We start from the raw sequence: 57,671 nt of genomic DNA, 5'->3' as shown, positions 1-57,671 counted from the left end.
GACCGTTACACCGACGTGGTCGATGAGGCCGCTTTCGGCCCACTGAGCACTCAGTTTATGCCGGTAATGGTAGCGGAATTGAGTCGCCGTCAGCGTCGTGCTATGCAGGAATCCGTCGCGAAAGAGAAAGCGTTGGAGCGCCTGCATACCGCAGAGCAGATGACGACGCTTGGCCAGCTCGCGGCGGGGATTGCCCACGAACTCAACAACGCGATTGGCGTGGTGAGCAGCAAAACCGAGCGGTTGGAGACTCTGTTTCTCGAGTTGCTGGAAGAGGTGCATCCCGAAGCCAGCCTGTTTTTTGATTTTGGTCTGCTGCATGGTCAGAAAGTGTCATCCAGCGAGGCGCGCGAACGTGGTGCACGCTTTGAGCAGCAGTATCACCTGCCGCGCAATATCGCTCGCGAACTGGCACGAGCGGTACCTGAACGCGAGCTCTCTGCCCACTGGCTGAAGAATCCTCATCTTGCCATTCGTTACTGGCAGATGGGGCGGGACTTGCATGACTTGCGTTTGGCTTCTAAACATACGGTAGGCATTGTGAAGTCTGTGAAGCAATTAGGGCGCACAGAAATCAATTTGAATGAAGACTTGGATCTTAACGACACGTTAAACCGCGCACTAGCGTTGTTGCAGAGCGATTTGCGGCGCGTGTCAGTACGCATGCGGCCGGGCATTCTGCCCATCATTAAAGGATCGACCACAGAATGGGTGCAAGTTTGGGTCAACATCATTAAAAATGCCTGCGATGCAATGCAAACCAGCGCTGAACCGGCCATCGATATTCACACCCGTTACAGCAAACAGCGAATCTTAATTACGGTCGCCAACAACGGCCCGGAGATTGACGAGGCAACCCGCAGAAAAATATTTCAACCCAGTTTTACCACCAAAAAAGACGGCTTGTCGTTTGGTTTGGGGCTTGGACTCGCCATCGTGAAACGGATTGTCTCCAGTAACGGCGGCACGATTGCCGTTAAAAGCAATCACGACACAACCATTTTCAGGATCAAATTACCTGTCGAGGATGACTATGGAGAAGCTTAATATCATTTGCGTTGATGACCAGCGCGAAGTGCTCAGTGCGGTGTTGCAGGATCTCGAACCTTTGGCGACCTGGCTCAATATTGAGGATTGCGAATCGGCTTATGAAGTGCTGGATTTGATGGACGATCTCGATGCGCAGGGCGAGCATATCGCCCTGATCATTTCAGACCACGTCATGCCGGGCAAAACCGGTGTTGATTTGCTCACAGAGGTGGCGGAAGACTCACGTTTCAAAGGCACCAAGAAAGTGCTGCTGACCGGTCAGGCGACTCATACCGACACCATTAACGCGATTAATGCCGCGGGTATTGACCGCTATTTCGAAAAACCATGGAATGCCAAAACGTTGGTCGAGTGTGTACGCAGTCTGGTAACAGAGTATGTTTTCGAACGCGGTATGGATTACACCGAATGGCATGACCACCTGGACCAGAAAATTGTTCTGGCCCGGTTGCGTTAGCGTAAGTCATTACATGACCTGACTGTAACGTCGGGAAATGAGATCTTTCACCTGGCGCATGCGCTGCTCACATTTCGCCTGAAGGAATTGATGCAGCGCGCGCGTCGCGTGATTGAGCAAACGCTTGTCAGCGCACACCAGATAGACCGGACAAGGCTCCGATTGCCAGTCAGGCATGAGCGGAATTAAATGGCCGTCAATGATGTCCTGACTGACATCCAACAATGACTTATAGGCCACTCCACGGCCATTGATGGCCCAGCGGCGCACCACGTCGCCATCATTCGCACTGCGTTTGCTGTTTACCACCACGGTTTCAGTTTCGCCGTCTTTCCAGAATGTCCAACGGTTGTGATAAGTGTCGGACAACATAAAGCAGAGACAATGATGCAGTAGCAAATCGCTCGGCTTAACAATCGCTGGTTTGTTCAAAACATACTCTGGGCTGGCACATACAATACGGGTATTGCAGGTACAGATAGGCAGGGCAACAAAGTTGGAATCGGGCGGTGTACCGTACCGAATCGCCAGATCAATCGGGCGGTGATACAGGTTGGTAATGCCGTCCGACAAATCCAGATTGATGGAAATATTAGGGTACAGCTCGGCAAATTCATCCAGCCAAGTCAGCAACTGATTGCGGCCAAAGTCGGACGGAGCAGAGAGATTGAGCGTGCCGGAGATTTCCCCTTGGGTTTGTGCGATTTGATCCAATCCTTCCTGAATGGTGTTCAGTGCAGCTTGAGTTTTCTGCAGCAGGATGTCGCCTTCGTTGGTTAACCGCAGGCTACGTGTTGAGCGAACAAACAGCGCAAACCCCAATTGAGCTTCAAGGCGTTTGATGGCGGCACTGACTGCGGCAGGAGTGACATCCAGACTGTGTGCGGCTTGGGAAAAACTGCCCTGACGAGCGGTTTCGACGAATATATTGAGATCGTTTAACGCTTTCATATCGTGTCGCAAGTGGCGATAACTGGGCGTATCACACCATAATTGGTTTGAGATGAGAAGCGCCATCTCCGTTGAAGGTATAGAAATGGCGCTGGTATCGCTTATCGAAACTTAAGCAAGGAACTTAAGCTGGCGTGGTTGAAGGTATTCAATCCAACCATTTTCTTCCGTCAGTGCAACGAAGTGTTGAAAATGCTCAGTTTGTTGATGCTGAGCCAGAGCCGCTTCGGAGCACCAGATTTCCTGCATGACAAACAGGCCAGGAATCGATTCATCCTGAAACAGTTCATACTGACAGCAACCATCTTCATTGCGTGAAGGTTCAAGCAGTGCGCGTAATGCCTGCTCCAGATTTGCTTCTTGTCCGTGGTTGGCTTTGATTTCAGCCAACAGGTGAATCGTCGCCATTAGCACTCCGTAATGATGTTAGTTTCAGGCCAGCGCGATTTTGGTAGCTTCGCATTAAAGTCCTCTTCTGCGCGGTAGCCCAGTGGCACTACCACTACGCTGGTGAGGCCTTTGGCACGCAGGCCGAATTCTTCATCCAGTACTTTGGCATCAAAGCCTTCGATTGGCACTGCGTCAATGCCCAGTGTTGAAACGCCGAGCAGTACCGTACCCACGTTCAGATACACTTGTTTTTCCATCCAGTGCTGCGCATCTTTCAGATCAAAACGGTGCATGTTCACGAAGAAAGAGCGGCCATTGTGCATGCCTTGTTTGGCATCAGCATTGGCAAAGCGGCCGTCTTTGTCTTCCACTTCCAGAAGGTTCAGCAGGTACTCTTCATCAATGCTGGTTTTGGCGCAGAACACCAGTACGTGTGAAGCGTTAAGGATTTTCGCCTCGTTGAAGGCGTAACGATCTTGTGCCGCCTTTGCGATGCGCTGTTTGCCTTCTTCTGTGCTGGCCAGAATGAAATGCCAAGGTTGTGAATTGGTACTGGAAGGGCTGAAACGGATCAGATCTTTAATCGCCTGAACGTGCTCATCAGTAATGCGCTTGTCGGCATCAAAAGCTTTCGTTGAGTAACGGGATTTTGCGTGTGCAGTAATGTTCATGGGTCTTTTTCCAAATGGACAGTGGTTGGTGTGAAAGATAACGTCCTGATGAATAGGGAAAAAGAGCTTTTAGCTTGAAGGACTTTCAAAAATATTTTGAAAATAGACCGATTGACTGGTGCGATTGCTTCGTATCGCACCAGAGCCAATTATTTTTTCTCGGTGGGTTCTTGTATCTGATAAAGCTTGGATTGGTGTGCTTCGCAGGTGGTTTCGCAGTCACACACTTTGTCGACGCCGACGCTGGACAACCCACCACAACTGCCTTGAATCGGCTTACGCCGCATCAACACGCCGATACTCATCAATACGACCAGAATCAGAAACAACCCGAAGGCGAATAGGTAAGTCATGCTTACTCCTTAGCGGTGAATCTTTAGCACGCGCTGCAGTTTCTCAAGTGTTCTTGGTTTAAGTTTAGTGTTGTCCACGGGTTTATGACAGCAGGCGTCCTGATGACCGCAAGCGGAGTGAACAGCACAGGGTTTAGCGGATTTGTGGGCAGACGGCCTGGCGTAATTCATATCCGTAACGGGTGTGAGCTGGGTTGTGCTCAGGTTGCCTATGTCGTGAATCGCTGGGCTGGAGAACACTTTAACACCCGATGAAAACAGGCTGGCAAGCATCGATTGTCCAATGTTGCGCACAACCACGGCATCGACTTGGTGCTGTTTTAGCAGTGCCAGCAGCGTTTTCTTTTTGCCACAGTGGTTGTCAGAACGAGCTTCTTCATAGGCTTCGATATCCAGCCACTGTTGTTTTCCGTTTTGGCTATCGAACAACAAAAATTGGGGGGCCTTAGAAAAATGATTACTCAGGCGTTGGTTTTGAATGGGCAGCGCATACTTCATTTTTATGCTCCTTGATGATCAATTGCCTGCCATTTTGCGCTCATTATTAGCATATGCCAATTATTATTTTTACCAACTTACTCCTAGAAGCATGAAAGGGCGTAAAACAGATGACGAAAAAAATACGCGGGAAATGCAAAGTTGGTGATGGAGAGCAAAGATACAGAGCAGGGCACTGTATTTGTTTTTATGCCAGCGCTAGAGTGACAATTGTAAACGTTACCAATCCAGTCGGCACCAACAAACAATAGCAACTCGGACCGGCAATCTGAAACAACAGGAATTTGAAGAATGAGAACTTTTGCTCAGGTTATTTTAGCAAGAGAGTGGGAAAATCAACATGTTACACATCATAACGTGCTCACTGCTCACGCTCCGCTACATGCCTATCACAGTGAAGAAGCGGCCAAAACAAAACAGCCATCTGCCAACCAGCGATCTCTTAACGGAGAGTGGAAGTTTGAGTTATACGCAAAGCCTGAAATCGTTACCCCTGATGTTATTGAACAAGATTTCAACGATTCGCATTGGGTTTCAATTGCTGTCCCGGGAAACTGGCAATGCCAGGGATTCGACAAACCGATTTATACCAACATCAAATATCCGTTTGCTGATAATCCACCGTATGTGCCGCAAGAGAACCCGACCGGGGTATATCGCACTCGTTTTACGCTGGATGAACGCCTTGAGCATTCGCGTTACCTCATTTCCTTCGATGGGGTGAACTCGGCTTTTCACCTATGGTGTAACGGTGGGTGGGTAGGTTACTCACAAGACAGTCGTTTGCCTGCGGAGTTTGATCTTTCAGCGCATCTTACCGATGGTGAAAACCTGCTGACGGTCATGGTGATGCGTTGGTCCGATGGTTCTTACCTTGAAGATCAGGATATGTGGTGGCTGAGTGGCATCTTCCGCGATGTCACTTTGACCACCAAACCGCTGGTGTCGATTGCGGATGTCGAAATCAAAACCGAGTTGGATGCCTGTTTCCGAGATGCGACATTGAATGTCACGACATCGCTGAGCGAACGCAACTCTGAGCATCAGGTGGCGATTGAGCTTTTTGACGCCGAAGGTAACAGCGTGTTTGCTAAACGTCATGCGCCGACCGGACAACAGATTGTGGATGAAAAGGGCGCCTGGAATGAAAGAGCTCACCACCGCATCCATATCGACAATCCGCGTAAGTGGAGCGCCGAAGATCCCTATCTCTACCGTTTGGTAGTGACACTGCTCAACAGCGATGGGAAAACCGTTGATTGCGAAGCTTACGACGTCGGTTTTCGTCAGGTGGATATCACCCAAGGCGTACTGCGCGTGAACGGTCAGCGCCTGCTGATTCGTGGGGTGAACCGACATGAACATGATCCGGAGCTGGGTCATGTCATGACCCGCGACAGCATGATTCAAGACATCAAGCTGATGAAGCAGCACAACTTTAATGCGGTGCGCACCGCGCATTATCCAAATCATCCGATGTGGTATGAATTGTGTGATGAATACGGCTTGTATGTGGTGGATGAGGCCAACATTGAAACCCATGGCCAGTTCCCGATGTGTCGTTTAGCCGATGATCTGACTTGGCTGAATGCCTTTTCTCGCCGCATGACGCGCATGGTCGAACGTGATAAAAACCACCCGTCGATCATCATTTGGTCGCTCGGCAATGAATCGGGGATTGGCGCGAACCATCATGCGCTGTATCAGTGGACTAAGCAGCGCGATCCTTCACGCCCGGTGCAATATGAAGGCGGTGGTTCGGATACCGCCGCGACTGACATTATCGCCCCGATGTACGCACGGGTTGAGACTGATCAACGTTTAGCATCTGACCCAGCGGTTACCCCTAAGCTGGCGTTGAAAAAATGGATTGGCATGCCGGGCGAGCAGCGCCCGCTGATTCTGTGTGAATATGCCCACGCCATGGGCAACAGTCTGGGTAATTTTCATCAGTACTGGGACACCTTCCGCGAGTATCCGCGCCTGCAGGGCGGTTTTATCTGGGACTGGGTGGATCAGGGCTTGACCCGCACTGATGAGAAAGGTGAGCAATACTGGGCTTACGGAGGCGACTTCGGCGATGAAATCAACGATCGCCAGTTCTGTATTAACGGCTTAATTTTCCCGGATCGTACGGTGCATCCCACTTTGTACGAAGCCAAACATGCCCAGCAATTTCATCAGATTGAACTGTTGAGCACTGAGCCACTGACCATTCGCGTAACAAGTGAAAACCTGTTCACGGCGCCACAGGAGCGATTGGTATGGAAGATCACCGAACAGGGCAATATTATCGCGCGCGGTGAACGGCTGATCACTCTGGCGCCGCAATCCAGTGAAACACTGGTGCTGGCGGATGCGCTGCCAGCCGCCAAGATTGGCTATGACTACTATCTCACGGTGTGTGTCGAACTGGCGAAAGAGAACGCGTGGGCCGACAACGGGCATGAAATTTCGTGTGCGCAGTTTGAGCTGCCGGGCGCGTTTGGTTTACCACTTGAGCAAGGCAATCTGTCGGGCGCGCCGAAAGTAGAGAACGCACTGAACCGCCTGAAGATCCGTGCCAAAAACCAACAGATTGAGTTCAATACCTCAACAGGAGAACTCGATGCGTGGTGGGTTGGCAATGAGCAAAAGCTGACGAGCGGACTGCGTGATAACTTCTATCGTGCGCCGCTGGATAACGATATTGGCACCAGTGAAGCGAACAAAGTGGACCCCAACTCCTGGATTGCACGCTGGGAAGCGATGGGCTTGCCGTATCTGAAACGTGAGTGTGTCCAGTTCCGCCATCACCAGCTGAGCGATGCCTGCTGGATCGACGTGCGTTATGTGCACAGCTTTGAAGGGTTGGCCGTGCTGAGCACTCAATGGCAATACCACATCTATGCAAATGGTGAAGTGCGACTCACTGTGGATGTCCAAACCGCGTCCGGATTGTCTTCCTTGCCAAGAGTGGGGATTGAACTGGCACTGGCAAATGATATCGATGAAGTGAGCTGGTTCGGCAGAGGTCCGCATGAGAACTATCCGGATCGTAAAACGTCGGCGCATGTCGGAGCGTACCGTGCTCCGGTCGCCGATCTGCATACGCCGTATATCTTCCCGAGTGAAAGTGGTTTGCGCTGCGATGTGAAAGAGAGTGATATCGGCCAGCTTCACATCAAAGGGCACTATCATCTATCGGTAAGTCGCTATCGCGCTGAGGATGTTGCGAAAGCGCGTCACACTAACGAGCTGCAACCGAGCGGGCAGTTGTGGGTGAGGCTGGATGCGGAGCATATGGGCGTCGGTGGCGATGACTCTTGGACACCAAGTGTGCATGAACAATACCAGTTGCTCAAACGTCATTATCACTACCAACTGACACTCGCATTTCATTAAGCAATGTCTCAAATTCAGGGTCAGCGACTTGTTGACCCTGCCTTAACAAGTTACGCTGTAAACGTTTACTCAATTCTCGATTTCAACATCACAAAAACTCAGCTTTACCCCCTCCAAAAAAGAGAACCAGATCTCGCTGTTACATTGTGTTACGTTCGCGAGCGTAATTTGCAATTGGCATCAAACTATTTAAACAAACTCTTACAATTAATCTGCAATCCAACCAAAATCTTACATACTTCACATTAATTGTTCTTTTGCTCACTATACTTGGCTGAGTAAACGTTTTCATGCGTACTGCATTTCGATAACGTTTGTCCCCTACATCTGTATAACAAAACAACAAATAGGACTTGTTCAATGAGAAAGTTAACTGTACTAGCGATGCTGACTGCCGGCATGGGCTTCGGTTCTCAAGCAATGGCTGAAACCACTATCGGTTTCACTATCTACAAATACGATGACAACTTCATGTCTGTAGTACGCCAAGCGATTGAGAAACAAGCAGCAGGAGATAGCAACACTCGCATCCTGATGAACGACTCTCAAAACAGCCAATCAATGCAGAACGACCAAGTTGACGTGATGTTGGCTCGTGGTGTTCAAGCTCTGGCAATCAACCTGGTTGACCCTGCAGCAGCGAAAACCATCATCCAAAAAGCGAAAATTGATGATGTTCCGGTTGTGTTCTACAACAAAGAACCAAGCGCAGACGCGATGGCAAGCTACGACAAAGCGTTTTACGTAGGTACTGACTCTAAAGAGTCTGGCATCATCCAGGGCGATCTGATTTCTCAACAGTGGAAAGCAAACCCAGCATGGGATAAAAACGGCGACGGCGTACTTCAGTACGTAATGCTGAAAGGCGAACCAGGCCACCCAGATGCTGAAGCTCGTACCACTTATTCAGTTAAAACTATCAATGACAACGGCATCAAGACTGAACAACTGCACATGGATACCGGTATGTGGGATACCGCTATGGCAAAAGACAAGATGGATGCATGGCTGTCTGGCCCTAACGGCAGCAAAATTGAAGTGGTTATCGCAAACAACGACGGTATGGCAATGGGCGCAATCGAAGCGCTACGCGGTGCTGGCGTGAAACTACCTGTTTACGGTGTTGACGCACTGGCTGAAGCACTGGCACTGGTTAAATCTGGTGACATGGCAGGTACTGTACTGAACGATGCTGATTCTCAAGCGAAAGCAACGTTCGAGCTTGCTCGTAACCTTGCAGAAGGCAAAGCGCCAACTGAAGGTACTCAATGGCACATCGAAAACAAAGTGGTACGCGTTCCTTACGTAGGTGTTGATAAATCTACACTTGAGTAATGACCTGCTCGGGGGAGAGAGTAATCTCTCCCCAGTTACCACATTTTCGAATCACCTATGTATCTAAGCGATATTTATCGGTTCTCGTTTTAAACACAGTAAAGTGATGCCATGGTAAATCAAACACATGAATTCCTGTTAGAAATGACAGGAGTGAGCAAATCATTTCCAGGTGTAAAAGCTTTAGATAACGTAAATTTAAAAGTTCGTCCGCACTCTGTTCACGCTCTGATGGGTGAAAATGGCGCGGGTAAATCTACGTTACTGAAATGTTTGTTTGGAATATACGAAAAAGATGAAGGCGATATTATTTTCCTCGGAAAACATATTAACTTTTCTTCATCTAAAGAGGCCCTGGAATCTGGCGTTTCCATGGTGCATCAGGAATTAAACCAGGTTAAGCAATGTTCCGTTATGGACAATATTTGGCTTGGCCGTTATCCGAAAAAAGGCTTATTTGTTGACCACGATAAAATGTATCGTGATACCAAAGCTATTTTCGAAGAGTTAGATATTAATATTGATCCGCGAGTTAAAGTCGCCACCTTATCTGTTTCGCAAATGCAAATGTTGGAAATTGCCAAAGCATTCTCTTACGACGCGAAAGTGGTGATCATGGACGAACCGACGTCCTCTCTGACGGAAAAAGAAGTGAATCACCTGTTCACCATTATCAATAAGCTGAAAGAGAAAGGCTGTGGTGTGGTGTACATCTCGCACAAGATGGAAGAGATCTTTGCCATCTGTGATGAGATTACGATTCTGCGTGATGGCCAGTGGGTGGATACATGCCCGCTGAAAGGCCTCGACATGGACAAGATCATATCAATGATGGTTGGCCGTGAACTGACGCACCGCTTCCCGGAAAAAACCAACACACCAAAAGACGTCATTCTTGAGGTGAAAAACCTGACTGCACTGAACCAGCCATCCATCACTGACATCTCTTTTGATTTGCGAGCGGGTGAAATTCTGGGCGTTGCGGGTCTGGTTGGCTCACGCCGTACCGACATCGTTGAAACCATTTTTGGTGTGCGTGAACGTAGTGAAGGCCACATTCAACTTCACGGCCGCGAGATGAAAAACCGCGATGCGCATGAAGCTATTCGCAACGGTTTTGCACTGGTAACGGAAGAACGTCGCTCTACAGGTATCTACAGTAACTTGGACATTACGTTCAACTCACTGGTGGCCAACGTAGATGAGTACAAAACCCCTTATGGTCTGCTCAGCGATAAGAAAATGAAGAGCGATACGCAGTGGGTGATCGACTCCATGCGCGTAAAAACGCCTTCACACCAAACTTCCATTGGTTCGCTCTCTGGTGGTAACCAGCAAAAAGTGATCATCGGTCGCTGGCTGTTAACCCAACCAGAAATCTTAATGCTGGACGAACCGACCCGTGGTATTGACGTTGGCGCAAAATTTGAAATTTATCAGTTGATTCTGGAGCTGGCGAAGAAAAGTAAAGGCATCATTATTATTTCTTCTGAAATGCCGGAATTACTGGGTATCACAGACCGTATTTTAGTGATGAGTAACGGTCGCGCCGCGGGTATTGTTAATACCAAAGAAACCACACAAAACGAAATATTAGAGCTAGCCTCTCGTTACCTCTAGGGAATGTATTATGGATGCAGTTAAATCTTTTGCACTAAAGCATTTAAAAGAAGGCGCGATCTACGCAGTACTATTTATTCTACTGGCCGTTATCGTTATTCAGGAGCCTTCATTCTTAAGTCTTCGTAACCTAAGTAATATTCTTACTCAATCTTCAGTGCGCGTTATTATTGCACTGGGTGTGGCAGGCTTGATCGTCACACAGGGTACGGACCTTTCAGCCGGTCGTCAGGTTGGTTTGGCTGCGGTAATTTCCGCGACCTTGCTTCAATCTATCGACAACGTGAACAAGGTATTCCCAAGCATTGGTGAAGTGCCAATCATCGCAGTGATCATCTGTGTGTGTCTGATCGGTGCCATCATCGGTCTGGTTAACGGTGTGATTGTTGCCTACCTGAAAGTAACGCCATTTATCGCGACTCTGGGTACGATGATCATCGTTTACGGTATCAACTCTCTGTACTACGACGCGGTAGGTGCATCACCAATCGCTGGGTTTGATGACCGCTTCACGGCGTTCACCCAAGGCTTTATCCGAATAGGCGGGTTCCGGTTCTCCTACATCACTTTCTACGCCATTATCGCGACGGTGTTCATGTGGATTCTGTGGAACAAAACGGTATTCGGCAAAAATATCTTTGCTGTGGGTGGTAACCCAGAAGCAGCGAAAGTATCCGGTGTTAACGTGCCTCTGACTCTGCTGAAAGTGTACGCATTGTCAGGTGTCTTCTACGCATTCGGGGGGATGCTGGAAGCGGGACGTATCGGTAGCGCAACCAACAACTTGGGCTTCCTGTATGAGCTCGACGCGATCGCAGCGTGTGTGGTTGGTGGCGTGTCCTTTGCTGGTGGTGTAGGTAGTATCGCGGGCGTGGTAACGGGGGTTCTTATCTTCACCGTTATCAACTACGGTATGACTTACATTGGCGTAAGCCCTTACTGGCAATACATCATCAAGGGTTCCATCATCGTGTTCGCGGTGGCCCTGGACTCCATGAAATACGCAAATAAAAAGTAAAACTAACGACACAGTTGCTACTGGTCCAAAACCGCTCCCTCGGGAGCGGTTTTTCTTTGTCCGCGACAAATGAATGACTAATGCGGGGCAGCGCTAATCGGAGGCATTGTTGATAGTTTAGAGGGAAAAATTCAGGACGAATTTTTAGGTTATTGGCGTAGGGAACGCCTATAACCCTCCCGGCCAGCGAGCCGCGAAAGGCACTTTCTGGTGACTCTTTGTGCCTGCAAAGAGTCACTGGCGCGCTAAAGAAATGTTTTCTGTACGCTAAGTCTAAAGCGCGACATGAGCGTTCAACCTCATTGAATGATGTTTAAAACCGACTCAAATCCAAATCAACCGCTTCACCCAGCCAGTATGCGTGGGTCGTGTGATCCGCCAAATCATCACCGGTATCAGCGTGAACTAACACGCTCAACTGGCCGCGTTGCTGATCCAGCCACGGAATGAACTGATCGAAATCCTTACTGCCGAACAAAATCTGATAACTCCACATGGTGTGCGGGCCAACGAGACGTTGATGCAGTCTGCCGAGTTTGAGTGGGAATGTTTGCCCGATGAGTTCGTACAGGCGCGTCGCAAACGCCAATGAGTGTGCATCAAAGTAAACATGCGCATGGTACATGGCATGGCTGTTAACGGGTCTTTTATTGGTTTTCACTGCATTGCACTCAGGATTGAGGATTGTTAACTCACTGCCGCTGGCTGAGTCTATTTCTCATGCCGCGCAGCATTATTTTGTGCGGGGAAGGGTAACACACTCGACAATAATGTCAGGGACAAATTGACCAAGGCGTGTGGTGGGCGCGCTTTTATGCCTTTGAAAAACAAAAAGCCCGACCATTTGGCCGGGCTGAATCTAAGTGTCAGCGATTAATGCGCTTTATTGGTACCACAGCTTTTCGCCGCAGTTTGATTGCCACGCAATTTGTTGACGATCATCACCACAATTGGGCTGGCCAGAATCACCACCGACAGGGTTGTAAATGCCAGAGTGATTGGACGTTCCCACAAGAAGCTCAGCTCGCCGTCGGTAATCATCAGTGCACGGCGCAGGTTCTCTTCCATCAGACCACCAAGGATGAACCCAAGTAGCAGTGGTGCCAGCGGGAAGTTCGCCAGACGCAGTGCAATTGCGCCCATCGCCACCAATAGCATGATGAAGACATCCATGGTGTTGAACGACACCAGGTACACGCCGGTGATGGAGAAGAACAGAATCATCGGCAGAAGTACAGTACGTGGTACCGCCAGCAGTTTCGAAATGTATGGGATAAGCGGTAGGTTCAGAATGAGCAGAACAATGTTACCGACATACATCGAGATGATGACTGACCAGAACACATCCGGGTGATCGACAAACAGACGTGGGCCAGGCTGAATACCGTAAGCGAGCAGGGCACCCAGCATGATAGCGGTGGTACCGGAACCCGGAATACCCAGTGTCAGTAGCGGTACGAACGAGCCACTTGATGCAGCGTTGTTCGCTGATTCTGGTGCAACCAGGCCGCGCAGAGAGCCGTGACCAAACTCTTCACGCTTCTCTTTCGGCGCCAGATTGCGCTCCATACCGTAGCTCAGGAAGGCCGCAATGGTTGCGCCTGCGCCCGGCAGTACGCCAGTAAAGAAGCCAAGAATAGAAGAACGAATCGAAACCGGAGCCGCTTCACGCACTTCTTCTCTGGTGATTTTCATGCTGCCGATATTGCTCAGTTTGCTGTTTTCTTCATCACGAGTGTCGGATTCTGGTTTCAGAATGCCCATCAGTGTTTCGCCGAGTGCGAATGTTGCCATTGCCAGCAGCAGGAAGCTAAAGCCATCCATCAGGTCGGTCAGGCCGAAGGTGAAACGTTCTACACCTACGCCTTTGTCGATACCCACGGTTGACAGCATCAAACCCAGAATGGTCATCATCCATGCTTTGATTACCTGACCTTTACCCGCAAACGCCGCGACGGCAGACAAGCCCAGTAGCATTAATGAAAAGTAGTCGGCTGACTGGAAGCTCAGAGAAACCTGAGCCAGCGCTGGCGCGGCAACCAGCAACATGATTGCAGACAATGTACCACCGGTGAAAGACGCGTAAGCCGCCAGTGCCAGTGCTTTACCCGCCTGACCTTTTTGCGCCATCGGGTAGCCGTCAAACGCGGTCACCACGGTTGACGAACAACCCGGCGCATTAATCAGGATGGAAGAGGTTGAGCCACCAAAAATGGCGCCATAATACACACCCGCCATCAGGATCAGACCGGACGAAGGTTCCAGACCGTACGTAATCGGGATCATTAGTGCGATAGCTGAGATAGGGCCAAGGCCCGGCAGCATACCGATGAAGGTACCCACGAAACAGCCGACGATCACCATCAGCAGGTTAAAAGGCATGACTGCAGTCGACAGTCCTTGCAAAATTCCGTCTAACATAATCCTTTCCTACCAAAGAGTGAAAATCAGACCCGGTTCCAGATACACGTCCAGACCTTTGGTCAGCAGTAAATAAAAGGCAATCACAAACGGGAATGACGCACCGAATAGGATCGATTTACGACGTTCGCCAAGAATGTAGAAGCCCGCCATCAGGAAGAAGCCAGTCGCCAGCACGAAGCCCAGGTAAGTTAAGCCTGCACCGTAGAGCGCCATCAGCACCAGGAAACCGATCAGCAGTTTCCAGTTGAATGTCATCACCGCGCCACTTTTCTTGTCCGGTTGTCCGACAACCAGCAAAAGCAGAGACATTGCTACACCGGCGTAGGTGAGAAGGGTTGGGAGCGTACGTGCCGTAAACGGTTCGTACTCATCGCCGGGAAACATAGGAATTTGTGTAGTTTGATAGCCGTAACACAGGCTAAGGACAAGAAAGATCATCGCGCCGACGCGATCGCGGCACAGCAGATATTCCTTGCTGAATAATTTGGTTGGCAGATCCGACATATCCAACTCCATGGCATGAGGTTGTAGGGAAGAAAAGGCCGCAGACAAGCGGAGTTAACGAAGGAATTAACTAAAGGGTAAACGGATTGCTGCTAGTCAAAACATCTACCAAAACAAAGGAGTAATTATTTCGCTCGTCTGCGGCAAAGGTGCTGGAAGGGGCAACTCACGATTACCCCTTCCGGTGTTTCTGGATAAAAAGCTGACTTACTTCAGGAAGCCCAGTTCACGCATCAGGTCGCCCATCTGCTTTTCCTGATCTTCGAGGAAAGCGAAGAACTCTTTGTCGGCTTTGTAGCTGTCGATCCAGCCGTTGCGGTCACGAACCACTTTCCATTCATCGGTGTCGTACATTTTCTTCAGCGCAACGTTCCACTCGTCGATTTTCTCCTGGCTGACACCCGGAGCTGCGAAGAAACCACGCCAGTTAGCAAAGACAGTCGGGTTGTTGTATTCAGTCAGGGTCGGAATGTTTGGCGCAACGTCCAGACGTTTCGGTGCGGTGATCGCCAGGATTTTCACCTGACCGCTTTTTGACATCTCGAGAACTTCGCCCAGACCGGTCGACAGAAGCTGAGTTTCGCCAGACAGCAGTGCTGCCATCGCTTTACCGCCCGCATCGTAGGCAATGTAACGCACTTCTTTCGGATCAAGCCCCTGGCCTTTGAATGCCGCGGCTGCAACTAAGTGGTCCATACTGCCGCGTGCAGAGCCGCCGGCGATTTTTACTTTGCGTGGGTTGTCTTTAAAGTCTGCAACCACTTCTTCCCAGCTGTTGTATTTCGAATCACCAGCAACAACCAGTGCGCCGTAATCTGACACCGTTGCAGCAACAGGCGTTAAATCGCGGAAAGACTGTGGGAATACACCCGAAAGTGAGCGCACAACGATTGGTGTTGAGTTCACCATCAGTGTGTCTTCTTGACGATCAGCCGTCTCGATAAGGTGTGCAATGGCTTTACCGCCGCCACCGCCAGAAAGGTTTTGGTATGAGACGTTCTCGATCAGGTGTGTTTTCATCAGCACATCACCGGTGCCGCGTGCGGTCATATCCCAGCCGCCACCAGCGCCGCCAGGGATCAGAAAGTGGATTTTTTCCAGATCCGCTGCCAGAGCAGAGAAAGAGAAGGTAGCCGCCAGTAGCGACGCTGCGAGGGTCGGTTTGAAATGCTTCAACATGTTCACGTTCCTTATGTAGGCGTGCCATTCGAAGGAATGACACTTATCGTTATTTTCCCGGTAACAAGGCAGAAGTTTGCTACCGTGTTATCTCAGGTTAAGAATGTGTTAACGTTTTGTCTCTAAAGCGAAGATAAAAACAATATTGGGCATAAAAACGGTTTTGTTCATAAAGTTCACGGGGTGCCGCGGCGCAGCAGAGCGCAATTTTGTTCAATAATCGCAATTCTTGGTTCGCTACTGTAGCCACGTGAATTGGAATAAAAGGACGAGGTTATGGTTTCTCTGTTGAGCGCGATGTCGCTGTTTGCCTTTGTGGGGGCGGTTTCTCCCGGGCCGGTGAATGTGATGGCGACTTACGCGGGCGCGCAGTTTGGCTGGCGCAAAGCGTCAGTGCATGTGCTTGGGGCTTCCGTCGCCTATGTTCTGGTCGTGTTGGTGTGTGGCTTGGCACTTGGTGAAATAAGCCAAGGCATTCCGCTGTTGGTACCCATCATGCGTTGGGTGGGCAGTTTGTACCTGCTGTATTTGGCGGCGCGTATTCTGCTGGCCAAGGATTTGGGGCTCAAGGCTCATCCCCAAATGGCGATGAAAGCGCTATTTGTGCAAGGGGGATTGATCCAACTGCTCAACCCAAAAGCGTGGATCTTTGCCAGTTCCGGGGTTAGTTTGTACGTATTGAATCAGGTGAATATTCAGTACGCGCTGAGTTGGTTCTGTTCGGTTTCGCTTGTAGTCTGCTTTGTCGGTGTGGGCGTATGGGCGGTGCTCGGCCAATCGGTCGCGCAATGGCTCAACTCACCGCAGCGTCAGCGCCTGTTTCAAATGGTCTTGGCTGCGATGTTGAGTATATCGGTGGTCATCATCTGGATGGAAGGATAGGGAATGTCACAACCAACAAGCAGCAACATTATGCGTCCAACCGCGCTGCCGCAGATCGAAGCGCGCATCGCTAAGTGGTCACACGTCTGTTATCAAAGGCATTCTCACGACGAATTCTCGTTTGGCATCATCGATAGCGGCATGGCGCGCTATGACAATCATGTGCGTCAGCACCAAATTGGCCGGGGCGATTTGGTCACCATTAATCCCGCCGATATGCACTCTTGCAATCCGTACCAGGGTGAATGGTCATATCGAATGCTGTTTGTCGACACATTGTGGATGGGGCAGATGCAGCAAGAGGTATTAGGGCGTCGCCAGATGGATTACTACGCCTTTATCGCCGACTTTGAACGTCGCACTGATTTCAGCGTTCAGTTTGAACAGCTGTTTGCGGCACTCATGCAAGAGCAGGACGCATTATCTGCCCACACCCTGATGTATGAGTTTATCGAGCGACTGTATAAGCCATCGGCGCTGGTGACAGACGGCAACCAGCTTGCCACCCAGCGCAAGCGTGCCCCCGACTACCTGCTGCGCGCTCGTGAGCGATTGTTTGATGAAATCGATCAGTCAGTAGGTCTTGATGCGCTCGCCAATGAGGTGGGCGTCAGTCCGTATCATCTGATCCGCACATTCAAGCAATATTTCGGCTTGTCGCCACATGCCTATCTGATGGATGAACGCATTAAACGCGCCAAACAGTTACTTAAGCAAGGTGAAACAATTGTCGACACCTCACTGGCTTTAGGCTTTGCTGATCAAGCTCACTTTCAACGCAGTTTTAAAAGCCGTATTGCATTGACACCTAAGAAATATCAATCCTTCTTCACACTTTAATACCCACCAATTATCCATTCCTACCGTCATTACGACCTTAGTCTAAATTGTCGACAATTTGCTTGATTGTCGACAATTTGATCGTCTATCTTAAGTTCAACCCTTTAGTGAGCAACCCCATGTTTGTGGAATTTTCTCTGCTCACCCACGTTGTAGAAGATGAGATGATGAATACTGAATTAAAAAAGCGCGCAGCAGGCGAGAAAGAACACACCAAATCAGAAAGCCTGACCGAGTTTTTGATCGAAGCGATCGTAGAAGGGGGAATGGCGCCGGGCAGTAAAATCTCGGAGCCTGAACTGGCTAAGCGTTTCCAGGTCAGCCGCGGACCATTGCGTGAAGCATTAATGCGTGTGGAAGGCCTGGGTTTGATCGAGCGTATTCCTCATGTGGGGGCGCGCGTAATTCAGTTCTCTACGGAAAAGTTGTTGGAGCTGTACGCGGTTCGTGAAGCGCTGGAAGGCATGGCGGCGCGCTTAGCCGCTCGCAACATTACTGAAATCGAACTGGCCGGGCTGGAAACGTTATTGTCGACACATTCAGCGCACATTGATCAAGTCGACGGCGCCTCTTATTTCCATCAGCAAGGGGATTTCGATTTCCATTACCGCATTATTAAAGCCAGCCGCAACTCGCAACTGGTTGCGTTGTTGTGTGATGAGCTTTACCACTTGCTGCGCATGTACCGTTATCAGTCACCACGCTCTCATTCGCGTCCGATTGAAGCGCTGGAAGAACACAAATTCATTCTGCAGGCGATTCGCAATCGTGACGAAGAGCTGGCAGAGATGCTGATGCGCCGACACATTTCAGGTAGTCGCCGCTTAATAGAAAAACAGATACAAAACGAAGCCCAAGATTAAGGAGAATCCCATGAGCTTAAGTCCGGGTGCGAAGTTCAGGCTCGCTATTCAAACCAATCAGCCTTTGCAGATTGTCGGCACGATCAACCCATACTGCGCCATGATGGCGAAGAAATTGGGGCATCAGGCGATCTATCTCTCTGGTGGTGGTATCGCTAACGCGTCTTATGGCTTGCCGGATCTCGGGATCACGACACTCAACGATGTGCTGGTGGACGTGGAACGCATCACCAATGCGTGTGACTTACCATTGCTGGTCGACATCGACACCGGTTTTGGCGGTGCGTTTAACATTGCCCGCACCATCAAAGCAATGGAAAAAGCCGGCGCAGCGGCGGTGCACATGGAAGATCAGGTGGCGCAGAAACGTTGTGGTCACCGTCCAAACAAAGCCATTGTCAGCCAACAAGAAATGGTTGACCGCGTTAAAGCAGCGGTGGATGCGCGAGACAATCCGGAGTTCGTCATCATGGCGCGTACCGATGCGCTGGCGGTGGAAGGTATGGACAGTGCGATTGAGCGTGCGATTGCGTGTGTGGAAGCGGGCGCCGACATGATTTTCCCCGAAGCGATGACGGAACTGAAGCAGTATGAGCAGTTCTCGACGGCGCTGCACGCGGCAACCGGTAAGCATGTGCCGATTCTGGCCAACATTACCGAGTTTGGCCAAACGCCGCTCTACGGCTGTGAAGATCTGGCCAAATCAAATGTGGATATGGTGCTGTACCCGCTGAGTGCGTTCCGCGCGATGAATAAAGCGGCTGAGATGGTGTATCGCCATCTGCTGGAGGTGGGGAATCAGGAAGCACTACTGGGTCAGATGCAGACGCGCAAAGAGTTGTATGAATACCTCAATTACCATGATTACGAAGACAAGCTGGATCAGCTGTTTTCGGAAGGAAAATAGTCGGTTTGAACCTTGATTTCATGAGGTTCAACGACGGAAGCCCAAAGAAAAACGAAGCCCAAGAAAAATAGAATCGGAAAGAAAAACTCCCCGGCCCGACAGTCAGTCAGGCGGGAAACACCCAATAACGTGAAACCGCTGCGCCATCGAGCTTAAGCTGGCCCAATGAGGTCGATTCAACAGAATCCGAAGCGCAGCAAGAAAAGGAGTTCTACATGCCTCAGTCTTTGACAAAGAAAGCTGAATTAGGCGGAGCAGGTCTGCGTGGCCAAAGCGCTGGAAGCACAGCTTTATGTACGGTTGGTAAAACCGGAACCGGTCTGACCTATCGTGGTTATGACATCACGGATCTGGCTAATAACGCTCAATTTGAAGAAGTAGCACACCTGCTGCTTGTGGGTCATCTGCCAACTCAAGCCGAACTTGATCAATACAAAACACGTCTGATTGGCCTGCGCGGCCTGCCTCAGCCACTGAAAGAAGTGCTGGAGCGCATTCCAGCCGATGCACACCCGATGGACGTGATGCGGACGGGTTGTTCAATGCTGGGTAACCTGGAAACTGAACAAGATTTTTCACAGCAGCTTGCAGCGACAGAACGCATGCTGGCACTGTTTCCGGCCATCATCTGTTACTGGTATCGCTTTAGCCACGATGGTGTGCGCATTGATACCGAAGACACCAGCGAAGCTTGTATCGGTGGTTACTTCCTGAAAATGCTGACTGATCAGGCGCCAAGCGATCTGTTTAAACAAGTGATGCACTGCTCGTTGATTCTGTACGCAGAGCACGAGTTCAACGCATCCACGTTCACAGCGCGCGTCTGTGCTTCCACGTTGTCTGATATTCACTCGTGCGTGACAGGCGCGATCGGCACGCTGCGTGGCCCGCTGCATGGCGGCGCGAACGAAGCGGCGATGGAGATGATCGAGAACTGGAAAACGCCGGATGAAGCGGAACAAAACATTCTGCGCATGCTGGAAAACAAAGAGAAAATCATGGGCTTTGGTCACGCGATTTACCGTGAGAGCGATCCGCGTAACGCCCTGATCAAACGCTGGTCGAAAGAATTGTCCGAAAAAGTCGGTGACACCCAACTCTATGCCGTTTCTGAGCGCGTTGAAGCGGTAATGAAACGCGAGAAGGGCTTGTTCTGTAACGCCGATTTCTTCCACGCCTCGGCGTATCACTTTATGGGTATTCCAACCAAACTCTTCACGCCAATTTTTGTGATGAGCCGTTTGACTGGCTGGGCTGCCCACGTGTACGAGCAGCGTGCGAACAACCGCATCATTCGTCCAAGTGCTGACTATGTCGGCCCGGATCATCAGCAATGGTTGCCGATTGAAAAACGCGGCTAGCTCGCTCAGGAATGACCGTGCCCAATAGGCGCGGTCATCAATTTAATGCGGTTCGCCGAAGGGCGAATTGGCCTGCCACGGTTGTGAAGCCCAAACAACTTAAAGCACTGGCGACACGCTTTCTGCTTTAAGTGGCAAGGGAATAGTAATGAATCGGATGGATACTATGACCACTCAAAACGATATCAACAGCCAATACCGGAAACTGCTGCCCGGCACAAATATCAGTTATTTCGATGCCGAAGAAGCGGTCAACGCGATTGCACCCGGTGCCTACGCGACGCTGCCTTATACCTCGCGCGTTCTGGCTGAAAACTTGGTTCGCCGCTGCGAACCCGAAGCACTGACAGACTCCCTGAAACAACTGATTGAACGCAAACGCGACCTTGATTTCCCCTGGTATCCGGCGCGCGTGGTGTGTCACGACATTCTTGGCCAAACCGCGTTGGTTGATTTGGCTGGCCTGCGCGATGCGATCGCAGAGCAGGGCGGCGATCCAGCCAAAGTGAACCCGGTTGTGGAAACGCAGCTGATTGTTGACCACTCGCTTGCGGTCGAACACGCAGGGTTTGAACCGGATGCGTTTGAGAAAAACCGCGCGATTGAAGATCGCCGCAACGAAGACCGTTTTCACTTCATCGAATGGTGTAAAACCGCGTTTAAAAACGTCAGCGTGATTCCTGCCGGCAACGGCATCATGCACCAGATCAACCTGGAAAAAATGTCGCCCGTGGTGCAACTGAAAAACGGCGTGGCGTTTCCTGATACGTGTGTCGGCACTGACAGCCACACGCCGCACGTCGATTCTCTTGGCGTCATCGCGATTGGCGTCGGCGGTTTGGAAGCTGAAACCGTGATGCTCGGTCGCCCATCCATGATGCGCCTGCCGGACATCGTCGGCGTGAAACTGACCGGCAAACGCAAACCGGGCATTACCGCCACCGACATCGTCTTGGCGATCACCGAATTTCTGCGCGGCGAACGCGTGGTGTCGTCTTATCTCGAATTTTTCGGTGAAGGGGCAAAAGAGCTTACCATCGGCGACCGCGCGACGATTTCCAACATGACTCCGGAATATGGTGCCAGCGCGGGCATGTTCTACATTGATGAGCAGACCATCAACTACCTGAAACTGACCGGCCGCGATGCCGAACAAGTGGCGCTGGTTGAACAGTATGCCAAACAAACGGGCTTGTGGGTTGATGCACTGGAGACGGCGCAATACGAACGCGTGCTGACGTTTGATCTCTCGCAGGTAGAACGTAACTTGGCCGGGCCTTCCAACCCGCATCGTCGTCTGCCCACCTCGCAACTGGTGCAACGTGGCATCGCCGGAAAGTGGGAAGAAAAAGCGGGCGAAATGCCCGACGGTGCTGTGATCATCGCCGCTATTACCTCATGTACCAACACCAGTAACCCGCGCAACGTGGTCGCGGCTGGCTTGGTGGCGAAAAAAGCCAATGAACTGGGTTTGGTGCGTAAACCGTGGGTGAAAACTTCATTTGCGCCGGGATCGAAAGTCGCCAAATTGTATCTTGAAGAAGCCAAGCTGCTGCCTGAATTGGAAAAGTTGGGTTTTGGCATCGTGGCGTATGCGTGTACCACCTGTAACGGCATGAGTGGCGCGCTGGATCCGAAGATCCAACAAGAGATCATCGATCGCGATCTGTACGCGACCGCCGTGTTGTCGGGCAACCGTAACTTTGATGGTCGGATTCACCCCTACGCCAAACAAGCGTTTCTGGCCTCGCCACCGTTGGTGGTGGCTTATGCGCTGGCGGGTACGATTCGCTTTGATATCGAGCGCGATGCGCTGGGGCATGATGCCAACGGTAAGCCGATTTACCTCAACGATATCTGGCCAAGCGATGAAGAGATTGATGCGATTGTGAATCAGCACGTTAAACCTGAGCAGTTCAATCAAGTCTACATTCAAATGTTTAAACTCGATGACGCCGAGCAAAACAGCAATCCACTGTACGACTGGCGCCCAATGAGTACCTACATTCGCCGTCCGCCGTATTGGGAAGGCGCACTGGCGGGTGAACGCACGCTTAAAGGCATGCGCCCATTGGCGGTGGTGGGTGACAACATCACCACCGACCACCTGTCACCATCAAACGCGATTCTGGCCAGCAGCGCGGCTGGTGAATACCTGACCAAAATGGGCGTGCCGGAAGAGGATTTTAACTCCTACGCGACGCATCGCGGCGATCATCTGACGGCGCAACGCGCAACGTTTGCCAACCCGAAACTGTTCAACGAAATGGTTAAAGAGAACGGCGACGTGGTGCAAGGTTCGCTTGCGCGTATCGAACCGGACGGCAAAGTGACGCGCATGTGGGAAGCGATTGAAACCTACATGCAGCGCAAACAGCCGCTGATCATTGTGGCGGGCGCCGACTACGGCCAAGGGTCTTCGCGTGACTGGGCAGCCAAAGGTGTACGTTTAGCCGGTGTGGAAGCGATTGTCGCCGAAGGTTTTGAGCGCATCCACCGTACCAACCTGGTCGGCATGGGCGTGTTGCCACTGCAATTCAAAGAGGGCGTGAATCGCCTCACACTGGGACTCGATGGCACCGAACTGTACGACGTGGTGGGTGACATCAAGCCGGGCTGCGATTTGGCGCTGGTGATCACTCGTCAAAATGGCGAGAAGCTGGATGTCGCGGTGACGTGCCGTTTGGATACCGCCGATGAAGTGCATGTGTATAACGCAGGCGGTGTGCTGCAGCGTTTTGCGCAAGACTTTTTGGCGAACTGAGAAGGAGTGATGCAATGAGCAATGTCAGCACAGCTTCTTCATGGACCACGGCTGAGATGCTGTCTCAATCAGTGTTTTCTCAAATCCGAGTGCCCGCGACGTACATGCGTGGCGGCACCAGCAAAGGGGTATTTTTCCGTCTGGGCGATCTGCCGCCAGCGGCGCAGGTTGCGGGCGCGGCGCGCGATCGCTTACTCATGCGCGTGATTGGCAGCCCGGATCCGTACGGCAAGCAGATTGACGGCATGGGCGGCGCCACTTCAAGCACCAGTAAAACCGTGATTGTGTCGAAAAGTGCTCAAGCGGGTCATGACGTCGATTATCTGTTTGGACAAGTGTCGATTGATAAAGCGTTTGTCGACTGGAGCGGTAACTGCGGCAATCTGTCGGCGGCGATTGGTCCGTTTGCAATTTACGCCGGATTCATTGCACCAGAGCGCATTCCTCACAACGGTGTGGTTGAGGTGCGCGTGTGGCAGGTCAACATCAGCAAAACCATCGTCGTACATGTGCCGATCAAAGATGGCTTGGTGCAGGAAACGGGCGAGTTTGAACTCGATGGCGTGACTTTCCCAGCGGCGGAAATTCAGGTCGATTTCATGGACCCGGCCGACGGTGAAGGCTCTATGTTCCCGACCGGAAATTTGGTCGATGATCTTGATGTTCCGGGCGTAGGCACATTTAACGCCACGTTAATCAATGCGGGCATTCCGACGATTTTTGTCGATGCCGCGTCGATTGGCTATCAGGGCACGGAGCTTCAGGATGACATCAACAACGACAGCAAAGCGCTGGAGATGTTTGAAACCATTCGTGCCTACGGCGCGCTGAAAATGGGGCTGATTCAAGACCTCAGTGAAGCGCAAACCCGTCAGCACACCCCAAAAATTGCGTTTGTCTCCAAACCGCAAACCTACACCGCATCCAGCGGCAAAACCGTTGCAGCCAGTGATGTTGATGTCCTTGTGCGCGCGTTGTCGATGGGCAAATTGCATCACGCCATGATGGGGACCGCTGCCGTTGCCATCGCTGCCGCGGCGTGTGTGCCAGGAACGCTGGTGAATTTGGCCGCCGGTGGCGGAGAGAAAACGTCGGTGACCTTTGGTCACCCTTCGGGAACATTAAAAGTTGGCGCCAGTGCAAGCGAAACAACGCAAGGTTGGGTGGTAGAAAAAGCCGTGATGGGTCGCAGCGCACGTATTTTGATGGAAGGCTGGGTGCGCGTGCCCGCAGAAACCATCAACCACGGCTAAGCCAGAACAATCAAGGAGAAGCACCATGTCTGCATATTTAAAGGAATATCAATGGGCAAAGGATGAGCCGCAAGCGTTCTGGAAAGCTCAAGCCCAAAACATCGACTGGTTTGAATTCCCTCAAACCATTTTGCAAAAAGACGAACACGGCATTGAACGCTGGTTCCCGGATGGTTTGCTCAACACCTCGTGGTTGGCACTGGATTACCACTGTGAACAGGGTCGCGGCGACCAAACGGCGCTGATTTATGATTCTCCGGTGACGGGCAAAAAACAGCGATACAGCTACACCGCGCTGCGGGATTGTGTAGCGCGCGTGGCAGGCATGTTGGCCGAGCAGGGCGTCACCAAAGGCGATCGCGTGATCATCTATATGCCGATGATCCCGGAAGCGGCAATGGCGATGCTGGCGTGTGCGCGTTTGGGCGCCATTCACTCGGTGGTGTTTGGCGGCTTTGCGCCAAACGAGCTGGCGGTGCGTATTGAAGACGCAGAGCCAAAAGTCATTATGACGGCCTCTTGCGGCGTAGAAGTCAACAAAGTGATCCCTTACAAGCCTATGGTCGATAAAGCGATCATGGACAGTCGTTGGAAACCGGAAAAAGTGTTGGTGTATCAACGCCCGGAATGCCTTGCCGATTTGACCAGCGAACGTGACTTGGAATGGAACACGCTGATTCAAAGCGCGCTGCCGCATGCGTGTGTGCCTGTGCTGGCAACGGACCCGCTTTACATTCTGTACACATCAGGAACGACGGGCAAACCCAAAGGGGTGGTGCGTGACAACGGCGGTCATGCCGTCGCGATGAAATACTCGATGAGCTGTATTTACAACATGCCGCAAAATGGCGTGTTCTGGGCCGCATCAGATGTGGGCTGGGTGGTGGGGCATTCTTACATTGTGTATGCGCCGCTGATTCACGGCTGCACAACCATTTTGTACGAAGGTAAACCAGTGCGTACGCCGGATCCGGGTGCCTTCTGGCGCGTGTGTCAGGAATACAAAGTCACTGCACTGTTCTCGGCGCCAACGGCTTTCCGAGCCATCAAGAAAGAAGATCCGAATGGCGAGTATCTTAAGCACTATGACCTGTCGAGCGTGAAAACCATCTTCATGGCGGGTGAACGTTTGGATCCGCCAACTTTAGAATGGGTCGAATCGCAAACCGACAAACCGGTCATTGACCACTGGTGGCAAACCGAAACGGGCTGGGCGATTGCCGGCAACCCAACGGGCATTGAACTGATGCCGATTAAAGCGGGTTCAGCGACTAAGCCGATTCCGGGTTATCAAGTGGAAATCCTCAATGAACTCGGCGAGCTGCTACCGCCGAATCAGCAAGGCTTTGTGGCGCTGAAACGTCCGTTGCCGCCAAGCTGTTTGCCGACTGTGTGGCGCAATCACGACCGTTTTGAGTCCGGTTATTTGTCACAATTCCCAGGTTACTACGTCTCAGGTGATGGCGGTTATCTGGATGAAGATGGTTACCTGTTCATCATGGGCCGCATTGACGATGTGATTAACGTTGCTGGTCACCGCCTCTCGACGGGTGAAATGGAAGAGATCGTCGGCGCGCACCCAGCGGTGGCGGAATGCGCGGTGGTCGGTGTGCACGATGAACTGAAAGGACAATTGCCACTCGGACTCGTGGTGCTCAAAGATGGCGTGAAGATCGATGCGCTGGCGCTGGAAACGGAACTGGTCAGCAGCGTACGCAGCCAAATCGGTGCGGTGGCGTGCTTTAAACACGCACTGGTGGTCGAGCGGTTGCCGAAAACTCGTTCTGGCAAAATCCTGCGCCGTATTATCCGCCAGATTGCGGATGGAGAAAGTTACACTGTCCCGTCGACCATTGACGATCCAACCAGCCTCAATGAATTGGAAAAGGTGCTGCATCATTAGGATGTGGCTTGTACTCAAACGGGACGACGTTATGTCGTTCGACGTTGAGGTACGATAGGGTAAAACTTGGTTCATTTTGACCCTTTGTGCTCCGCTTGCGGGGCACTTTTTTTTGTCTGCATCTTCTATTCAGCAGAAACATTTCATAACACTATGAAATTTATCAGTTTATGCAAATACTCATCCGTTATTTCAATTAATAGGCTTTACATATAGTAAGCAAAGCTTACTATATGTTTAACTATGTTTCTAAATGTAACCAAGGCATTTGGAATAATTCGAGATAAATCAGAAGGGTATGCAATGACAGCTCCGTCTATAGGTTACTTACTTTGGGATGTGATGCGTCTGGTACGCAAACAATATCAAAGCGAAGCTGGCGCCAACTGCCTGACCATCGCGCAAGCCAAAGCACTGTCGCACATCGCTCGTTGTCAGGGTGTCAAACAGGTAGAACTGGCTGAACTGCTGGAAATCAAACCGATGAGTTTAGTGCGTGTGATTGATTCTCTGGTGGAAGGAGGGTTGGTTGAACGTCGTCCGGATCCAAAAGATCGCCGCGCTCATCAAATTTACCTGCTGCCAGCCGCCGATGCTCAATTGGTCAAAATCAAAAGTGTCAGCAACCAAATCTGGGATGAAGCATTACAGGGGCTGACCGCCCAGGATCGCGAGCAGTTCATCAGTACGCTGGAACACATTCACAGCAATCTCTCCAAATAAACAATACGTATCAGGAATATCTTGTATGTCTAACGAACAATCACAGACGCCTTCCCAACCTGTATCCAAACCACGCCGCAAAACCAAACGTGCTGTACTGCTTTTTCTGGTGCCGGTGCTGGCCGTGGCCGGAAGCGTGGCGGTCTACCTGCACGGTGGCCGTTATGTTGAAACCGACAACGCCTATGTAAAAGCAGACAAGACGTCAATTACCGCCGAAGTCTCTGGCCGCATTATCAATGTGCCAGTCGAGGAGAACCAACAGGTGAAAGCGGGCGATTTGTTGCTGCAAATCGATCCGACGTCATATGAAATTGCGGTCTCTCAGGCTCGCGCCAATCTCAATGATGTCAGTACCTCGCTGACCACGCTGAAAGCCGAATACCAAAGTAAACTGGCGAATATTGACGTTTCAAAAAGTCAGCATGAATACCTGAAGAAAGAAGAAGCGCGTCAGCTTAACCTTTTGAAGAAAAAATATATTTCTGAATCTCAGTTTGATTCTGCACGCCAGAAAACCCTGGTCGTGGAACTCGAAGTGAACGCGCTGAAAAAAGAGCTGAAGCAAATTGAAGAGAGCTTGGGTGGCGATGTGACGGCGCCGATTGAACAGCATCCGAAATATCGCGCTGCGTTGGCGTCGCTGGAAAAGGCCGAGAACGATCTCCAACACGTGAATGTGTACGCGCCTGCTGATGGCATCGTGACCAAAGTGGTGGAGAAAGGGCAATACACCTCACCGGGCACACTGGCGATGATGCTGATTTCGGCATCAGATATCTGGATTGAAGCTAACTTTACCGAGACCGAACTGACACACGTTCAGGTTGGCCAGAAAGTGGACATCAATGTCGACTACGCGCCGGATTTCAAATGGTATGGCGTGGTGGAAAGCTTGAGCCCGGCAACCGGTTCTGAGTTTTCGGTCATTCCGGCGCAAAACGCGACGGGTAACTGGGTAAAGATTGCGCAGCGTCTGCCGATTCGCATCCGCATTGATGCCAATCCGAATGCGCCGCAGCTTCGTGCAGGTTTGAGCGCGGTGGTGACGGTCGATACTGAATATCAACGTCATCTGTCGCTGTAAGGGTGAGGCGTTAAGATGGAAAGTCATGCGACACCTGTAGAGAGTGATGACAGCGGCAAACGCGGGTTTATCACTCTGTCGGTCATGCTTGCGACCATCATGCAGGCACTCGACACCACGATTGCAAACGTTGCGCTGCCACACATGCAGGGCGCCATGAGTGCAACGCAGGATCAGATTTCCTGGGTACTGACGTCTTACATTGTGGCAGCCGCGATTGCGATGCCATTGACGGGCTTTATTGCGGCGCGCATCGGCCGCAAGCGTTTGTTTCTTTATTCGGTAGTCGGGTTTACTTTTGCGTCTGTGCTGTGTGGCGCGGCGCAATCGCTCGAACAGATCATTCTGTTTCGTTTGTTGCAAGGGATCTTCGGTGCCAGTTTGGTGCCGCTGTCCCAATCTGTGCTGCTCGATACTTATCCGACTGAACAACACGGGTCGGCCATGGCAATGTGGGGCGTGGGTGTGATGGTCGGGCCGATTCTGGGCCCGTCATTGGGTGGCTGGTTAACCGAGTACTACAACTGGCGCTGGGTGTTTTACATCAACGTACCGTTCGGCATTCTGGCCTGGATGGGGATTGCAGGTTTCGTTAAAGAGACCAAATTAGACCCCAGCCGGCGTTTTGACGTGTTCGGCTTTGCGCTGCTCGGACTTGCCATCGGCTGTTTGCAGATGTTTCTTGATCGCGGCGAATCCCAGAACTGGTTCTCCAGCATGGAAATTGTCATTGAAGCGGGCATTTCTGCGCTGGCGTTTTACATGTTTACCGTGCACATGTTTACCGCCCGAGCGCCATTCCTGGAGCCGCAGATGTTCAAAGACCGCAACTTTGTGGTCGGACTGCTGTTTGGTTTTATGATGGGCGTGATTTTGCTGGCGACCATGGCGCTGTTGCCTCCGTTCCTGCAAAACTTTATGGATTATCCGGTGCTGGACGTCGGCCTGCTGCTGACGCCTCGGGGCTTTGGCACTATGGTGGGAATGATGATCGTCGGGCGTCTGTCGGGCAAAGTGGACCTGCGTTATCTGATCACGATTGGCTTGCTGTTGATGATTTTTTCGCTGTGGGAAATGACGCACTTTTCAGTGTTCGTCACGCGCTGGGAAATCATTCATACCGGTATTGTACAGGGGTTGGGATTAGGTCTGGTGTTTGTGCCGCTGTCGACCCTGACGTTCTCCACGCTTGAGCCACGTTATCGTAATGAAGGCACCGCGCTATTCAGCCTGATTCGCAACATCGGCAGTAGCATCGGCATCTCGGTGGTGGTGACGTATCTTGCGCATCGCGCGCAGATCAACCATGCCGTGTATTCCGAGCACATCAACATGTTTAATCCGGCGTTGCAGGATGCGGTGCAGAAAGGAGTGTATGACTTATCGAGTACTGCTGGTCTGGTCGAGTTGAACAGTATGGTCACCAGCCAAGCGTATATCTTTGGATATCTGCAAGACTTCCGCTTTATGATGTATGTCTGCGTCGTGATGATTCCACTTTTGGTGTTGTTGCGAAAACCGGGTAAACGTTAAGCTACGATTGAATAAAACGCCGCATTGCGGCGTTTTTGTTTATTTAAACGGCGTTAAATTCTCATTCTTCAGCTGTTTAATAAAAAAACACACCACACCACGATGTTATTTTCTTAGACGATCTTATAAAATCGCGTCAAGACTTCTTGATTAACGTCACAAAAATGTCATCGATTTCGCTGTCAGCGGCAAAAATAGCAGATTTGGAAATATTAAATCAGTTGATGTTCGACTTGCACGACGAACACCATCGCGCCTGCCCGGAATATTTTAAAACGGCGGAAGAGGTGGAGCAGGAAAAGAGCATCGCTCGCTACATCGACAATCCCGACTGCCTTGTTTATGTCGCTCGCGACGGTAATGCAGTCGTGGGATTCATCACCGGCTATTTTAGTGAGTTAGTCTCTTCCGTCAGCAAGCCGATTCAAATGGGCAGCATTGATGAGCTGTATGTCGTTCCGGCATACCGCCAACAAGGAGTGGCTCGCAAACTCTTTTCTCGTCTGGAGCAAACGTTTGTTGAGTACGGCGCGGCTGAGATATTTGTAGAAGTCTGGGATTTTAACAGGGAAGCGCAATTATTTTATCAGGATGTTGGTTTTGCCCATCATATTCATTGGTTGAGAAAGTCAGTGCGTCGCTCGTAGATGTCTGGCTCCATGCGATAACAGGTTAATTAGCGTGTACAAGCGATTGTCAGTACTTGGCTTCAGTTTAATAATTTCTTTAGCAGCGTCTTTTTTTGCTCAAGCTGCTCCGCAAGCTCCCGATAAACTTCGCGGAGCGCTTTGTCTTATCCGCGCCGACGATAAAGTCGTTCTGGTTAATGAGATCATCACAAAACAACTCTCGCTTCCCGGTGGCACAATTGAAGGTGGTGAATCACCAGAGCTGACTGCGCAGCGCGAAACCTGGGAAGAAACCGGCTTGGTTGTCACTGTCGGTAAACTGCTGGGCTACACCGAAAGCGCCGTTGTGTATGACTGCGTCAGTGATTCAGACATCATCGCTTACCAATACATTAACCGTTGGGGCGGGTACGAACTACCAGTGTGGTTCGCGCCGCATTACGGTGTGGAAGTGTCGCAGGCCATGCTGGTGCATCCAAGCCGCATCAAGGCAAACCAATACCGTTTTCCTAAACAGTGGGCCAACATCAAAACGATGTTTAATGACGCTACCGACCAATCCACCAAAGTGGTGCCAGAGCTTATAAAAGCGGCACCTGCGTTACATCAAACAGAGCTCGGCTGGATTGTTGCTCTGCAATACGCGATTGGCAGCTTGCCGGAAGTCGTCAAAACGGTGCTGAGCCGAGTCATTTTGCTTGCCGATGCCGTGGCATCGCCTGTGTTGGGGCTGCTGCTGTTTCCGTTTCTCTATTGGCAGAGTGGCAAAGCTTTTTGCTATAAAGCCTTTTTCTCGGTGACGGTGACGTCGCTACTGTGTTTAGTCGCGCAGCAAGGTTTTGCTCTGCCACGCCCGCATGCGTACATTCCATCTATCCAACTGGTCAAAAGTTTCGGCTACGGATTTCCGAGTTTACCGTTGGCTGTCTGGGTCAGCCTGGGTATTTTATGGCTACTGAAGAACGAAAAGCTGGGCCTGAATAAAAGCACCGCGGCATTTGTGGTTACCGTAGTGTGGTTGTCGCTCTCCAAGTTCTATTCCGGCAGTGCGTTTATTGTTGATATGTTGGTCGGTGCAGTCTTGGGTGCTCTGGTCGCCTGGCACATCATTCGTCTTAACGATAAACCGCAAATTCATGTGGAACGCATACTGTGTTCGAAAGGTCCGTGGTTAGCGCTGACCGCGGTGACAGTTGTCATCGCATACATCTGGTCCATGCCCGTGTTTACGGCGTGGTTGGCGGTGCTGGCAGTCATGACGTTAGTGGTGATGACACTGCATTCAGAGCAGCAGGGAATCACTTTTCGTCAAATGCTGTTCATGATTATGACGTTGCTGCTCGCCAACGAGCTGGTCAATTACGCAGCGACATTTGTCTCTTCCAGCGGTACGTGGTCATTATTGGTGGGAACCCTTCGCGAACCGTTGCTGATTCTGTTGTTCGTGCTGATGGTGCGTTTCGCCGAACGCTATCCCGCCGCCGAACCAGCATAACGCTGGGTCATTTAACATGAAAAAGCCCGGTGATATGCCGGGCTTTTTTCATTCATTCTTACCTGCATTTAACGGCTTAAGTAAGTCTCGACGAATTGGCAAACCTTGACTAAATCGTCGACTGCAATGTGCTCTTCGGTGGTATGCACTTTGGCCATACCGGTTGAGATGTTTACCGTGGTTAAACCTTTCTCATTGAAGTTATTGGCATCGCTGCCGCCGCCCGTACGCTTGGTTTTCGCTTCAATACCCATGGTGTTAAAAGCGGATTTTAATTCGCAGATCAGCGGATGTTCTTCGTCCAACACAAACGCGTTATAGGCTCGGGTCGATTGGATCACGGCTTCTGCGCCGTGTTTTTTCGCCACAGTCTCAAACGTTGAAATCATGTGTTCCACTTGCGCCGCCAGCTTATCGTCATTCAACGAACGCGCTTCGGCAACAATCGTCAGCTCTGGCATCACGATGTTGGTCGCCTGACCGCCATTCACCATGCCGATGTTGGCGGTGGTTTCTTCATCGATACGCAGCAGTTTCATTTGGGTAATCGCGTCGGCTGCTACGCTGATGGCACTGATACCATCTTCTGGCACAAGGCCTGCGTGCGCAGGTTTGCCTTTTATGGTGACACGCAGCTTCTGCTGGCCCGGCGCTGCTTTGACGATGGTGCCAATCGGGCCGCCAGTATCCAGCACAATGGCTTTGTTTGAGCGGATGTAGCTCATGTCAAAATTTTTGGAACCCATCAGGCCACCTTCTTCATGCACGGTGAAGGCGATTTCGATGGTTTTGTGTGCCCGGTTATGTTCGCGCAGGGTACGCACCGCTTCAAGAATGGCCGCAATACCGGATTTATCGTCGCCCCCCAGAATCGTATTGCCTTTTGAGCGGATGATGCCATCTTCAATCACAGGTTCAATGCCGATGCCCGGTTTCACGGTGTCCATATGGCAGCTTAACACCACGCTGTCCGGTAGTTCGCCTTCCAGGCGGGCGTAGATGTTGAAACCGTTTGAAACCTCTGCAGGAACAGGCAGTTTTTGGACCATAAAACCAAGCTCGCCGAGCTGCTCACACAGATGCTCGCCAATGGCTTTCTCGTTGCCAGATTCGCTGTCGATTTGAATCAGATTCAGGAAGTTGTCGACCAGACGCTGAGGGTGAATTTGAGTCATGATAATACCTCGTAGGGAACAGTGGCGTTACCATGCAACGATTCGTTACTGTGTGTGCTGAGTTAAATCAATAAAGCACACAAAAAAGGCCAGCTATCGTTGCTGGCCTTTGTAACAATTTATTGAACGCATTCGCATTCGTCAGGCTTATGATTGTCGCAACAACCGTTCATTTCTGCCAACGCATCCCGAAAAGAAAGTGGCTTAGCGTAGTAGTACCCCTGTTGGTACTGGACACCTTTTTCCATCAAGTAGCAAGATTGGGCTTGAGTCTCAACACCCTCTGCGACAATTTCAACATTCATTTGATGAGCTAAGTCGATGATAGCGTTGAGAACCGGAGCATTGACCGATTCAACACCGATAGTATCTACAAAACACTTATCGATTTTAAGGAAATCAAAGGAGATGTTTTGTAGCACCGACAATGCGGTTCGGCCTGTACCAAAATCATCGATTGCCACCATAATGCCATTTGCTCTCAGCTCGCGCAGGACTTCTTGACCTTGTTTGTCCAACAACTGACGTTCAGTGATTTCCGCAATCAGTTGCAAGTTAATGTCATCAAACGCTTTAGCATACTGTTTGAGCTTGTTTACGCAAGCCGGGTCAAGCAAATAGGATGGGGGAATATTCACGCCAATTTGATAACGTTCGGTTAGCTTCGCTTTAGACCAATCATGAAGAATGCAGTCCAACACATAGTTCGTAAGTTTGTTGATCAAGCCAAACTCTTCCGCGATTGGAATAAAGTTATCCGGACGCACAAAGCCCAACTTTGGGTTTACCCATCGCACTAAAGCTTCAAACCCTTTTATTTCACATGGATGACTTCTTACAACTGGCTGATACGTCATAAACAACTCGCGTCGCTCCATACCTCTGCGCAGATCATCCACGAGCGTGGTGCGGCCGCTAAAAAAGAACAGCAGTATCGAAATCAAAATCGACACAGCGATTGAAACGGGCAGTGCGCCGAGAATAAAAAACGTGAGACGATCAGACACATAATGGTCACTGGCTTCCACCATCAGGGTGAAGCCGTATTGCTTTGAATGCTCAATAACACTGCGGTTCGAGCTTTCAAGGCTGCCATCGTACGGATAAACGCTGCGGTTAATTTCAAACGCCAGCTTTTCTATTCGATCATCGGTTCGATAACCGAGACGAGCTGCGATGTAGTTCTTATCGACTACAGAGATCACGCCACGCTTGGAGTTGCGATGATCGCTATCAATCACCAACAAGGTGCGCTTTTCGGGATCGCCTTCCAAATCGAACAACACCACATTGGGCTTAATGTTGCCATCCGGATAGTAGCGACTGATGTCGCTACTGATCTCGCCGCGCTTGGACGAGCAGATGATGGAGCTGTTCTCCACTACCAACATCTCACGCAGGATACTTTCAAACAGCAAATCGCTCTGCAGTTTGTCACATGTGCGTGGGTTATAGAGCGCTTTTTCGTTCTCGCTACGGAGTTCATTAATGATGACTTCAATCCGTGACACGTAGGAATTGGCGATGTTGGTTAAATTACTATCAACATTTTCCATCCCTGCGCGGTACGCGGCAGAAATCACGATGGGTAAGGGCAATAACACAATTGCCAAAGCACGCTTCATCCACTGAAATTGCTGTTTGGAAAGTCGTCTTAGCATAATGTGAGTAATGTTTCTGTCTCAAATGTAATACAAATAATCAAATAGTTGCACAGTATAAGTGAACATCCTCAGATTAAGAAGGGATATCGCAAAGTAATTGCACAAAATTTGCACTGTCAGCGTTGTGTAGGGATAAAACTGTTAATAACAATCGTGTAACACAATTATTACCCTGTACGAATTTATATACTGTTTCCTCCTCTTCTTCTGATTATTGATGCTTGCCGAATGCAATTAAATTTTTTCTATTTTTCAATGAATAATGATGTGTTCTGTGTTGTTACAGCGAGTCGAATGAAGCAAAAACCATCGACGATTCTGAAATGTAATTAATTTGTTACACCTATTCCGGTCGACAGATCAGAGGCAATTATTAGCACGGCTATTCCAATTTGGGACGCGATCATCCAGTTTTATAACAAACACTTAACAATGAACGTGATGATCGAACTGAAGGAGTAGAGCATGAGCGCCAACATCAACCCACTGGGCACAGATGGCTTTGAATTTGTCGAATATACGGCAGCAAGTACCAAAGGTATTGAAGACTTAAAACAGCTGTTTTCCTCGCTAGGGTTTGCCGAGATTGCCAAACATCGCTCTAAAGAAGCGTGGTTGTATCGTCAGGGTGACATCAACTTTATCGTCAATGCCCAGCCGCGCAGCCAGGCTGAAGCTTTTGCCAAAGTCCATGGCCCATCCGTATGCGGCATGGCTTTTCGTGTCAAAGATGCCGCGTCTGCGCTTAAACATGCGTTAAACAACGGCGCAGAAGAGTACAAAACCGAAATCGGCCCAATGGAACTCAGTATTCCGGCGATTTACGGCATTGGCGAAAGCTTGTTGTACTTTGTCGACCGCTACGGCGATCGCAGCATTTACGATGTCGATTTCCATTTCTATGACGATGCCGCCGCGCGCATGCAACAGGCGCAAGCCGGCCTGATGGAAATTGACCACCTGACGCACAACGTCAAACAGGGCCACATGGATACCTGGTCTGGCTTTTATGAGCGCATCGGTAACTTCCGTGAGATTCGTTACTTCGATATCGAAGGCAAACTCACCGGGCTGGTAAGCCGTGCAATGACTGCGCCGTGTGGCAAAATCCGTATTCCGATCAATGAATCCTCGGACGACAAATCACAGATTGAAGAGTTCATTCGTGAATACAACGGCGAAGGCATACAGCACATTGCGCTGAGCACCGACGACATCTACCAAACCGTGCGCACGCTACGCGAACGTGGCATGGACTTTATGCCAACACCGGATACTTACTATGAGAAAGTCGATGCGCGCGTTGAAGGGCATAGCGAGAATGTCGATGAGCTCAAAGCGTTGCGTATTCTGATTGACGGCGCGCCGATGAAAGACGGCATTCTGCTGCAAATCTTTACCCAAACCGTGATTGGCCCGGTGTTCTTTGAAATCATTCAACGTAAAGGCAATGAAGGCTTTGGCGAAGGCAACTTCAAAGCGCTGTTTGAATCGATTGAAGAAGATCAGATTCGTCGAGGAGTACTGAGCGATGCATAAGTGGATGACCTTCCCGCACCGGGAAGGGGTATGCTCTAAACAGGCGCATGCCGATTTCCCGAGTGACGCAATTTATGAACGTGAGGCTGGCCGCAGCGGTTTCTTCGGCCCGGCGGCACACTTCCATCATCAACATGCCCCAACGGGTTGGAGCGAGTGGGAGGGCGAACTGCGTCCACGCGCGTTTAACTTCAACCATGTTGCCGAAGCCTCTCAGCTTTCGCCTTGGTTTGTGCCGCACTTGCTGCACAACCAGGATGTAAAGGTTCGAGTATGGAAACTGGCGCAGCCGATGGAGTGTTTGGTGCGCAACGCCGATGGTGACGACTTGCTTTTTGTTCATCAGGGCAAAGCGGATTTGTACTGCGATTACGGCCACATGAGCATCAGTGAAGGGGATTACGTGTTGATCCCGCGCTCGACCAACTGGCGTTTAGAACCGCAAGAACCGCTATTTCTGCTGATGATTGAAAACACCGATGCGGCGTATACGCTGCCGGAAAAAGGCATTGTCGGCAATCACGCGGTGTTTGATCCTGCCGTGTTGGAAGTGCCAAGCATCAATGACGAGTTCAAAGCGCAGTATTCCGAGCAGCAAACACAGGTTCAGGTCAAACGCCATGAACAGGTGAGTGTGATTACCTATCCGTTTAACCCCTTGGATGCGATTGGCTGGCACGGTGATTTGGCGGTGGTCAAACTCAACTGGCGCGACATTCGCCCGTTGATGTCGCATCGCTACCATTTGCCGCCTTCTGCGCACACGACGTTTGTCGGTGCCGGTTTTGTGGTGTGTACGTTTGTGCCGCGCCCGATTGAAAGCGACCCGGGCGCGCTCAAAGTGCCGTTCTACCACAACAACGATGATTACGATGAAGTGCTGTTCTACCACGCTGGTGATTTCTTCAGCCGTGACAATATCGAAGCGGGTATGGTGACTTTCCACCCAGCCGGCTTTACCCACGGTCCGCATCCGAAAGCGTTTAAAGCCGGAATGGAATATAAGAAAAAATTCACCGATGAAGTGGCCGTGATGATCGATACTCGTCATGCGCTACAGTTTGGTGAAGCGGCGCAGAAGGTGGAAAACCGCGAGTACGTCTACAGTTGGAAAGAAGTCAAAGAATAAGGACAGACAATGAAGTTAGCGACGCTGAAAAATCATACCCGTGACGGGCTACTTGTGGTCGTCAGCCGCGATTTAACCAAATGCATCGCAGTACCGGATGTTGCTGAAAACCTGCAACAGGCGCTGGATAACTGGAGCATAACGGAGCCGATGCTGGATGAAGTGTACCAGGCGCTGAATGATGGTGAACTGTATAACGAAATGGATTTTGACCCGACGCTGTGCGAATCACCCTTACCACGCGCGTATCAATGGGCCGACGGTTCTGCATACGTGAATCACGTGGAGTTGGTGCGTAAAGCGCGCGGCGCAGAAATGCCGCCAAGCTTCTGGACTGATCCGCTGATGTATCAGGGTGGCTCGGATACCTTCCTCGGCCCTAAAGACGATATCTTGATGGAAAGTGAAGCGTGGGGCATCGATTTTGAAGGTGAGGTGGCGGTGATCACCGACGATGTGCCGATGGGCGCAGATGCGGCACAAGCGGCGCACGCCATTCGTCTGATTATGTTGGTCAATGACGTGTCATTGCGCGGCCTGATTCCCGGTGAACTGGCCAAAGGGTTCGGTTTTTTCCAATCCAAACCGTCTTCGGCGTTTTCGCCAGTGGCTGTTACACCCGATGAGCTGGGCGAACACTGGGATGGTGGCAAGGTGACGCTGCCGCTGCTGTCGACCTATAACGGCGAGCCGTTTGGCTGCCCGAATGCGGGGGTGGACATGACGTTTGAATTTCCACAGTTAGTCGCGCACGCGGCGAAAACCCGCCCGTTAGGCGCTGGCGCGATCATTGGTTCGGGCACGGTGTCGAATAAGCAAGGCACCGATTTTGGCACCTCGATTACTGAAGGGGGCGTTGGTTATTCCTGCATTGCGGAAGTGCGCATGATCGAGACCATACGCGATGGTCAGCCGGCAACGCAGTTTATGAAGTTTGGCGACACCATCAAACTCGACATGCTTGATAGCGACGGTCAAAGTATCTTTGGCAGCATTGAGCAGCGCGTGGTGCAATATTTGCCGCCCAAGCAGGTGATTTATGGCTGAACGTAAACTCTACGGCTACTGGCGATCATCAGCGGCGTATCGGGTTCGTATTGCACTCAATCTCAAAGGACTCGAATACACACACTGTCCGGTGCATCTGGTCAAAGAGGGCGGCGAGCAGCACAGCGCCGCCTACCATCAGTTAAACCCCAGTGAGTTAGTGCCGACCTTGGTTGATGATGGTGTGACATTGTCACAATCTCTGGCCATCATCGAATACTTGGATGATGTGTATCCACAAATGCCGTTGATCCCGAGAAGTGGCCACAAGAAATATCAGGTGTTGTCGCTGGCGCATGATATTGCGATGGACATCCATCCCATCAACAACCTGCGTGTCTTGCAGTATCTGAGCAACGAACTTGCTGTGAATGATGAGCAAAAAGCCGAATGGTATCGTCACTGGGTTCAGGTCGGGTTTGCTGCCTTTGAAGAGAAACTCAACACGCGCGCCGGGGCGTTTTGTGTCGGCGATGAACTGTCGTTGGCGGATGTGTGTTTGGTGCCGCAGGTATACAACGCCGAACGTTTCAGCGTGGATATGACGCCGTATCCACAAATTCAACGCATCACCCAATCCTTACGTGCGATACCCGGATTCATCAAAGCGGAACCGGAGAATCAGCCTGACGCGCAATGATGTCTTAACTCTAAGCTTGGCTCAGAAATAACCATTCATGAATAAGGGTTTAGTTGCATTAGGATGATACGAATCCCATAATGAACGCACTATGTGTCAGGTGGCCATGCGTCATCTGACCATCATTATGGGGATTTAGATGTGCTTACTGCCATTAAAACGCTGCACAGCAAACTGTTTGAACTGGAAAAATGGCGCATAGGGATAGTGCATCAGAGCCTCAGTGAGATACTGAACTCGGGCGTTCAGCCAACCAATATCGAGTGGTTTAACTGCCATCGTTACGACTTTGTTGCTGATCCATTCTTATTTACTCTCGACGATCAACTCTACCTCGCGTGTGAAGTCTTTGATTACCTGCGCGGTAAAGGCAAACTCAAATGTTTCGATTTAGCGGGGAGAGAATACCCGTTTTTTGAGGCCATCAATGCATTGGGCGGTCACAAATCGTATCCGTTAATCGTAGAAGATGGCGGTGAATACTACGCCATTCCCGAAACCAGTGATCGCCACGAAGTCGCGCTTTATCGGTTTGACCGGGAAAGCGAACAATTCCTTTGGCATCAGGCGTTATTAAGTGATGGTGACTATGTCGACACATCATTAGTCGAATATGAAGGGCATTGGTATCTGTTCACTTCCGGCGCCCGCGATCCGTTCACACAGAGATTGTTTGTCGCCGATGAGTTTGCCGGCCCCTATCACGAACATCCACAATCACCGATATGCCGCAACATTTGCGGTGGACGTAATGGCGGTGCGATTGTGTCACTTGACAATCAGTACTATCGACTTGGTCAGAACTGCGATGGTGCGTATGGCAAGAGCTTGCTGGTGATGCAGATTAACACGCTTACGCCCACTCAATACGCAGAATCTGTCTTCAATGAAATTCATGCCGTTGAACCTTACGTCGATGGCATACACACCTTATCGTATTGCAAAGGTGTAACCGTTATCGACGCAAAAGTTCACACCTATTACTTGCCCAATCTGCTAAAGAAAATGGTATTTAAATTAATGGAACGTTTTGATATTGAACGCCACTATGATTAAGTGCTATTAAGCTAACGCTGAGCAAAACAAGGGAGCGGCAAGCGGAGTATGTCTTTAGAACAATTGATTGCGGATTACGGCTATTTGGCCATTGCTGTCGGTACCTTTTTTGAAGGGGAAACCATTCTGGTTTTGGGCGGCTTTGCGGCTCATCGCAGTTATCTCGAATTGCCGTGGGTTATTGCATGCGCGTTTGCTGGCACCTTATTTGGCGACCAACTCTATTACTATATTGGTCGTATCAAGGGCAAACAGGCGATAGCCAAGCGGCCGCATTGGGAGGAAAAATCCCGGCGCGTGTTCGAATTGCTGGATAAGCACCAGATCTTATTGATCCTCGGGTTTCGCTTTCTCTACGGTCTGCGCACCGTCACGCCATTTTTAATTGGGGCGAGTAAAGTACCGCCGCTGCGTTTTCTGATTTTTAATGTCATTGGCGCCGCGTTTTGGGCGATAACCGTTGGGGTGCTCGGTTATGTGTTTGGCAATACGCTGGAAATCATCATCGGCGATATCAAACATTATGAGATACAGGCGTTTGCCTTGATCGCATTCGGTGGGGTGGTGGCTTGGTTGTTGCGCCATCGCAGAAAACGATCGCGTGATTCAGAGTAAACATCAACGCCCTTGGTGATAAACCAAGGGCGTTTTCGTTAGCGCGCCAAAACCGGGTAAGTAAAGAAAACAAGGTGAGTGAGATTAAACAGAAAGTGGAAAGCCACCGCTACCCATAACCGGCCACTGAAATGAAACGCCAAACCATAACCCAGGCCTGCCAGCGCAGCAAATACCATCAACAAAATGCCGCCGGATAAATGAGCTAAGCCAAATAGAACGCTAGCGGCGGCGATACCAAAGATTGCGCCGCCGACACGCGTCAGCGTTTGTTGAATTAAGCCTCGAAACAGGGCTTCTTCCACCATGCAAGTGAGCAGCAGGTTGTTGAGCGCAAACAGCCACAACCAGTCCGGTAGCGAAAACTCGGGTTTCAGAGCGCCTAAAAACCAAGCGACCAACAACAACCCGAGCAGCGGTGGCAGAACAAACAGCGTATTACGCCAATGAGGCGGCGCCTGCGTACCCAGCAAAGACGGAAAAGCCAGCCACAGGGCAAAAAACACCAAGGGTTTGTCGATATTGAGATAGAGCGAAAATGGCGTGCTCATCGGCCCGGTCAGTACAGCATCGAGTACTTTGGTATTACCAAAGCCGGGCAGGGCGTGAACCATCAACGCCACGCACCATAGCAGCAACAGTGTCCACGCCAGGTTTTTCACATAACCTGATAACTTAGGGATAGCGTAACCCAATCCGAGTCCGGCAACACTGATGGCTAACGCGAGCGTCGTCAGTTTATCGACCATCCAGGCTCCGCCAAGCGCCACAGCCAATAAGGTTAACGTTGCATTGCGTTGTTTGAAAAGCGCAGGAAGAACAGCGAGCATCAAAGGGATCCAAATCCACAGCGAGCTATTAGTAATCATATTGATTTTCCATGTATTTATAGAGGCGCATCGCGAGAAAGGCGGCGATTCTATGCAACTCATTCCGACAAACAGATTCTACCAGTCCTTGTTTGAACTCTTTTATTTGAAACAATGTTTCAAATATCACTTTCTCGAGCTCAATATGAGAGTAATATAGGCAGCAGAAAAGACAAATAAAGGATCACACTTGTGTTTATTGGTAAGACTTCACAACTTGAATTTGCGCAATGTTTATCTCCTAAACTGCTTCCTCTGATTCGCCAAGCGTTGGCTCAGCTCAACGAAGCGGAAAAGCACGGAGCGCCAATGGCGACAGGCCGACACGATCTCGACGGTGACAATGCGTTCTTCTTCATCATGAACGATCACACACAATTGCTGGCTGAGCGTAAATCCGAGTGTCACCGCCGCTATTTGGATGTGCAAATCCTGCTAGAGGGGCGCGAGACATTCGGCTACAGCCTGACGCCATTCAACGGGCTGGACGAAGACATGTTAGATGAGCGTGATTTGGCGTTCAGTAAACAGCTAAACGACGAGTTGTTCGTCTCGATTCAAGCCGGCGAATTCATCGTGTTTTACCCAGGGCAACCACACCGCCCGCTGATTGCGACCGAAGATGAGCCGATGCCCGTGCGCAAAATGGTGATTAAGGTCGACAAAGCACTGTTTGCGTAATCAGAAACTCAATCTCGACCAATATCAGGTCCTACCCGTTAGGGCCTGATTCATCATTAATATCGGAAATCGCAGTGTGATAAAGCACAAAAACGTAAATGTGCTCGCTGTTTTTCTTCTTGCCATTTAACGTCTATATATACTTAACCATCTAACTCCGTTCTCTATATGAAGGTTAACTGAATGAATCTGATAAAATTATTCGCATTTGTGTCGAGTGCTGCGTTACTGGGATGTGCAGACTCCCATTCCTTAAACGTAACGGATGCCAACTCAAATATTAAGTTGACGCCTGATACCGCTGTTTATATTTCTCTATCAGAGGATGGTGAATATGGGGAGCATTATTATTCAGGTTCAGGTCAAATGGTGAGCCAGATCATTCAGGGAGAGTTAGTCACCAAACTGAACAACGTGATGATTGCGCAGAAACCAGAAAGCTATGCGTCTGCGCTACAATTTGCTAGTGAAAGAAAATTTGACTATCTGGTTTATCCAACGATTCTTCATTGGGAAGACCGCTCAACGGAATGGTCTGCGAAACCAGACAAAGTCAAAGTCAAAATATCCGTTATCGATGTAAAACAAAAGAGCACAATCAAAGCGGGAATCATTGACGGTAAAAGTGGTTTAGCGACGTTTGGTGGTGATAAACCGCAAGATCTATTACCTGAACCAACCAAAGAGTTCTTTTCTGATCTATTGTGAATCATGAAAACAACGCCCGCATATCGCGGGCGTTTTTGTGTGGATTAGATAAAGCGGCTTGGCCAGTCGGAGAAAATGGCATCCACTTGGTTGAGCAAGGGAAACTTGTCGCCATCATTGACTGTGTAACACCAGATTTGATAGCCGTCTTGACGCAAGGTTTGCACGTGTTTTTCCGTCAACCAGCGGTAATTTAGGTTAGCGCTGAACGCGTTCACTTCTTTCAGCACCGCTTTGTCTTTGGCAGACAATCGCTCGCTGAGCACGCCGAGTTTATAACCCGGGCAGTGCTGGTGGAGCTCGCGAATGATGTCATGACTGAAACTCGACAGCAGAATCTTCTCTTGCGCCAACGGGCTTTGATCCAGTTGCGCTTTAAGTTGCGACGCCACTTGCGCCACATCGTGCTTGTCGACTTTTACTTCAATGTTCAAACCCAGATCGCTTGCTGCCGCCAGTTCGAGCAGTTCTTGCAGCGTCATGATGGGTTCGCCGCTGAACTTGGCGTTAAACCAGCCGCCGAAGTCAAATTCGCGCAGTTCTTCCAACGTGTAGGCATCGACGCGCCCTTTGCCATTACTGCAACGGTTGATGGTGTGATCGTGACAAACGATCAGCACATTATCTTTGGTTGGCTGAACATCGATTTCGACCCACTTGAGACCCATATCGATCGCAGCCTGTACGCTGACTCGGGTATTTTCCGGGAAAGTTCCGGCCACGCCTCGGTGACCCACAATAATCGGAGACATAACGCTTCCTTAAGCTTTGAGAATGGCGAACTACGCCACTACCATGTCGACTTGATGATTCTGACACAATTGTGTCATCTCGGGAGTGGCGAAATCGACAAAGAGTCGTTGCATTTCAGACAGTTTACCGCTGACCACCGGAGCATAGCGCCCCAATTTGGTTTTGTCTGCAACTAACCAGCATTGTTCGCTCTGTTCGATAATGGCACGAGTCAGATTGGCTTCTTCCGGAGTGAAATCCAACAGTTGCCCTTTATCGTTCAAACCACCCACACCGAAAATACCGATCTTGATGTTGAACTGGCGATAGAAGTTGGTGGTGGATTCGCCCACTGTATCTTCATCCGACGGGCGAACCGCGCCACCCGCAAGATGAATGGCAATGTTGGGGTTGCGGCTTAAGGTCAATGCGGCGTTGATGTTGTTGGTCACCACGGTCAGCCCCGGGTGATCCAGCAGCGCTTGCGCCACGTGTTTTGGCGTGGTGCCGATGCCAAGGAAAACGCTGCTGCCTTCCGGTAACTGTTCCACCACACGTTGTGCGATTTTCTGCTTCGCGGAGAGATTGATCAGTTCCCGGTTGGTGAAGGAGAGGTTGTCGTTGGCACTGGGTAGCGAAATACCACCGTGCACACGGCGCACCATACCTTTGTCGCTCAAGTCGTTCATGTCTTTGCGAATGGTTTGCACCGAAACATCAAAGCGTTCAGACAACAGCGCGCTGGACAGCACGCCGTGCGCCTGTTGCAAATACTCCAGAATCTGTTTTTGTCGGGTAGATAAACTCACACGTATCCTTACGCAATCGCGCGTTGAGCCAGAGAAACAGGGCAGAGGCGCTTGCCATGTTCGTCAAACAGATGCAGGTTTTCTGGTGTCACTGACAGTGTGAGCGGATCGTGGACCTGCAGCGCCATTTCCGGTGTCACCGCGATGAAATCACTGTCGCTGTCCAGACCAATGATGCGGCCATGCACCAGTTGGTTTGGGCCCAGCGGTTCGACGACGTTGATATCGAGTTCAAAGCACAGTGTTTCTTCGCTGCAATTGAGCTGTGCGTGCTCAGGACGAATGCCCAACGTGACCGATTCGGCGCTCAAACCATCATACTCGTGCAGGTAAAACTGTTGTCCGGCGACGTGCAGGCGACCGTTTTTCAGTGACGCAGGCAGAAAGTTCATCGCCGGGCTGCCGATAAAGCTGGCAACAAACGTACTGGCCGGCTGGTGATACACTTCTGCGGGCGTGCCAACCTGTTCAATTTCACCCAGTTTAAGCACCACGATGCGATCGGCCAGCGTCATCGCTTCAACCTGATCGTGGGTCACATACACGCTGGTCACGCCCAGTTCACGTTGCAGCTTTTTAATCTCCAGACGCATGTGCGCACGTAGCGCCGCATCGAGGTTAGAGAGCGGTTCATCGAACAGAAACAGCTGCGGATCGCGCACAATCGCACGGCCCATTGCCACACGCTGGCGCTGACCGCCCGAAAGTTTCGACGGTTTGCGATCTAGGTATTCATCAATTTTGAGGGTTTTGGCGACTTTGCGAATTTTCTCATCGATGGTTTTCTTATCCACGCCGCGGTTTTTCAGCCCGTACGCCAGGTTATCGTACACGCTCATGTGCGGGTAGAGTGCGTAGTTCTGAAACACCATGGCGATGTCGCGCTTGGCGGGTTTCTCATTATCGACACGACGGCCGCCCAAATGAATTTCGCCGCTGCTGATCGACTCCAACCCCGCGATGGAGCGCAGAATAGACGACTTGCCACAGCCTGACGGACCAACCAGCACAATGAATTCACCTTGTTGAATCGACAAGTCGACCCCTTTGACTGCGCGGTGGCCGTTTTCGTAAGTTTTTACCAGTTGTTTGATATCGAGCATCACGTTGTCCTGCTCCTTGCGCGCTGCGCTGTGTACTAAATGCATAACGGAATTATTTTTCACTTTCGACAAGTCCTTTCACAAACCAACGCTGGAACACCACCACCACCAATACGGGCGGCAGCATCGCAAGAATGACCATGGCGAAGGCGTAGTCATAGCGGGGAAGGTTGGTCTCATTAATGTTGTTCAGAATCTGTTTAATGCCCATCACGATGGTGTTGTAGTGTTCATCGGTGGTCATCATGATGGGCCATAAATATTGGTTCCAGCCGACGACAAACATGATGATAAAAATCGCCGCCATCATGGTTTTAGAGAGCGGAAACAGAATATCGATGAAGAATCGAATCGGCCCGGCGTTATCGAGTTGCGCCGCTTCTAGCAATTCGTCAGGAATGGTTTTAAAAAACTGACGAAAGAAGAAGGTCGCGGTTGCTGACGCAATCAGCGGCAGAATTAATCCGGTGTAACTGTTGAGCATGCCAAGGCCGGACACCACTTCATAAGAGGGGATGATGCGTACTTCGAGCGGCAGCAGCAGCGTGACGAAAATCAGCCAGAACCACGCGCTGGCATACGGCAAACGGAAGTAAACCAGCGCGAACGCCGCCATCATGGAGATGATGATTTTGCCAATCGCAAAGCCAAGCCCCATCACCATCGAGTTAAAAATCATGGTGCTGGCGGTGACGTTACCGGCAAAGCCGAGGCTTTTATTCCACGCTTCGTCGTACACGGCAGACAGGTTGTCACCGATGCTCCATTGCAGACCTTCACTGATGATGGTGTTCGGATTGTGGGTCGAACTGGCGAAAATCAGCCAAATCGGCGCCAGCATAAACAGTGCGCCGGCAATCAGGATCACATGATCCGACAGTTTATTGCTTTTCATAGTCATTCCTTAAACATCGTGCCAATCAGTAGTGCACGCGCTTTTCAACGAAGCGGAACTGAATAAATGTCAGGCCGAGCACCAGCAGCAGAAGCACGACTGATTGCGCCGAACTGCCGCCCAAATCAGCACCGACAAAACCGTCGCGATATACTTTGTAAACCAGCGAGGTGGTGGTGCCGCCCGGGCCGCCGTTGGTCATGGTGTCAATCACGCCAAACGTATCGAAGAAGGCGTACGTCAGGTTGATCACCAACAGGAAAAAGCCCGTTGGTGCCAGCAGCGGAAACGTAATCGTCCAGAAGCGTTTGCTGTCGCTGACACAATCGAGTGTGGCCGCTTCTTTGACCGCGTAAGAAATCGACTGCAATCCGGCGAGAAAATAGACGAAGTTGACCGCGACCTGTTTCCATACTGAAACCAAAATCAATGCAAAAGTGGCATCGAACGGGTCGGTCTGAACGCTGAACTTCCAGCCTACTTTGGCGAAGAAATCGGTCAGCACACCGATGTGTGGGTTGAACAGAACCCCGCCAATGATGCCCGCTATGGCCGGGGAAACGGCGTAAACCCAGGTTAGCGTCACTTTGTACGGGCCTTGGCCATGAATCACATTGTCGGCTTTGACGGCGAGCAACAGCGCAATGGCCAGCGACAGAAACGATACCAGTACCGAAAACAGCACGGTGAAACCGAGTGATTCCAGGTAGTCGCTCGACTGAAACAGCATCTGGTAGTTTTCAAACCAGACGAACGTGGAGGACATGCCCCACGGATCTTCCAGCATGAATGAGAGATAAATTGCCTTAGCGGCTGGATAAACGAAGAAGATCGCGATGATCACGATTTGAGGCGCCAGCAAAAAATAAGGCAGTGGTGAGTGAAAAAATTGTTGTCGACGTTCCACGACTCTTTCCAGTAATTCTTAACCCCGGCAACATTCTGTGAAGCGATAATCTTCACTTAATCTTGGGGTTGGGTTAGCTACTTTTCGCGCAAGCGAAAACAGCATCAAAAAGAAAGCCTGCTTACTCAGGTAAGCAGGCGAGCGCGTTATTGCACGGTGCGTGCAAAGCGATTCAGCAGTTTTTCACTTTCGTCTTCGACTTTATTCAGACTCTCTTCAACCGAAGAGCGGCCAGCGAAAATGTTGTCGAACTCACGGTGCATCACTTCACGAATCTGCGGGTAGTAACCCAGGCGGTAGCCTTTGGTCCATTCACCCGATGCCAGGCTCAGCTGTTTCACGCCCACTTCCGCGTCCGGTTGCTTGGTGTAGTAACCTGACGCTTTGGTCATGTCATAGGCTGCGTTAGTGACGGGAACGTAACCTGTGGTTTCGTGCCAGTACATTTGTACTTCCGGGCGGGTCAGGTAAGCAAAGAAGGCCGCGACCGCTTTGTCTTCCGCTTTAGGATGACCATTAAGTGCAAACAGCGCCGCACCGCCGATGAACGTGTGTGTGCCTTTGGCGTTCAGAGATTGCCAGTAAGGCAGGTAAGTCGTGCCCAAGTTAAACTTCACGCGGTTACGCAGGCCGCCGAAGGAACCCGAAGAGCCCATCCACATCGCCACTTCCTGACGTTCAAATGGCGTCTGGTTTGCATCCCAGTTACTGCCGTAGTACTTGAAGTAACCTTTGTCCGACCACTCTTTGAGTTTCTTGAAATGCATCACCATGTCTTTGGTGTTGAACATCAGCTTAGAAGAGAGTGATTCATAGCCGTTCTTGTGGTCAGAGAGGGGCAAATCATGGCGAGATTTGAAGTTCTCAAACATGATCCAAGGTGTGTGTGATTGAGAAAATGCCACGTAACCTTTGGATTTCAGCTTTGCCGCCAGTGCTTCAAGCTGCTCATACGTTTTTGGCGCATCGCCATCCACTTTGTTCAGAATGTCTTTGTTGTAGTACAACACGGGCGTTGAAGAGTTGAATGGCATGCCCACCATTTTGCCGTTGTTGTCGGCATAAAAGTTACGCACACCTGCCAGATAATCTTTGGAGTTAAACGAATAGCCCGCATCGATCATGATGTCTTGTACGGGTTTTGCCACACCCGGCGCGTTCATGATGGTTGCTGCACCGGCATCAAACACCTGAAGAATGTTTGGCGACTGACCCGCACGAAATGCCGCGATACCGGCCGTCAATGTTTCGGTGTACTCACCTTTATAAACGGGAGTGATTTTGTAGTCGTTCTGTGACGCGTTGAAATCTGACGCAATCTTGTTCACGGTTTCGCCTAGCTGACCACCCATGGCGTGCCACCAGGTAATTTCTGTTGCCGCTAAACTTGATCCTGAAAAGGTTGCTGACAGCAGACCCGCTAACCATAGCTTGTTCATTGTGTTTTCCCTTGTTGAGTTTCGAACGAGACTGTTCTTGTTTCGTTTGACGCCATGGTGGCGAAAAAATGTTTCACATCCGTGGACGTTAAATTTCATTCTTATGAAAGATTTATGGATCGATTGAGCAAAATCACATTCTGTGGTTCATCGGACGATTGCACAGTTATGGCGCAAGTAATCATTCAAATGACCTAACAAAGCGCAATATCTCAGTCCAAAACGCCAGATTATGAGAAAAATACAAAATAAAATTGGAACAAAGATTGCTAACATTAGTAACATCAGTTGAAGTTATTGTCGTTTTTATCAGGGAAAGAAAATGAAAATAGGTGTGATAGGTGCAGGCGCTGTTGGGGTAGGGATCTGTAACTACCTGTTGACCTTAGGCAGCGTCAGTGAACTGATTTTATTGGACCGGGATGTTGCTCGCGCAGAAGGTGAAGTGTTCGATTTTCGCCATACGGCGGCGCTGACGTTTTCTAAAAATACCCGCATCGTACCCACGGACGATTATCTGGAGCTGATCGGCGCAGATATTGTGGTAATCACCGCTGGCGCGCAAATTCAGCAAGGCCAGTCAAGGATGGATTTGGCTGAAATCAATAGCAAAATTGGCGTTGATATCGCCAAGAAAATCGAACGCGTGGCACCTAAAGCAGTACTGATTGTGGTGACCAACCCCTGTGACATTGTCACGCACAGCATTGTCGCCAACACCGGTTACAGTCCGGGCCAGGTGATCTCGGCAGGTTGCGTGGTGGATACCGCGCGTTTGATGACCATCGTTGCCCAACGCGTCAATCTCGATCCAAAAAATGTGTTTGGCTATGTGCTGGGCGAACACGGTAGCCACTGTTTTACGCCCAAAAGTTTAATCAGTATCGCTGGACAAGCCGCAGACTATTACTGCGATGCGAACCATCTTGACCGGATTGACGCCGATGAGCTGCTTGAGTCCGTCAAACAGGCAGGCTATGAAATTTTCAAACGTAAAAACAACACCACGCACGGTATCGCGGCCAGTGTATTTCGTATTATTCAGGCGGTGACCATCAACGAACATTCGGTGCTGCCAGTCGGTACTCTGCTACGCGGAGAGTATGGTCTGAAAGATGTGGTGCTGAGTTTGCCAGCCGTGGTGGGACGCAACGGGGTGGAGAAAATCCTGATTCATCCGTTTACCGATGATGAAATGCAGACCCTGAAATCAATCGCAGATAACTTGCGGGAAAACATGATAAACGTCGCCAAATCGACAGGATTTAGCTACTAATTTGATCGGGCGAGTGTTTTTACTCGCCCGTTTTCGTTTTTTACGTGCCAGAGCCGCCGGTAGTGCTATGCTTACTTTAATCCAAGGAGTGGACAGACCAGCGAAGGAAACGCGTGAAATTACATACTCTTAAAGGTTATATCCAAAACATCTATCTCGCCGAATACCCGGATAAACTGCTGTTGCTTGATGGTGCCAGCCGTGCCGATGTGCCCGTGATTCAGGCATTCATTGAAAAGACACTTGAGCGCCCATTCCGCGACTTAAAAGCGGTGGTCGTTACCCACATGCATCCGGATCATGCCGGTGGTGCGCATAAACTGCGCGAACTGACCGGGTGCAAAATCGTTTCTGCTAACAAAACGAACCATTGGTATCAGGGCTGGGATGGCGTGTTAATGTACCTGACCGATTTAGCGTTAGCGCACTGGATGGCAAACCGCTTGCGCTGTCCGAAGCGCCGTTTGTGGTTCGCCCGTAAGCTGCGAGCAGACATTCGTTTGTGTGACGGCGACGTGATTCCGGGGTTTGAAGATTGGCAGGTGCTGGAAACACCGGGACATACCGATCGCGATTTATCGGTTTACCATCCCCAGCAGGGTATCTTGTATGTGGCAGATTTGATTGTGGAAGTGAAGAAACGGCTGATTTCTCCCTTTCCCATCTTCTATCCGAATCAGTATCGCCTCTCCGTCAAGCGCGTACTGGACCTTGCACCTAACACATTATTGCTCGCTCATGGTAAAGACATTCCCTTTGATGAAGCGGCGTATCAACATCTGATTGACACCACACCCGTTCGCCCGACAACACACTGGCGGGTGACCAAACTGAAAGCCAAAAGTGTGATGAAATCAATATGGCTATTTGGCTTTCTGGAGCGGAAAAATCAGCTTTGAGGTATCAAAGCCCGCCGCCTGCGCTTTTTTGATGGCGGCTTGCAACTCACTATCGGTAATGGTCGGTGTGCGTGACAGCAGCCATAGATAGTCGGTGTTGTAGCCGCTGACTAGCGCCAGTGAGTAATCATCTTTCAAATCAAACACCACGTAGCTGCCATAAAACGGGCCAAAGAACGACACTTTTAAGTGAGCGATATACGGTGATTCGACAAATTTGGCTTTGCCTTCCGCTTCCTGCCATTGCTGTGCCTCTTCATTCCAGCCCCGATTGATGACCTTGACGCTGCCGTCGTCATTGAGTGAATAGGTGGCGCTGATTTGGTTCAAACCGCGTTCGAAACTGTGGTCAAGCCGAGCGATTTCGTACCAGGTCCCTAAATAACGATTGAGCTCAAAACTGCCTACGGGCGTCACTTTCTCCGGTGTTCCGGTACAGCCGCCCAGCAACATTGCCAACAAGACAAACACATTAAACTTCAACAATTTCATAACACTATCCTTTTTATCAAGACGAAAGGGCATACGTAACACCGAGCTTATGCGATCATTCTTCACCCCACGATTGTCGCCAGCAAGAAAAGCGGCTAGAATGGCAAACTTAGTTGATAATGAGAGCTTTTATCAATAACATATTCGCATTCTCACGCGGTAAATGATTACGATGATGAACCTTTTAAAACCTAGCCTTGTACTGCTTTCAGCAGCGACCATGCTTCCAGCTTATGCCAATACACTGGACGATGCGAAAGCCATTCAGACCCAAACTAATGCAGCCTCTGCTTCTAGTCAGCGCACGATCGATAAAAGCTCGGCCGCCGCGATGGAGCTGCAATCTGAGATTGAACAACTGAGCGAAGAGGTCAAAAACCTTGCCGTGTACCGAGATCACCTGGCGTCACTGGTGGTCAGTCAGGAAAGCGAGATCTCCAGTCTTCAACAGCAAATCGTCGAAATCAACCAGACTCGTCAAGGCATTGTGCCGCTGATGTACCAGATGATTGACGGACTGCAAACCAATCTGAGTCAGGATAAACCGATTCGTCTGACCGCTCGTGAAGATCGTATTGAGAAACTTAAAGCGCTGATGCCACGCGCTGATGTCAGCGATGCCGAGAAATACCGTCGTATCCTTGAAGCGTATCAAATTGAAATGGACTACGGTTCGAAACTGGGCATCTATCAGGACAAAATCCAACTGGCGGATAATGACGCTGTAGAGGCGGATATCCTGTATTTAGGCCGAGTAGCATTGATTGCTCGTAACCTGAATGCGACCAAGTACTGGTCTTGGGATCAAAAGCAGCAGCAATGGCTGTCTGTAGAGAGTGGCAACAAGGCCGATCTGGATACTGCCTTTAATCTGGCAAACCAACAGATTGCGCCAACACTCCTGACTCTTCCTGTATCCCTGACTAAAGCGGAGGCAAAATGATGACATTGAATAAACTTGTCTCTGTGATGGGGCTGAGCCTGATTCTGACTGCGCCAACCTTTGCAGCAACGGATCTCGTTCAACAAGCAAAAACTGAAAACCGCACAGAGCAGACGCACAACGTGAAGCGCGAAGTGGATTTCAAAAAAACAGAACAAGAACTGAAAGCAGAAAAAGCCGCGCTGGTTGCCAAACGTAACGCTTTGCAAGCCGAAGCGGACAAGCTCTCTGCTCAGTTCAGCAAAAACGAAAACAATCTGGCGCGTCTGGAAGAAAAACTGCGTTTAGAAACCGGCAGTTTGGGCGAAATTTTTGGCGTAGTGCGTCAAAACGCGAAAGAGATTCGTGCGGAGCTGGAAAACTCCGTCACAGGTGTTGACCGTCAGCAATACGCATCGGTCATCGATGACATCGTCGCGGCAAAATCTTTACCTTCGATGAAACAGTTGATTGGTCTGTGGCATGCGATGGATGAGCAAATCCACGCCAGTGGCGAAATCAGCACGCACGATATTGCGTTTATTGACGGTGAAGGTCGCACACAAACAACTTCCGCGACCCGCATTGGTGCGCTGGGCCTGGTGACTGAGCAAGGTTACGTCAACTGGAACAACGCGCGTAAAGACGCCATCGCGTATCAAAAGCAACCAGACAATGGCCCGACATCGTCTTCTCTAGCGTCTATCGAACAGGGTGACACGGCTGCTGTGGTACTGGATCCATCACGTGGCACGCTGCTAGAGCAATTGGCTCAAGCTCCGACACTGCAACAGCGTCTGGAAGCGGGTGGCGTGATTGGTAAGATCATTCTGGTGCTGCTGGCCGTTGGCCTGATTATCGGCGTTTATCGCGGCATCGTGCTGGCGATTGCACGTCAGAAAATTCAAGCGCAGCTGAAAACACCAAATCAACCGGGTAACAACCCGCTGGGTCGTATTCTCTCTGTGTACAACAAAGAGCAGAATCGTAGCGTTGAAGCACTGGAACTGCGTCTGCTTGAAGCGGTCGTGGATGAACAAACGGGTCTGGAAAAAGGCTTGTCGATGCTGAAGCTGCTGGCTGCACTGGCACCGATGCTGGGTCTGCTCGGTACGGTGACCGGGATGATTGAAACCTTCCAGGTGATCACTCAGTTTGGTAACGGCGATCCAAAAGTGATGGCGGGCGGTATCTCGATGGCACTGGTGACTACTGTGCTTGGCCTTGTGGCGGCCATGCCACTGCTGCTGGCGCACAACATCCTCAGCACGCAAGCCGAGAACATTCGCAATATTCTCGAGAAGCAGGGTATTGGTCTGGTTGCGGAAGAAGCTGAACGCGAATGTGGTATCACACCCGCTTCTCGTGTTGTTGGTAACGCAGCGTAAGGAATTAAGATGAACCAAGCAGACTGGTTGTTTTCACTGAAAAATCTGTTTTTGCCACTGTCTGAGTTTATGGCTCAGGGTGGAACAGTGCTTTGGTGGCTGGCTGCGGTCGTCGCTCTATGTTGGCTGTTGGTGGTTGAGCGCGTGATTTATCTCGCGTTCACTTTTCCGAAACAACGTAAGCAGTGGGTTGAACAGTGGCATGCCCGTAACGATCACCAATCGTGGCACGCGCACGCCATTCGCGAGGGCTGGATTGGTCAGGCGCATATCGCGCTGACCCAAAACCTCAATGTCATCAAAGTACTGGTCGCCATTTGTCCGATGCTCGGACTGCTTGGCACGGTCACCGGGATGATCTCGGTGTTTGACGTAATGGCAACCCAAGGCAGCAGCAATCCTAAATTAATGGCGTCAGGCATCTCTCTTGCGACTCTGCCTACCATGGCAGGCATGGTCGCGGCTCTGGCCGGTATGTTCGTGCACGCGCGTCTGGCTAAAACCTGTCGCCTGTTTGAACTGAAATTAGAAAAATCGTTAAGGAGTCAACGATGAGACTCGGTCGACGTCAGTCGAAACAAGAAGAGGCGCAAATCGACCTCACCTCAATGCTGGATATCGTATTCATCATGTTGATCTTCTTCATCGTGACCAGCTCGTTTGTGCGTGAGTCCGGTGTGGAAGTAAATCGTCCATCAGCCGCCAACGTGGTGGCGCAGAAAGATGCGGGCATTTTTGTGGCCATCACCTCAGCCAACGACATCTATATCGATAAACGTCAGGTTGACGTAGAACGCGTTCAAGCGACGCTGGAGCACTTGTTACTGGAACAACCTGACGCATCACTGGTGATTCAGGCTGACGAGCATGCTTATAACGGCACCGTCGTAAAAGTGATGGATGCTGCGAAAGGGGCAGGTGTGAAGAACATCGCGCTGGCTGCGGAGAAACGCTGATGGGGCGTCTATTGTTAGCCATGCCATTTGCCGCAAGCATCTCGATTGGGTTGTTTGCCTTTATGGCATGGATGGTCAACAACGACGGTATGCGCGCGCCCAAACAAGGGCAGTCGTTGAGCTTCAACATGGTGATGGTGGAGCAGGAACAAGATGTTCAACGGCGCCAGCGTAGTGTTCCGGAGCAACCGAAAGCACCGGAACAGCCACCGGAAACACCAGTGTCGCAGCAACAAACTGCTGCCAGCAATACCGTGTCGCCAACCAGCGTACCGTCTTTGGGGTTGGATACCGCAATCAACGGCATTGAAATCAGTGCGCCGACATTTGGTGACTTTGGCGTAAACCAGCAGGCGCTGCCGCTCTATCGTATTGAACCCAGCTATCCGCCTCGTGCCCTGAAACGTGGTGTGGAAGGTTACGTGGTCCTAAAATTTACCATTGATGAAACTGGTCGCCCGACCGATATTGAAGTTGTCGATGCGAACCCGCGCCGCATGTTTGAACGTGAAGCGATGCATGCGCTGAGAAACTGGAAATACCAACCGAAATTGTTGGATGGCAATGCGGTTTCTCAGCCGGGTCAAACCGTAAAATTGGAGTTTAAACTAGCCAAATGATGAAACGATTAATCGTCTGTCTACTGCTGATGAGCTCAACATCGTTCGCCATGGCCGCGGAGCTTAGCCAGTACGCGGCTAATAAAGCCATGAAAGCGAACCAATTGGCACAAGACGGCAAGCTAAACGACGCCATCAGTACGCTGAAAAACTCCGATGTATCTCGCGCTTACGACAAAGCGTACTTTGCGCGCATGCTCGGCGTGTTTTATTGGCAAAACGAACAGCTCAAACCCGCCATTCAATCTTTGAGTGACGCTGTCACTAGTGGTGAACTGGCGGACGATCAGGGTTGGACGACGCGTCGTATGCTGGCAGACCTGCTTTTAATGGACCACCAGTACAAGCAAGCCCTGCCACACTACTATGAGCTGGTGAAATCAGCGCCGAAAGATCAGAAAGTGTATGAGCTGTGGCTGCGTATCGGACAGATTCATTATCAGGCGCAGCAGTGGCAAAAATCTCTTGATGCGATCGCTCGCTATGAAAGCTTTAAACGACCGGATGAAGTGTCACCGTTGTCAGTGAAGCTCGGGGCTCAGTTACAACTGGAACAGTGGAAAGCGGCTATCCCGACACTTAAGCGCTTGATAGCTCTGGAGCCAGAGAAGGGCAACTGGTGGTTACAGTTGGTAAGTCTGGAACTGCGCACCGGACAGAAAAAAGATGCGCTTAGCAGCCTTGGGCTAGCCAAACTTCAGGGGATTGAGCTAAGCCAGCACGATTTGCGTCTCCTGGCACAGCTTTATGCGCAAAACGGCGTTCCAGAGCGGGCAGCGCGAGTGATTGAACTGCTGGATGAGGCTGACTCAGACATTCAACTCATCACCGAGCGTGCGTTTTACTGGCAGCGTGCCAAAGAGTGGGATCGCGCGATTGAAACCTGGACGCTGGCCGCCAAATTCGATCGTAAATACCACTGGAACGTCGCGCAGCTTCTCAACCAACAAGGTCAGTACCGCTCGGCACTGGCCGAACTGGATAAAGTACAGGAGAAGGATCGTCAACCTCAGGTTGCACTTGCACGCACTCTTGCGCTTTACAAGCTCAATCAACTGGAAGAGGCGCTGATTCAGGCGAAGAAATCAAATAATCTTGAGCCATCGGATGAAGCCAAAGGCTGGATCAAATACCTCACACAACTGCGTGAGATCCAGACGCGTCAAACATCCTGAACACCGCGCGATATTGCATTAAAAAGACCTCTTAGTGAGGTCTTTTTTTATGGCGGTACGAGTACGGAAATATTCGATAAGGTGGCATTGTAATAAAGGTAAATAATATTGATTTGCAAATAGCATTAGTTTGCAAATGATAATGGTTCTTTGTATTCTTTAGGTCTTAGCCGCATTACAGGATAAACCGCACCCATGCATCAGGTCAGCATGCAGAGTCAGGCAGCTTTTGAATCTCTTTTTCATTATGCTCAGCAAATTACGCCATACCTTGATGGTCGTGTCGGCACAGCGCAGGGCAACGAAGACGTTATCGCGCTGACTCGAAATAATGGGGAAGTATTCGCGTCGCTTTATGAAGAACTTAAAGCCGCGACGCCGGAAGCCGGGCAGGCGTATTGGTTAACACGCACGTGGGGTCTACTATGCTGGCAGCCGGTTTATCTGTCGTTTTTGTCGGTATACACACAAAAAGCGCTTCCGGATTTTACCCGCCTTGCTCAGTATCGCCGCCCGATGTTTGTTGCTGGGTTCAGTTTCGAGCCGCATGAATGGCAAACAGGCAAACGGACTCAGCTCATCTATCAAGCTGCGCAGCAACTCAATACGCTGTTTGAACAGTACCGCGAGGCGATGAACCAATTTGTCCGTATTCGCCCAGGTTTTACCCAACATTTGCTCGCCGACATGCTGCTTAGTTGCCTGGTGCGACTTCAACAATTGCGTCCGCATTATTCCAACGCTCAAATCCTGACTCAGGCCCGCTTGTGGCTGGATGCCTTTGAACTGCCGGAAAAACATCTGGCAAGTCTCAAGCTCGATCCCGAAACTCAACAGCTCAAACTGATACGCAGCAGTTGT

At 50.5% G+C, this 57,671-nt stretch carries 55 protein-coding genes (2 of these 55 running past the window's edge); 36 read left to right on the top strand and 19 right to left on the bottom strand.

The window, feature by feature from the left end:
- Window positions 1-1,047 carry the 3' portion of an ATP-binding protein gene (locus tag JIG40_RS06775; protein ID WP_024374013.1) on the top strand. It extends 288 nt beyond the left edge of the window, so 1,047 of the gene's 1,335 nt are visible here — the last part of the coding sequence; its start codon lies beyond the left edge, outside the window; it ends in the stop codon at window positions 1,045-1,047.
- Window positions 1,034-1,507, top strand: a complete 474-nt coding sequence (locus tag JIG40_RS06770; RefSeq protein WP_020330967.1) for a response regulator — start codon at window positions 1,034-1,036, stop codon at window positions 1,505-1,507. Before JIG40_RS06775 ends, JIG40_RS06770 begins: the two co-directional genes overlap by 14 nt.
- 9 nt (window positions 1,508-1,516) lie before the next feature.
- Here the strand turns inward: JIG40_RS06770 and JIG40_RS06765 are convergent, their stop codons facing one another.
- From JIG40_RS06765 to JIG40_RS06745, 5 genes are all read right to left on the bottom strand, one after another.
- Window positions 1,517-2,458 carry a LysR family transcriptional regulator gene (locus tag JIG40_RS06765; protein WP_020431132.1) on the bottom strand — a complete coding sequence of 314 codons (942 nt, stop codon included), beginning with the start codon at window positions 2,456-2,458 and terminating at the stop codon, window positions 1,517-1,519.
- A 111-nt stretch (window positions 2,459-2,569) separates the two neighbouring features.
- A complete protein-coding gene (locus JIG40_RS06760) occupies window positions 2,570-2,866 on the bottom strand; it encodes a putative quinol monooxygenase (protein ID WP_020330969.1) in 297 nt (98 codons plus the stop codon).
- Window positions 2,866-3,519 carry an oxygen-insensitive NAD(P)H-dependent nitroreductase NfsB gene (locus JIG40_RS06755; protein WP_020330970.1) on the bottom strand — a complete coding sequence of 218 codons (654 nt, stop codon included), beginning with the start codon at window positions 3,517-3,519 and terminating at the stop codon, window positions 2,866-2,868. The genes JIG40_RS06760 and JIG40_RS06755 overlap by 1 nt, the downstream gene beginning before the upstream one ends.
- Window positions 3,520-3,668: 149 nt before the next feature.
- Window positions 3,669-3,872 carry a (Na+)-NQR maturation NqrM gene (gene nqrM, locus JIG40_RS06750; RefSeq protein ID WP_047457418.1) on the bottom strand — a complete coding sequence of 68 codons (204 nt, stop codon included), beginning with the start codon at window positions 3,870-3,872 and terminating at the stop codon, window positions 3,669-3,671.
- Window positions 3,873-3,881: 9 nt separating this feature from the next.
- Window positions 3,882-4,370, bottom strand: a complete 489-nt coding sequence (locus JIG40_RS06745; RefSeq protein ID WP_199465022.1) for a NifB/NifX family molybdenum-iron cluster-binding protein — start codon at window positions 4,368-4,370, stop codon at window positions 3,882-3,884.
- A 291-nt stretch (window positions 4,371-4,661) separates the two neighbouring features.
- Here JIG40_RS06745 and JIG40_RS06740 point away from each other — a divergent pair, with 291 nt between their 5' ends.
- From JIG40_RS06740 to mglC, 4 genes are all read left to right on the top strand, one after another.
- Complete coding sequence (locus JIG40_RS06740) at window positions 4,662-7,754, top strand: beta-galactosidase (RefSeq protein ID WP_199465021.1); 3,093 nt, start codon at window positions 4,662-4,664, stop codon at window positions 7,752-7,754.
- A gap of 360 nt (window positions 7,755-8,114) precedes the next feature.
- The gene (gene mglB, locus JIG40_RS06735) at window positions 8,115-9,089 is read left to right on the top strand and encodes a galactose/glucose ABC transporter substrate-binding protein MglB (RefSeq protein ID WP_020330974.1); all 975 of its coding nucleotides are present in this window, start codon (window positions 8,115-8,117) and stop codon (window positions 9,087-9,089) included.
- A gap of 111 nt (window positions 9,090-9,200) precedes the next feature.
- Complete coding sequence (mglA, locus tag JIG40_RS06730) at window positions 9,201-10,709, top strand: galactose/methyl galactoside ABC transporter ATP-binding protein MglA (RefSeq protein ID WP_020330975.1); 1,509 nt, start codon at window positions 9,201-9,203, stop codon at window positions 10,707-10,709.
- Window positions 10,710-10,719: 10 nt separating this feature from the next.
- Window positions 10,720-11,727, top strand: a complete 1,008-nt coding sequence (gene mglC / locus JIG40_RS06725; protein WP_020330976.1) for a galactose/methyl galactoside ABC transporter permease MglC — start codon at window positions 10,720-10,722, stop codon at window positions 11,725-11,727.
- Window positions 11,728-12,040: 313 nt separating this feature from the next.
- On the opposite strand, the gene JIG40_RS06720 is transcribed toward mglC, so the two are convergent.
- From JIG40_RS06720 to JIG40_RS06705, 4 genes are all read right to left on the bottom strand, one after another.
- Window positions 12,041-12,352 (bottom strand): DOPA 4,5-dioxygenase family protein, encoded by a 312-nt coding sequence (locus tag JIG40_RS06720; RefSeq protein WP_196368194.1) that lies wholly within the window; start codon window positions 12,350-12,352, stop codon window positions 12,041-12,043.
- 248 nt (window positions 12,353-12,600) lie between these two features.
- A complete protein-coding gene (locus JIG40_RS06715) occupies window positions 12,601-14,148 on the bottom strand; it encodes a tripartite tricarboxylate transporter permease (protein WP_024374020.1) in 1,548 nt (515 codons plus the stop codon).
- A gap of 9 nt (window positions 14,149-14,157) precedes the next feature.
- Window positions 14,158-14,655 (bottom strand): tripartite tricarboxylate transporter TctB family protein, encoded by a 498-nt coding sequence (locus JIG40_RS06710; protein WP_020330978.1) that lies wholly within the window; start codon window positions 14,653-14,655, stop codon window positions 14,158-14,160.
- 207 nt (window positions 14,656-14,862) lie between these two features.
- Window positions 14,863-15,834, bottom strand: coding sequence for a tripartite tricarboxylate transporter substrate binding protein (locus tag JIG40_RS06705; RefSeq protein WP_020330979.1), 972 nt, complete (start codon window positions 15,832-15,834; stop codon window positions 14,863-14,865).
- A gap of 276 nt (window positions 15,835-16,110) precedes the next feature.
- On the opposite strand from JIG40_RS06705, the gene JIG40_RS06700 reads away from it, so the two are divergent.
- From JIG40_RS06700 to JIG40_RS06640, 13 genes are all read left to right on the top strand, one after another.
- Window positions 16,111-16,716, top strand: coding sequence for a LysE family translocator (locus tag JIG40_RS06700; RefSeq protein ID WP_199465020.1), 606 nt, complete (start codon window positions 16,111-16,113; stop codon window positions 16,714-16,716).
- A gap of 3 nt (window positions 16,717-16,719) precedes the next feature.
- Complete coding sequence (locus JIG40_RS06695; protein WP_199465019.1) at window positions 16,720-17,556, top strand: AraC family transcriptional regulator; 837 nt, start codon at window positions 16,720-16,722, stop codon at window positions 17,554-17,556.
- Window positions 17,557-17,720: 164 nt separating this feature from the next.
- Complete coding sequence (locus JIG40_RS06690; protein WP_024374025.1) at window positions 17,721-18,419, top strand: GntR family transcriptional regulator; 699 nt, start codon at window positions 17,721-17,723, stop codon at window positions 18,417-18,419.
- Between the two features lie 10 nt (window positions 18,420-18,429).
- The gene (prpB, locus tag JIG40_RS06685) at window positions 18,430-19,326 is read left to right on the top strand and encodes a methylisocitrate lyase (protein WP_024374026.1); all 897 of its coding nucleotides are present in this window, start codon (window positions 18,430-18,432) and stop codon (window positions 19,324-19,326) included.
- Between the two features lie 215 nt (window positions 19,327-19,541).
- Window positions 19,542-20,687, top strand: a complete 1,146-nt coding sequence (gene prpC / locus JIG40_RS06680; RefSeq protein ID WP_020330985.1) for a 2-methylcitrate synthase — start codon at window positions 19,542-19,544, stop codon at window positions 20,685-20,687.
- 166 nt (window positions 20,688-20,853) lie between these two features.
- Entirely contained in the window at window positions 20,854-23,451 is a 2,598-nt protein-coding gene (gene acnD, locus JIG40_RS06675) for a Fe/S-dependent 2-methylisocitrate dehydratase AcnD (protein ID WP_199465018.1), read from the top strand.
- Window positions 23,452-23,507: 56 nt separating this feature from the next.
- A complete protein-coding gene (gene prpF / locus JIG40_RS06670; RefSeq protein ID WP_199465046.1) occupies window positions 23,508-24,704 on the top strand; it encodes a 2-methylaconitate cis-trans isomerase PrpF in 1,197 nt (398 codons plus the stop codon).
- Window positions 24,705-24,729: 25 nt separating this feature from the next.
- The gene (locus JIG40_RS06665) at window positions 24,730-26,607 is read left to right on the top strand and encodes a propionyl-CoA synthetase (protein WP_199465017.1); all 1,878 of its coding nucleotides are present in this window, start codon (window positions 24,730-24,732) and stop codon (window positions 26,605-26,607) included.
- A 303-nt stretch (window positions 26,608-26,910) separates the two neighbouring features.
- Entirely contained in the window at window positions 26,911-27,330 is a 420-nt protein-coding gene (locus tag JIG40_RS06660; RefSeq protein ID WP_199465016.1) for a MarR family winged helix-turn-helix transcriptional regulator, read from the top strand.
- Window positions 27,331-27,355: 25 nt separating this feature from the next.
- The gene (locus tag JIG40_RS06655) at window positions 27,356-28,417 is read left to right on the top strand and encodes an HlyD family secretion protein (RefSeq protein ID WP_199465015.1); all 1,062 of its coding nucleotides are present in this window, start codon (window positions 27,356-27,358) and stop codon (window positions 28,415-28,417) included.
- Between the two features lie 15 nt (window positions 28,418-28,432).
- A complete protein-coding gene (locus JIG40_RS06650; RefSeq protein ID WP_020330995.1) occupies window positions 28,433-29,950 on the top strand; it encodes a DHA2 family efflux MFS transporter permease subunit in 1,518 nt (505 codons plus the stop codon).
- A 164-nt stretch (window positions 29,951-30,114) separates the two neighbouring features.
- The gene (locus JIG40_RS06645; RefSeq protein ID WP_020330996.1) at window positions 30,115-30,597 is read left to right on the top strand and encodes a GNAT family N-acetyltransferase; all 483 of its coding nucleotides are present in this window, start codon (window positions 30,115-30,117) and stop codon (window positions 30,595-30,597) included.
- A gap of 34 nt (window positions 30,598-30,631) precedes the next feature.
- Window positions 30,632-32,074, top strand: a complete 1,443-nt coding sequence (locus tag JIG40_RS06640) for an NUDIX domain-containing protein (RefSeq protein ID WP_199465014.1) — start codon at window positions 30,632-30,634, stop codon at window positions 32,072-32,074.
- Between the two features lie 68 nt (window positions 32,075-32,142).
- Here the strand turns inward: JIG40_RS06640 and JIG40_RS06635 are convergent, their stop codons facing one another.
- Both JIG40_RS06635 and JIG40_RS06630 read right to left on the bottom strand, forming a co-directional pair.
- Window positions 32,143-33,249, bottom strand: coding sequence for a M20/M25/M40 family metallo-hydrolase (locus JIG40_RS06635; RefSeq protein WP_199465013.1), 1,107 nt, complete (start codon window positions 33,247-33,249; stop codon window positions 32,143-32,145).
- 119 nt (window positions 33,250-33,368) lie between these two features.
- A complete protein-coding gene (locus tag JIG40_RS06630) occupies window positions 33,369-34,874 on the bottom strand; it encodes an EAL domain-containing protein (RefSeq protein WP_242009415.1) in 1,506 nt (501 codons plus the stop codon).
- Window positions 34,875-35,378: 504 nt separating this feature from the next.
- On the opposite strand from JIG40_RS06630, the gene hppD reads away from it, so the two are divergent.
- From hppD to JIG40_RS06600, 6 genes are all read left to right on the top strand, one after another.
- Entirely contained in the window at window positions 35,379-36,452 is a 1,074-nt protein-coding gene (gene hppD / locus JIG40_RS06625; RefSeq protein WP_061056490.1) for a 4-hydroxyphenylpyruvate dioxygenase, read from the top strand.
- On the top strand, window positions 36,445-37,581 hold the full coding sequence (locus tag JIG40_RS06620; protein WP_020431104.1) for a homogentisate 1,2-dioxygenase: 1,137 nt from the start codon (window positions 36,445-36,447) through the stop codon (window positions 37,579-37,581). Before hppD ends, JIG40_RS06620 begins: the two co-directional genes overlap by 8 nt.
- 9 nt (window positions 37,582-37,590) lie before the next feature.
- Entirely contained in the window at window positions 37,591-38,628 is a 1,038-nt protein-coding gene (locus JIG40_RS06615; protein ID WP_199465012.1) for a fumarylacetoacetate hydrolase family protein, read from the top strand.
- On the top strand, window positions 38,621-39,268 hold the full coding sequence (maiA, locus tag JIG40_RS06610) for a maleylacetoacetate isomerase (RefSeq protein ID WP_020431101.1): 648 nt from the start codon (window positions 38,621-38,623) through the stop codon (window positions 39,266-39,268). The genes JIG40_RS06615 and maiA overlap by 8 nt, the downstream gene beginning before the upstream one ends.
- A gap of 141 nt (window positions 39,269-39,409) precedes the next feature.
- Window positions 39,410-40,324, top strand: coding sequence for a hypothetical protein (locus tag JIG40_RS06605; RefSeq protein WP_199465011.1), 915 nt, complete (start codon window positions 39,410-39,412; stop codon window positions 40,322-40,324).
- 48 nt (window positions 40,325-40,372) lie between these two features.
- Window positions 40,373-40,939 carry a DedA family protein gene (locus JIG40_RS06600; RefSeq protein WP_199465010.1) on the top strand — a complete coding sequence of 189 codons (567 nt, stop codon included), beginning with the start codon at window positions 40,373-40,375 and terminating at the stop codon, window positions 40,937-40,939.
- A 38-nt stretch (window positions 40,940-40,977) separates the two neighbouring features.
- On the opposite strand, the gene JIG40_RS06595 is transcribed toward JIG40_RS06600, so the two are convergent.
- The gene (locus tag JIG40_RS06595) at window positions 40,978-41,808 is read right to left on the bottom strand and encodes a CPBP family intramembrane glutamic endopeptidase (RefSeq protein WP_199465009.1); all 831 of its coding nucleotides are present in this window, start codon (window positions 41,806-41,808) and stop codon (window positions 40,978-40,980) included.
- A 192-nt stretch (window positions 41,809-42,000) separates the two neighbouring features.
- On the opposite strand from JIG40_RS06595, the gene JIG40_RS06590 reads away from it, so the two are divergent.
- Together JIG40_RS06590 and JIG40_RS06585 are read left to right on the top strand one after the other, a co-directional pair.
- Window positions 42,001-42,489, top strand: a complete 489-nt coding sequence (locus JIG40_RS06590) for a YhcH/YjgK/YiaL family protein (protein WP_199465008.1) — start codon at window positions 42,001-42,003, stop codon at window positions 42,487-42,489.
- A 183-nt stretch (window positions 42,490-42,672) separates the two neighbouring features.
- Window positions 42,673-43,197 carry a DUF4823 domain-containing protein gene (locus JIG40_RS06585; RefSeq protein WP_199465007.1) on the top strand — a complete coding sequence of 175 codons (525 nt, stop codon included), beginning with the start codon at window positions 42,673-42,675 and terminating at the stop codon, window positions 43,195-43,197.
- A 44-nt stretch (window positions 43,198-43,241) separates the two neighbouring features.
- Here the strand turns inward: JIG40_RS06585 and JIG40_RS06580 are convergent, their stop codons facing one another.
- The 6 genes from JIG40_RS06580 to JIG40_RS06555 form a co-directional block, all read right to left on the bottom strand.
- Window positions 43,242-43,949: a glycerophosphoryl diester phosphodiesterase gene (locus JIG40_RS06580; RefSeq protein WP_055452778.1), complete on the bottom strand. Its 708-nt coding sequence runs from the start codon at window positions 43,947-43,949 to the stop codon at window positions 43,242-43,244.
- A 30-nt stretch (window positions 43,950-43,979) separates the two neighbouring features.
- Window positions 43,980-44,738, bottom strand: coding sequence for a DeoR/GlpR family DNA-binding transcription regulator (locus JIG40_RS06575; protein ID WP_020331010.1), 759 nt, complete (start codon window positions 44,736-44,738; stop codon window positions 43,980-43,982).
- 8 nt (window positions 44,739-44,746) lie between these two features.
- Complete coding sequence (ugpC, locus tag JIG40_RS06570; RefSeq protein WP_047457363.1) at window positions 44,747-45,886, bottom strand: sn-glycerol-3-phosphate ABC transporter ATP-binding protein UgpC; 1,140 nt, start codon at window positions 45,884-45,886, stop codon at window positions 44,747-44,749.
- A 7-nt stretch (window positions 45,887-45,893) separates the two neighbouring features.
- Window positions 45,894-46,736: a sn-glycerol-3-phosphate ABC transporter permease UgpE gene (ugpE, locus tag JIG40_RS06565; RefSeq protein WP_020331012.1), complete on the bottom strand. Its 843-nt coding sequence runs from the start codon at window positions 46,734-46,736 to the stop codon at window positions 45,894-45,896.
- Window positions 46,737-46,761: 25 nt separating this feature from the next.
- The gene (locus tag JIG40_RS06560; RefSeq protein WP_199465006.1) at window positions 46,762-47,643 is read right to left on the bottom strand and encodes an ABC transporter permease subunit; all 882 of its coding nucleotides are present in this window, start codon (window positions 47,641-47,643) and stop codon (window positions 46,762-46,764) included.
- A 146-nt stretch (window positions 47,644-47,789) separates the two neighbouring features.
- Window positions 47,790-49,082 (bottom strand): extracellular solute-binding protein, encoded by a 1,293-nt coding sequence (locus tag JIG40_RS06555; protein ID WP_172570761.1) that lies wholly within the window; start codon window positions 49,080-49,082, stop codon window positions 47,790-47,792.
- Between the two features lie 322 nt (window positions 49,083-49,404).
- Here JIG40_RS06555 and JIG40_RS06550 point away from each other — a divergent pair, with 322 nt between their 5' ends.
- Together JIG40_RS06550 and JIG40_RS06545 are read left to right on the top strand one after the other, a co-directional pair.
- Window positions 49,405-50,358: an L-lactate dehydrogenase gene (locus JIG40_RS06550; protein WP_199465005.1), complete on the top strand. Its 954-nt coding sequence runs from the start codon at window positions 49,405-49,407 to the stop codon at window positions 50,356-50,358.
- 113 nt (window positions 50,359-50,471) lie between these two features.
- Window positions 50,472-51,257, top strand: coding sequence for an MBL fold metallo-hydrolase (locus JIG40_RS06545; protein WP_199465004.1), 786 nt, complete (start codon window positions 50,472-50,474; stop codon window positions 51,255-51,257).
- Here the strand turns inward: JIG40_RS06545 and JIG40_RS06540 are convergent.
- On the bottom strand, window positions 51,222-51,749 hold the full coding sequence (locus JIG40_RS06540) for a lipocalin family protein (protein WP_199465003.1): 528 nt from the start codon (window positions 51,747-51,749) through the stop codon (window positions 51,222-51,224). The genes JIG40_RS06545 and JIG40_RS06540 overlap by 36 nt on opposite strands.
- A gap of 175 nt (window positions 51,750-51,924) precedes the next feature.
- On the opposite strand from JIG40_RS06540, the gene JIG40_RS06535 reads away from it, so the two are divergent.
- The 7 genes from JIG40_RS06535 to JIG40_RS06505 form a co-directional block, all read left to right on the top strand.
- Window positions 51,925-52,692, top strand: a complete 768-nt coding sequence (locus tag JIG40_RS06535) for a DUF3450 domain-containing protein (RefSeq protein WP_172465290.1) — start codon at window positions 51,925-51,927, stop codon at window positions 52,690-52,692.
- The gene (locus JIG40_RS06530) at window positions 52,692-54,059 is read left to right on the top strand and encodes a MotA/TolQ/ExbB proton channel family protein (protein ID WP_199465045.1); all 1,368 of its coding nucleotides are present in this window, start codon (window positions 52,692-52,694) and stop codon (window positions 54,057-54,059) included. Before JIG40_RS06535 ends, JIG40_RS06530 begins: the two co-directional genes overlap by 1 nt.
- 9 nt (window positions 54,060-54,068) lie before the next feature.
- A complete protein-coding gene (locus JIG40_RS06525) occupies window positions 54,069-54,614 on the top strand; it encodes a MotA/TolQ/ExbB proton channel family protein (protein WP_020331020.1) in 546 nt (181 codons plus the stop codon).
- On the top strand, window positions 54,611-55,015 hold the full coding sequence (locus JIG40_RS06520) for a biopolymer transporter ExbD (RefSeq protein WP_020331021.1): 405 nt from the start codon (window positions 54,611-54,613) through the stop codon (window positions 55,013-55,015). Before JIG40_RS06525 ends, JIG40_RS06520 begins: the two co-directional genes overlap by 4 nt.
- Window positions 55,015-55,635, top strand: coding sequence for an energy transducer TonB (locus JIG40_RS06515; RefSeq protein WP_020431075.1), 621 nt, complete (start codon window positions 55,015-55,017; stop codon window positions 55,633-55,635). The genes JIG40_RS06520 and JIG40_RS06515 overlap by 1 nt, the downstream gene beginning before the upstream one ends.
- Complete coding sequence (locus JIG40_RS06510) at window positions 55,635-56,810, top strand: tetratricopeptide repeat protein (protein ID WP_199465002.1); 1,176 nt, start codon at window positions 55,635-55,637, stop codon at window positions 56,808-56,810. The genes JIG40_RS06515 and JIG40_RS06510 overlap by 1 nt, the downstream gene beginning before the upstream one ends.
- A 195-nt stretch (window positions 56,811-57,005) precedes the next feature.
- Window positions 57,006-57,671, top strand: the 5' portion of a protein-coding gene (locus tag JIG40_RS06505; protein ID WP_199465001.1) for a siderophore ferric iron reductase. Its footprint extends 102 nt past the window's final position; 666 of the gene's 768 nt are visible here — the first part of the coding sequence; the start codon lies at window positions 57,006-57,008; its stop codon lies beyond the right edge, outside the window.

Source organism: Vibrio sp. bablab_jr001 (assembly GCF_016464285.1).
In the GTDB taxonomy this organism is placed as follows: Bacteria; Pseudomonadota; Gammaproteobacteria; order Enterobacterales; family Vibrionaceae; genus Vibrio; species Vibrio fluvialis.
Note: the sequence above shows the minus strand (reverse complement) of the source record. Positions and strands in the feature narration are given on the sequence as shown.

Bases quoted from the DNA above. Each gene is read 5' to 3' on its own strand.
- JIG40_RS06515 (WP_020431075.1), top strand. From the start codon at position 55,015: ATGGGGCGTCTATTGTTAGCCATGCCATTTGCCGCAAGCATCTCGATT.
- JIG40_RS06740 (WP_199465021.1), top strand. From the start codon at position 4,662: ATGAGAACTTTTGCTCAGGTTATTTTAGCAAGAGAGTGGGAAAATCAA.
- JIG40_RS06745 (WP_199465022.1), bottom strand. From the start codon at position 4,370: ATGAAGTATGCGCTGCCCATTCAAAACCAACGCCTGAGTAATCATTTT.
- JIG40_RS06555 (WP_172570761.1), bottom strand. From the start codon at position 49,082: ATGAACAAGCTATGGTTAGCGGGTCTGCTGTCAGCAACCTTTTCAGGA.
- JIG40_RS06540 (WP_199465003.1), bottom strand. From the start codon at position 51,749: ATGAAATTGTTGAAGTTTAATGTGTTTGTCTTGTTGGCAATGTTGCTG.
- JIG40_RS06595 (WP_199465009.1), bottom strand. From the start codon at position 41,808: ATGATTACTAATAGCTCGCTGTGGATTTGGATCCCTTTGATGCTCGCT.
- JIG40_RS06585 (WP_199465007.1), top strand. From the start codon at position 42,673: ATGAATCTGATAAAATTATTCGCATTTGTGTCGAGTGCTGCGTTACTG.
- JIG40_RS06600 (WP_199465010.1), top strand. From the start codon at position 40,373: ATGTCTTTAGAACAATTGATTGCGGATTACGGCTATTTGGCCATTGCT.
- mglB (WP_020330974.1), top strand. From the start codon at position 8,115: ATGAGAAAGTTAACTGTACTAGCGATGCTGACTGCCGGCATGGGCTTC.
- JIG40_RS06550 (WP_199465005.1), top strand. From the start codon at position 49,405: ATGAAAATAGGTGTGATAGGTGCAGGCGCTGTTGGGGTAGGGATCTGT.
- hppD (WP_061056490.1), top strand. From the start codon at position 35,379: ATGAGCGCCAACATCAACCCACTGGGCACAGATGGCTTTGAATTTGTC.
- JIG40_RS06535 (WP_172465290.1), top strand. From the start codon at position 51,925: ATGAACCTTTTAAAACCTAGCCTTGTACTGCTTTCAGCAGCGACCATG.
- mglC (WP_020330976.1), top strand. From the start codon at position 10,720: ATGGATGCAGTTAAATCTTTTGCACTAAAGCATTTAAAAGAAGGCGCG.
- maiA (WP_020431101.1), top strand. From the start codon at position 38,621: ATGGCTGAACGTAAACTCTACGGCTACTGGCGATCATCAGCGGCGTAT.
- JIG40_RS06765 (WP_020431132.1), bottom strand. From the start codon at position 2,458: ATGAAAGCGTTAAACGATCTCAATATATTCGTCGAAACCGCTCGTCAG.
- prpC (WP_020330985.1), top strand. From the start codon at position 19,542: ATGCCTCAGTCTTTGACAAAGAAAGCTGAATTAGGCGGAGCAGGTCTG.
- JIG40_RS06650 (WP_020330995.1), top strand. From the start codon at position 28,433: ATGGAAAGTCATGCGACACCTGTAGAGAGTGATGACAGCGGCAAACGC.
- JIG40_RS06645 (WP_020330996.1), top strand. From the start codon at position 30,115: ATGTCATCGATTTCGCTGTCAGCGGCAAAAATAGCAGATTTGGAAATA.
- JIG40_RS06755 (WP_020330970.1), bottom strand. From the start codon at position 3,519: ATGAACATTACTGCACACGCAAAATCCCGTTACTCAACGAAAGCTTTT.
- JIG40_RS06690 (WP_024374025.1), top strand. From the start codon at position 17,721: ATGATGAATACTGAATTAAAAAAGCGCGCAGCAGGCGAGAAAGAACAC.
- ugpC (WP_047457363.1), bottom strand. From the start codon at position 45,886: ATGCATTTAGTACACAGCGCAGCGCGCAAGGAGCAGGACAACGTGATG.
- JIG40_RS06695 (WP_199465019.1), top strand. From the start codon at position 16,720: ATGTCACAACCAACAAGCAGCAACATTATGCGTCCAACCGCGCTGCCG.
- JIG40_RS06530 (WP_199465045.1), top strand. From the start codon at position 52,692: ATGACATTGAATAAACTTGTCTCTGTGATGGGGCTGAGCCTGATTCTG.
- JIG40_RS06710 (WP_020330978.1), bottom strand. From the start codon at position 14,655: ATGTCGGATCTGCCAACCAAATTATTCAGCAAGGAATATCTGCTGTGC.
- JIG40_RS06720 (WP_196368194.1), bottom strand. From the start codon at position 12,352: ATGTACCATGCGCATGTTTACTTTGATGCACACTCATTGGCGTTTGCG.
- prpB (WP_024374026.1), top strand. From the start codon at position 18,430: ATGAGCTTAAGTCCGGGTGCGAAGTTCAGGCTCGCTATTCAAACCAAT.
- JIG40_RS06635 (WP_199465013.1), bottom strand. From the start codon at position 33,249: ATGACTCAAATTCACCCTCAGCGTCTGGTCGACAACTTCCTGAATCTG.
- JIG40_RS06620 (WP_020431104.1), top strand. From the start codon at position 36,445: ATGCATAAGTGGATGACCTTCCCGCACCGGGAAGGGGTATGCTCTAAA.
- prpF (WP_199465046.1), top strand. From the start codon at position 23,508: ATGCTGTCTCAATCAGTGTTTTCTCAAATCCGAGTGCCCGCGACGTAC.
- JIG40_RS06655 (WP_199465015.1), top strand. From the start codon at position 27,356: ATGTCTAACGAACAATCACAGACGCCTTCCCAACCTGTATCCAAACCA.
- JIG40_RS06705 (WP_020330979.1), bottom strand. From the start codon at position 15,834: ATGTTGAAGCATTTCAAACCGACCCTCGCAGCGTCGCTACTGGCGGCT.
- JIG40_RS06665 (WP_199465017.1), top strand. From the start codon at position 24,730: ATGTCTGCATATTTAAAGGAATATCAATGGGCAAAGGATGAGCCGCAA.
- JIG40_RS06715 (WP_024374020.1), bottom strand. From the start codon at position 14,148: ATGTTAGACGGAATTTTGCAAGGACTGTCGACTGCAGTCATGCCTTTT.
- ugpE (WP_020331012.1), bottom strand. From the start codon at position 46,736: ATGAAAAGCAATAAACTGTCGGATCATGTGATCCTGATTGCCGGCGCA.
- JIG40_RS06760 (WP_020330969.1), bottom strand. From the start codon at position 2,866: ATGGCGACGATTCACCTGTTGGCTGAAATCAAAGCCAACCACGGACAA.
- nqrM (WP_047457418.1), bottom strand. From the start codon at position 3,872: ATGACTTACCTATTCGCCTTCGGGTTGTTTCTGATTCTGGTCGTATTG.
- acnD (WP_199465018.1), top strand. From the start codon at position 20,854: ATGACCACTCAAAACGATATCAACAGCCAATACCGGAAACTGCTGCCC.
- JIG40_RS06700 (WP_199465020.1), top strand. From the start codon at position 16,111: ATGGTTTCTCTGTTGAGCGCGATGTCGCTGTTTGCCTTTGTGGGGGCG.
- JIG40_RS06510 (WP_199465002.1), top strand. From the start codon at position 55,635: ATGAAACGATTAATCGTCTGTCTACTGCTGATGAGCTCAACATCGTTC.
- JIG40_RS06770 (WP_020330967.1), top strand. From the start codon at position 1,034: ATGGAGAAGCTTAATATCATTTGCGTTGATGACCAGCGCGAAGTGCTC.
- JIG40_RS06525 (WP_020331020.1), top strand. From the start codon at position 54,069: ATGAACCAAGCAGACTGGTTGTTTTCACTGAAAAATCTGTTTTTGCCA.
- JIG40_RS06580 (WP_055452778.1), bottom strand. From the start codon at position 43,949: ATGTCTCCGATTATTGTGGGTCACCGAGGCGTGGCCGGAACTTTCCCG.
- JIG40_RS06520 (WP_020331021.1), top strand. From the start codon at position 54,611: ATGAGACTCGGTCGACGTCAGTCGAAACAAGAAGAGGCGCAAATCGAC.
- JIG40_RS06630 (WP_242009415.1), bottom strand. From the start codon at position 34,874: ATGAAGCGTGCTTTGGCAATTGTGTTATTGCCCTTACCCATCGTGATT.
- JIG40_RS06615 (WP_199465012.1), top strand. From the start codon at position 37,591: ATGAAGTTAGCGACGCTGAAAAATCATACCCGTGACGGGCTACTTGTG.
- mglA (WP_020330975.1), top strand. From the start codon at position 9,201: ATGGTAAATCAAACACATGAATTCCTGTTAGAAATGACAGGAGTGAGC.
- JIG40_RS06660 (WP_199465016.1), top strand. From the start codon at position 26,911: ATGACAGCTCCGTCTATAGGTTACTTACTTTGGGATGTGATGCGTCTG.